Annotated in this window: 56 protein-coding genes and 1 other RNA gene; 27 read left to right on the forward strand and 30 right to left on the reverse strand. The window is 38.8% G+C overall.

Features of this window, described 5'->3' with window-relative positions; translation table 11 throughout:
* The first annotated feature begins 92 nt into the window (after positions 1-92).
* Complete coding sequence (locus A3Q33_RS02625; protein WP_081178582.1) at positions 93-1,754, forward strand: amidohydrolase; 1,662 nt, start codon at positions 93-95, stop codon at positions 1,752-1,754.
* Between the two features lie 2 nt (positions 1,755-1,756).
* Positions 1,757-2,125, forward strand: a complete 369-nt coding sequence (locus A3Q33_RS02630) for a VanZ family protein (RefSeq protein WP_081178584.1) — start codon at positions 1,757-1,759, stop codon at positions 2,123-2,125.
* A 129-nt stretch (positions 2,126-2,254) separates the two neighbouring features.
* Here A3Q33_RS02630 and A3Q33_RS02635 read toward each other — a convergent pair whose 3' ends face one another.
* Together A3Q33_RS02635 and A3Q33_RS02640 are read right to left on the reverse strand one after the other, a co-directional pair.
* Entirely contained in the window at positions 2,255-3,214 is a 960-nt protein-coding gene (locus A3Q33_RS02635) for a GGDEF domain-containing protein (protein ID WP_081178586.1), read from the reverse strand.
* Between the two features lie 2 nt (positions 3,215-3,216).
* Positions 3,217-4,332, reverse strand: a complete 1,116-nt coding sequence (locus A3Q33_RS02640; RefSeq protein WP_081178588.1) for a response regulator — start codon at positions 4,330-4,332, stop codon at positions 3,217-3,219.
* A 231-nt stretch (positions 4,333-4,563) separates the two neighbouring features.
* Between A3Q33_RS02640 and tpx the strand changes: the two genes are divergently transcribed.
* The 4 genes from tpx (at position 4,564) to A3Q33_RS02660 (ending at position 8,254) form a co-directional block, all read left to right on the forward strand.
* Entirely contained in the window at positions 4,564-5,208 is a 645-nt protein-coding gene (gene tpx, locus A3Q33_RS02645) for a thiol peroxidase (protein ID WP_081178590.1), read from the forward strand.
* A 353-nt stretch (positions 5,209-5,561) separates the two neighbouring features.
* Positions 5,562-6,029: an Hsp20 family protein gene (locus A3Q33_RS02650; RefSeq protein WP_081178592.1), complete on the forward strand. Its 468-nt coding sequence runs from the start codon at positions 5,562-5,564 to the stop codon at positions 6,027-6,029.
* 238 nt (positions 6,030-6,267) lie between these two features.
* Positions 6,268-7,044: a substrate-binding periplasmic protein gene (locus A3Q33_RS02655; protein WP_196798037.1), complete on the forward strand. Its 777-nt coding sequence runs from the start codon at positions 6,268-6,270 to the stop codon at positions 7,042-7,044.
* 433 nt (positions 7,045-7,477) lie between these two features.
* Entirely contained in the window at positions 7,478-8,254 is a 777-nt protein-coding gene (locus tag A3Q33_RS02660) for a substrate-binding periplasmic protein (RefSeq protein ID WP_196798038.1), read from the forward strand.
* 140 nt (positions 8,255-8,394) lie between these two features.
* Here A3Q33_RS02660 and A3Q33_RS02665 read toward each other — a convergent pair whose 3' ends face one another.
* Positions 8,395-9,732 (reverse strand): M20 metallopeptidase family protein, encoded by a 1,338-nt coding sequence (locus tag A3Q33_RS02665; protein ID WP_081178598.1) that lies wholly within the window; start codon positions 9,730-9,732, stop codon positions 8,395-8,397.
* Between the two features lie 543 nt (positions 9,733-10,275).
* Here A3Q33_RS02665 and A3Q33_RS02670 point away from each other — a divergent pair.
* The 9 genes from A3Q33_RS02670 (at position 10,276) to A3Q33_RS02710 (ending at position 19,539) form a co-directional block, all read left to right on the forward strand.
* Positions 10,276-11,064, forward strand: coding sequence for an SDR family oxidoreductase (locus A3Q33_RS02670; RefSeq protein ID WP_081178600.1), 789 nt, complete (start codon positions 10,276-10,278; stop codon positions 11,062-11,064).
* A gap of 10 nt (positions 11,065-11,074) precedes the next feature.
* Positions 11,075-12,517: an aldehyde dehydrogenase gene (locus A3Q33_RS02675; RefSeq protein ID WP_081178602.1), complete on the forward strand. Its 1,443-nt coding sequence runs from the start codon at positions 11,075-11,077 to the stop codon at positions 12,515-12,517.
* A 240-nt stretch (positions 12,518-12,757) separates the two neighbouring features.
* Positions 12,758-13,189 (forward strand): RidA family protein, encoded by a 432-nt coding sequence (locus A3Q33_RS02680; RefSeq protein WP_081178604.1) that lies wholly within the window; start codon positions 12,758-12,760, stop codon positions 13,187-13,189.
* A 12-nt stretch (positions 13,190-13,201) separates the two neighbouring features.
* Positions 13,202-13,795: a cupin domain-containing protein gene (locus A3Q33_RS02685; RefSeq protein WP_081178606.1), complete on the forward strand. Its 594-nt coding sequence runs from the start codon at positions 13,202-13,204 to the stop codon at positions 13,793-13,795.
* A 9-nt stretch (positions 13,796-13,804) separates the two neighbouring features.
* A complete protein-coding gene (locus A3Q33_RS02690) occupies positions 13,805-14,815 on the forward strand; it encodes an amidohydrolase family protein (RefSeq protein WP_081178608.1) in 1,011 nt (336 codons plus the stop codon).
* 61 nt (positions 14,816-14,876) lie between these two features.
* Positions 14,877-15,722, forward strand: coding sequence for a cyclase family protein (locus A3Q33_RS02695; RefSeq protein ID WP_081178610.1), 846 nt, complete (start codon positions 14,877-14,879; stop codon positions 15,720-15,722).
* Between the two features lie 130 nt (positions 15,723-15,852).
* Positions 15,853-17,169, forward strand: a complete 1,317-nt coding sequence (gene kynU, locus A3Q33_RS02700) for a kynureninase (RefSeq protein WP_081178612.1) — start codon at positions 15,853-15,855, stop codon at positions 17,167-17,169.
* Positions 17,169-18,575, forward strand: coding sequence for an FAD-dependent oxidoreductase (locus A3Q33_RS02705; protein WP_081178613.1), 1,407 nt, complete (start codon positions 17,169-17,171; stop codon positions 18,573-18,575). The genes kynU and A3Q33_RS02705 overlap by 1 nt, the downstream gene beginning before the upstream one ends.
* Positions 18,568-19,539 (forward strand): tryptophan 2,3-dioxygenase, encoded by a 972-nt coding sequence (locus A3Q33_RS02710; protein ID WP_081178614.1) that lies wholly within the window; start codon positions 18,568-18,570, stop codon positions 19,537-19,539. The genes A3Q33_RS02705 and A3Q33_RS02710 overlap by 8 nt, the downstream gene beginning before the upstream one ends.
* Positions 19,540-19,622: 83 nt before the next feature.
* On the opposite strand, the gene A3Q33_RS02715 is transcribed toward A3Q33_RS02710, so the two are convergent.
* From A3Q33_RS02715 to A3Q33_RS02725, 3 genes are all read right to left on the reverse strand, one after another.
* Positions 19,623-20,015 carry an MGMT family protein gene (locus A3Q33_RS02715; RefSeq protein ID WP_231295769.1) on the reverse strand — a complete coding sequence of 131 codons (393 nt, stop codon included), beginning with the start codon at positions 20,013-20,015 and terminating at the stop codon, positions 19,623-19,625.
* Positions 20,009-20,674 (reverse strand): SDR family oxidoreductase, encoded by a 666-nt coding sequence (locus A3Q33_RS02720; RefSeq protein WP_081178615.1) that lies wholly within the window; start codon positions 20,672-20,674, stop codon positions 20,009-20,011. The genes A3Q33_RS02715 and A3Q33_RS02720 overlap by 7 nt, the downstream gene beginning before the upstream one ends.
* Positions 20,675-20,794: 120 nt before the next feature.
* Entirely contained in the window at positions 20,795-21,214 is a 420-nt protein-coding gene (locus tag A3Q33_RS02725; RefSeq protein ID WP_081178616.1) for an HvfA family oxazolone/thioamide-modified RiPP metallophore, read from the reverse strand.
* 163 nt (positions 21,215-21,377) lie between these two features.
* Here A3Q33_RS02725 and A3Q33_RS02730 point away from each other — a divergent pair, with 163 nt between their 5' ends.
* The 4 genes from A3Q33_RS02730 (at position 21,378) to A3Q33_RS02745 (ending at position 24,080) form a co-directional block, all read left to right on the forward strand.
* Complete coding sequence (locus A3Q33_RS02730) at positions 21,378-22,331, forward strand: tRNA-dihydrouridine synthase (protein ID WP_081178617.1); 954 nt, start codon at positions 21,378-21,380, stop codon at positions 22,329-22,331.
* Between the two features lie 148 nt (positions 22,332-22,479).
* Entirely contained in the window at positions 22,480-23,457 is a 978-nt protein-coding gene (locus tag A3Q33_RS02735) for a methylenetetrahydrofolate reductase (protein ID WP_081178618.1), read from the forward strand.
* A 126-nt stretch (positions 23,458-23,583) separates the two neighbouring features.
* Positions 23,584-23,826 carry a hypothetical protein gene (locus tag A3Q33_RS02740; protein WP_081178619.1) on the forward strand — a complete coding sequence of 81 codons (243 nt, stop codon included), beginning with the start codon at positions 23,584-23,586 and terminating at the stop codon, positions 23,824-23,826.
* A 50-nt stretch (positions 23,827-23,876) separates the two neighbouring features.
* Positions 23,877-24,080, forward strand: a complete 204-nt coding sequence (locus A3Q33_RS02745; RefSeq protein WP_081178620.1) for a hypothetical protein — start codon at positions 23,877-23,879, stop codon at positions 24,078-24,080.
* A 182-nt stretch (positions 24,081-24,262) separates the two neighbouring features.
* Here the strand turns inward: A3Q33_RS02745 and A3Q33_RS02750 are convergent, their stop codons facing one another.
* From A3Q33_RS02750 to A3Q33_RS02825, 16 genes are all read right to left on the reverse strand, one after another.
* A complete protein-coding gene (locus A3Q33_RS02750; protein ID WP_081178621.1) occupies positions 24,263-24,652 on the reverse strand; it encodes an acyl-CoA thioesterase in 390 nt (129 codons plus the stop codon).
* 55 nt (positions 24,653-24,707) lie between these two features.
* Positions 24,708-25,778, reverse strand: coding sequence for a beta-ketoacyl-ACP synthase 3 (locus tag A3Q33_RS02755; protein WP_081178622.1), 1,071 nt, complete (start codon positions 25,776-25,778; stop codon positions 24,708-24,710).
* Positions 25,779-25,935: 157 nt separating this feature from the next.
* Positions 25,936-26,511, reverse strand: a complete 576-nt coding sequence (locus A3Q33_RS02760) for a DsbA family protein (RefSeq protein WP_081182226.1) — start codon at positions 26,509-26,511, stop codon at positions 25,936-25,938.
* Positions 26,512-26,833: 322 nt separating this feature from the next.
* Positions 26,834-27,163: a YbaB/EbfC family nucleoid-associated protein gene (locus A3Q33_RS02765; RefSeq protein WP_172820665.1), complete on the reverse strand. Its 330-nt coding sequence runs from the start codon at positions 27,161-27,163 to the stop codon at positions 26,834-26,836.
* Positions 27,164-27,227: 64 nt separating this feature from the next.
* A complete protein-coding gene (dnaX, locus tag A3Q33_RS02770) occupies positions 27,228-29,501 on the reverse strand; it encodes a DNA polymerase III subunit gamma/tau (protein WP_081178623.1) in 2,274 nt (757 codons plus the stop codon).
* A gap of 9 nt (positions 29,502-29,510) precedes the next feature.
* Positions 29,511-30,056 (reverse strand): adenine phosphoribosyltransferase, encoded by a 546-nt coding sequence (gene apt / locus A3Q33_RS02775; protein ID WP_081178624.1) that lies wholly within the window; start codon positions 30,054-30,056, stop codon positions 29,511-29,513.
* Between the two features lie 54 nt (positions 30,057-30,110).
* On the reverse strand, positions 30,111-30,494 hold the full coding sequence (locus A3Q33_RS02780) for a response regulator (protein WP_081178625.1): 384 nt from the start codon (positions 30,492-30,494) through the stop codon (positions 30,111-30,113).
* 20 nt (positions 30,495-30,514) lie between these two features.
* A complete protein-coding gene (locus A3Q33_RS20925; protein WP_286160897.1) occupies positions 30,515-30,637 on the reverse strand; it encodes a hypothetical protein in 123 nt (40 codons plus the stop codon).
* 866 nt (positions 30,638-31,503) lie between these two features.
* Entirely contained in the window at positions 31,504-32,520 is a 1,017-nt protein-coding gene (locus tag A3Q33_RS02790; protein ID WP_081178271.1) for an IS110 family RNA-guided transposase, read from the reverse strand.
* A gap of 553 nt (positions 32,521-33,073) precedes the next feature.
* Entirely contained in the window at positions 33,074-34,333 is a 1,260-nt protein-coding gene (locus A3Q33_RS02795; protein WP_081178626.1) for a tetratricopeptide repeat protein, read from the reverse strand.
* A gap of 2 nt (positions 34,334-34,335) precedes the next feature.
* Positions 34,336-34,953, reverse strand: a complete 618-nt coding sequence (locus tag A3Q33_RS02800) for an energy transducer TonB (protein ID WP_081178627.1) — start codon at positions 34,951-34,953, stop codon at positions 34,336-34,338.
* Positions 34,954-34,956: 3 nt separating this feature from the next.
* The gene (locus tag A3Q33_RS02805) at positions 34,957-35,358 is read right to left on the reverse strand and encodes an ExbD/TolR family protein (protein ID WP_081149207.1); all 402 of its coding nucleotides are present in this window, start codon (positions 35,356-35,358) and stop codon (positions 34,957-34,959) included.
* A 12-nt stretch (positions 35,359-35,370) separates the two neighbouring features.
* On the reverse strand, positions 35,371-35,895 hold the full coding sequence (locus A3Q33_RS02810) for a MotA/TolQ/ExbB proton channel family protein (protein ID WP_077285344.1): 525 nt from the start codon (positions 35,893-35,895) through the stop codon (positions 35,371-35,373).
* A complete protein-coding gene (locus A3Q33_RS02815) occupies positions 35,895-37,238 on the reverse strand; it encodes a MotA/TolQ/ExbB proton channel family protein (RefSeq protein ID WP_081178628.1) in 1,344 nt (447 codons plus the stop codon). Before A3Q33_RS02815 ends, A3Q33_RS02810 begins: the two co-directional genes overlap by 1 nt.
* Positions 37,238-38,017: a DUF3450 domain-containing protein gene (locus A3Q33_RS02820; RefSeq protein WP_081149204.1), complete on the reverse strand. Its 780-nt coding sequence runs from the start codon at positions 38,015-38,017 to the stop codon at positions 37,238-37,240. Before A3Q33_RS02820 ends, A3Q33_RS02815 begins: the two co-directional genes overlap by 1 nt.
* Positions 38,018-38,611: 594 nt before the next feature.
* A complete protein-coding gene (locus A3Q33_RS02825) occupies positions 38,612-39,886 on the reverse strand; it encodes a class I SAM-dependent methyltransferase (RefSeq protein ID WP_081178629.1) in 1,275 nt (424 codons plus the stop codon).
* Positions 39,887-40,306: 420 nt separating this feature from the next.
* Here A3Q33_RS02825 and A3Q33_RS02830 point away from each other — a divergent pair, with 420 nt between their 5' ends.
* On the forward strand, positions 40,307-40,579 hold the full coding sequence (locus tag A3Q33_RS02830) for a hypothetical protein (protein WP_081178630.1): 273 nt from the start codon (positions 40,307-40,309) through the stop codon (positions 40,577-40,579).
* 330 nt (positions 40,580-40,909) lie between these two features.
* On the opposite strand, the gene A3Q33_RS02840 is transcribed toward A3Q33_RS02830, so the two are convergent.
* Entirely contained in the window at positions 40,910-43,804 is a 2,895-nt protein-coding gene (locus tag A3Q33_RS02840) for a TonB-dependent receptor domain-containing protein (RefSeq protein WP_081178632.1), read from the reverse strand.
* A gap of 739 nt (positions 43,805-44,543) precedes the next feature.
* On the opposite strand from A3Q33_RS02840, the gene A3Q33_RS02845 reads away from it, so the two are divergent.
* The 7 genes from A3Q33_RS02845 to A3Q33_RS02875 all read left to right on the forward strand — a co-directional run bounded on the left by A3Q33_RS02845 (position 44,544) and on the right by A3Q33_RS02875 (position 52,048).
* Positions 44,544-45,326: a TSUP family transporter gene (locus A3Q33_RS02845; protein ID WP_081178633.1), complete on the forward strand. Its 783-nt coding sequence runs from the start codon at positions 44,544-44,546 to the stop codon at positions 45,324-45,326.
* 12 nt (positions 45,327-45,338) lie between these two features.
* Positions 45,339-45,941, forward strand: coding sequence for a primosomal replication protein PriC (gene priC, locus A3Q33_RS02850; RefSeq protein ID WP_081178634.1), 603 nt, complete (start codon positions 45,339-45,341; stop codon positions 45,939-45,941).
* 125 nt (positions 45,942-46,066) lie between these two features.
* Positions 46,067-46,327, forward strand: a complete 261-nt coding sequence (locus tag A3Q33_RS02855; RefSeq protein ID WP_081178635.1) for a late competence development ComFB family protein — start codon at positions 46,067-46,069, stop codon at positions 46,325-46,327.
* A 75-nt stretch (positions 46,328-46,402) separates the two neighbouring features.
* On the forward strand, positions 46,403-48,232 hold the full coding sequence (locus tag A3Q33_RS02860; RefSeq protein WP_081178636.1) for an SLC13 family permease: 1,830 nt from the start codon (positions 46,403-46,405) through the stop codon (positions 48,230-48,232).
* A gap of 323 nt (positions 48,233-48,555) precedes the next feature.
* Positions 48,556-49,059, forward strand: a complete 504-nt coding sequence (locus A3Q33_RS02865) for a (2Fe-2S)-binding protein (protein WP_081178637.1) — start codon at positions 48,556-48,558, stop codon at positions 49,057-49,059.
* A complete protein-coding gene (locus A3Q33_RS02870) occupies positions 49,056-51,359 on the forward strand; it encodes a xanthine dehydrogenase family protein molybdopterin-binding subunit (protein WP_196798039.1) in 2,304 nt (767 codons plus the stop codon). Before A3Q33_RS02865 ends, A3Q33_RS02870 begins: the two co-directional genes overlap by 4 nt.
* Positions 51,356-52,048: a hypothetical protein gene (locus A3Q33_RS02875; protein WP_081178638.1), complete on the forward strand. Its 693-nt coding sequence runs from the start codon at positions 51,356-51,358 to the stop codon at positions 52,046-52,048. The genes A3Q33_RS02870 and A3Q33_RS02875 overlap by 4 nt, the downstream gene beginning before the upstream one ends.
* A gap of 232 nt (positions 52,049-52,280) precedes the next feature.
* Here A3Q33_RS02875 and ffs read toward each other — a convergent pair.
* From ffs to phhA, 7 genes are all read right to left on the reverse strand, one after another.
* Positions 52,281-52,377, reverse strand: an RNA gene (gene ffs / locus A3Q33_RS02880) — signal recognition particle sRNA small type.
* 90 nt (positions 52,378-52,467) lie between these two features.
* Positions 52,468-53,061: a 1-acyl-sn-glycerol-3-phosphate acyltransferase gene (locus A3Q33_RS02885; RefSeq protein WP_231295770.1), complete on the reverse strand. Its 594-nt coding sequence runs from the start codon at positions 53,059-53,061 to the stop codon at positions 52,468-52,470.
* A gap of 17 nt (positions 53,062-53,078) precedes the next feature.
* Complete coding sequence (locus A3Q33_RS02890) at positions 53,079-53,939, reverse strand: DUF3014 domain-containing protein (RefSeq protein ID WP_081178640.1); 861 nt, start codon at positions 53,937-53,939, stop codon at positions 53,079-53,081.
* Positions 53,940-54,016: 77 nt separating this feature from the next.
* Positions 54,017-54,658, reverse strand: coding sequence for a maleylacetoacetate isomerase (maiA, locus tag A3Q33_RS02895; protein ID WP_081178641.1), 642 nt, complete (start codon positions 54,656-54,658; stop codon positions 54,017-54,019).
* Between the two features lie 66 nt (positions 54,659-54,724).
* On the reverse strand, positions 54,725-56,275 hold the full coding sequence (tyrR, locus tag A3Q33_RS02900) for a transcriptional regulator TyrR (RefSeq protein WP_081178642.1): 1,551 nt from the start codon (positions 56,273-56,275) through the stop codon (positions 54,725-54,727).
* Between the two features lie 111 nt (positions 56,276-56,386).
* Complete coding sequence (locus A3Q33_RS02905; protein WP_081149180.1) at positions 56,387-56,725, reverse strand: 4a-hydroxytetrahydrobiopterin dehydratase; 339 nt, start codon at positions 56,723-56,725, stop codon at positions 56,387-56,389.
* A 9-nt stretch (positions 56,726-56,734) separates the two neighbouring features.
* Positions 56,735-57,535, reverse strand: a complete 801-nt coding sequence (gene phhA / locus A3Q33_RS02910) for a phenylalanine 4-monooxygenase (RefSeq protein WP_081178643.1) — start codon at positions 57,533-57,535, stop codon at positions 56,735-56,737.
* Positions 57,536-57,671 lie beyond the last annotated feature (136 nt).

A 57,671-nucleotide genomic window follows, 5' to 3' on the forward strand; every position in this document is an offset into this window, starting at 1 on the left:
GCACTGAATATTTCGATTATTAAATAAGGTAAATTTTTCATTATTTTCATGCTAGTATTTAGCGATAAAAAAAAGCAAATCAAGGAAGTTTAATGAACAGTCTATCAAATACAGTCAAAACAGCTTTATTCATAGCAACAATGAGCCCTACGCTAGTTTTTGCAAAAACGACATTAATTACCAATATTAAAGGCTATACCATAACGGACAATAGTCTTGAGAGTTTCACCGCTATTGCATTTACCGATGACAAAATTGATAAAATTTATTCTGCTACAGACAAACTGCCAACAGCAAAAAATTTAACGGTTATTGATGGCAAAGGAAAAACCTTGATCCCGGGTTTAATTGACTCTCATGGACATATTTTAAACTACGGATTAAGCCTTCTACGTGCAGACTTAGTTAATAGTACTTCAGAGCAAGATGCCATTAATAAAACAGTGGCGTATGCTAAAAGCAACACTGAATTGACTTGGATACAAGGTCGCGGTTGGAATCAAACGCAATGGCCAAGTAATGCCTTCCCTAGTGCAAAAAGTTTAGATAAACAATTTCTAGACCAACCCGTCTGGCTTAAACGTATTGATGGCCACGCGGGCTGGGCAAATTCAAAAGCGATGGCAATGGCAGGGATCACCAAAGACACCGTTTCGCCTGAAGGCGGGGAGATAATTAAAGATAAAAACGGTATGCCTACCGGGGTTTTTATTGATAATGCCATGGCATTAATTGATAACGGTATTGCGCCTTTAACTATCAAACAACAAAAACAAGTGTTAGTCAAAGCTATGGACTCGCTTGCCAGTTATGGCCTGACTAGTGTGCATGACGCCGGCATTGATACTGATAACTTAACTGCTTTTAAAGAATTAAGCCAAGAACATGCCATGAGTATTCGCGTCAATGCTATGTTGTATTTACCGTCGGCTAAATGGCAACAAACTTTAGCAGGCGGCAAGTATCGCAGTAAAGATGATATGTTCACTTTTAATAGTGTAAAAATTCAAGCTGATGGCGCTTTAGGTAGTCGCGGGGCGGCATTAATTGAAGATTATTCTGACCATTCAGGTCACAAAGGATTATTGCTCAATACGCCAAAAGAGTTCGAAGAATTAGTCAATACGTCGATGCGCCAAGGCTTTCAAGTTAATAGCCATGCGATTGGTGATAATGCGAATAAACTTGTCTTAGATACTTACGAAAAATATATCAAAGCGACTAAAAGCAAAGATTTACGCCACCGTGTAGAGCATGCTCAAGTATTACGCATTGCAGACATTCCAAGATTTGCAGAGCTAGATATTATTGCTGCCATGCAAGCAACCCATGCGACAAGTGATAAAAATATGGCACAAGACAGACTTGGGCCAACGAGAATATTAGGCGCATATGCTTGGAGAAAGCTACTAGATGCTAATGCAATCATAGCTGCTGGCTCAGATTTCCCAGTAGAATCGCCAAATCCTTTCTTTGGTCTTCATGCTTCAATTACTCGCCAAGATCATAAAAACAGCCCACAAGGTGGTTGGTTTGCTGATCAGAAAATGACACCTTTAGAAGCGTTTAGAAGCTTTACTTTAGATGCTGCTTACTCTGGCCACCAAGAAAATATTATTGGTAGCTTAGCCAAAGGTAAAAAAGCTGATTTTGTACTACTCGACAATAATTTATTCACCATGCCTGAGCAAAATATTTGGCAAATAGGCGTTGAAAAAACGTGGGTTAATGGCAAGTTGGTGTATAAAAAATAATTATGGTTAGCGTAATAACGAGCTTCATTAAGCAGTTTTGGCAAGGTATTACCTTAGTAATATTAGCACTGATAACACTTGGGTCATTGTTTCCTGTAGAACATTTGCCAGCAGCACCTGGTAGCGACAAAACGCACCATTTTATTGCCTATTGTGCGTTAATGTTACCGGCGGCATTACGAAGACCGAAATATTGGCTAGGCTATGCTTTATTATTCATTGCATGGAGTGGCTTAATTGAACTGATTCAGCCATATGTTAATCGCTATGGTGAATGGTTAGATATGGCGGCTAATGCTGGTGGTGTGCTAATAGCGATAATGATTAGCCAAGGATTACGGTGGTTAATATCATCACGTAACAGTCATTAATCAGTCAATTTTAAGCAGCATTTTAGCGCTATAGCATAATGTTAGTTAATTGCTTTAGTCGCTAGAATGCTATTTTTATTGCTATAAAAAGTAATGAAATAAGTTAAATGCTTCTAGCTTGAAGCTACATCACGCTTTATAAACGCTGACTCTGTTTCGGCCATTGTTTTTCGATTCATATAATGTATTGTCTACATTTTCAAGCCACTGTGTTACTGACTTATAAGTTGGGAGAACTTCTGCAATCCCGATGCTAATCGTGTATTTAATTTCAATGTCGTTATAAATAAACACTGACTCCTCAACGGTTTTGCGCAAACGCTCAGTAAATATTAGCGCGTCATTGGTATGGGTATCTGCTAATAAAATTACAAACTCTTCGCCACCATAGCGTCCCGTAATATCCGTTTCTCGTACTTGTTCACGAATAACTTTCGCTAAATGCTTAATCACATCATCGCCAACTTTATGGCCATAATTATCATTTACCACCTTGAATTTATCAATATCTAACATGACTAAGGTACTTGTATGATGATTTCGAATATAACGTTTAAATTCTTTTTCTAAGCACTTTTGCCAATGATTACGATTAAATAATTGCGTTAAGCCATCAGTTTGACTCAACACAGCTAGGTCGGTATTGGCTTTTTCCAGCTCCTTTTTATGGGTAGCATTATCAGTGACATCGTAAACTAACAAACATAAATGAGAAACATCCCCCGTTGTCGACACCAAAGGAATAAAGGTAGTGTTTTGATACATAAAATCAGCGGTGCCGGTAATGGGGCGATAATTGTTAAATTTGAATACATAAGGTCGCTGCTCCCATATGGTAAACGCTTTATTTTTCAATAAAAATACCGAGTCTGCTTTGCGACGAAACCAGTCTTCGGGTATTTCATCAAAAAGATTAAATAGTGACTTACCTTTAACATCTCGTGGTAGCAGACCACTATGGTTTTCCATGAAACCATTCCAAATTTGAATAGTATAATTACGGTCAAGAACTACCAGCCCGACATCGATGGTATGGAGCATCTCCATCATCCAGTGTAATTCATTTAACTGTTGTGCTTCTAATGACATGATTAATCCAATAAGTAAGCAATTTTGTTATTCAGGGTAGCTACTGACGCTTCTGTAAAGAGCAAAAGTAAGTCGCATTTAATGGCGTAATTTTCAATACTGTAACTTATCTCAACAGCGAGCGTTTTCTTCCATTTTTTGGCATTGGTTGCGATTAATTCTGAAATTTTTCTATGCTGACCTAAGACTACCGGATGACCTTGACTAAATGACATATCAAGCTGCGACGAAATACCATTTAAACAAGCCCCAATCAGTATATTAGCCATGTCCATTAATAACTCTAATTCGATGTTATCATCAAAAGTATGTTCATATTTCATTAGTGAGGCGATGTCTTTAAAGCTAGAGTCATTGAGAATTAATAGCGCTTCGCCTGAAATACCAGCACCGATAAAGCCCTGACAAATACCCGAGGTAGTATCTTTACTTTCAACGTCAGTAAGTGCCATGGTGAGTTCGCTTACTTCAATAAAGTTAACATTGGGAATAGGCAGCACAACAAAAACATCTAACAAACGGGCTAATAAATCCCCCGCTTGCCCCATTGCCACGTTAGCAATCTCCTGATAACAATCAAGCATCTCACTATTTACTTTGAGATCTTTTTGTTCAGTCTTCTCTACTTGCTGTGATGATTTCACTGCTGAGTTTTGAGTGTCAGTAGCCTCAAGGTCCGTTATCGAAGGTACCGCTTGCTTTACCCCTTGTGAGGTTAATATCTCAGTTTCATTAACCTTACTCCCATCTTGACTAAAAACACCGTAAGCATGTAACACCTCGCTAAGTTTGTTTTTATCTATGGGCTTTTTAATAAAGTCTAATGCTCCTAAGGCCCTTACTCTTTGCAGTGCTTCAGGTTGAATATCGCCAGAAATAACTATAGCTAATGTCGGTAAGTCTTGTTTAACAATAGTTTCAAGCACTTGATAGCCATCCATTTCTGGCATATTTAAATCAAGTAATAATATATCTCCTTTGCCCGATTTAATGGCTGCTATCGCTTCCATACCATTGCTCGCAAAGGTTATATCGACATTCCAACCACTTGGCAGGGACTGTACGACTTGTTTTTTCGCCATAGTAGAGTCGTCGCATATAAGTAAAGCAGTTGGCATAACGGGAAAAGTCCTATGTTGCTAGAGCAGAGGTAGCTTAATAAAAATCCTCGTAAGGTATACTCAGTTATAAAGTTCACGAGACTATTCGCACGACTAAACACTCAATATAAACTCACGCCACTTTAATAAATCATAGTTTGATTTTAAAAATAAAACACGATTAATTCGCATTTATTCCTCCACAAAGGTAAGCTTAAAAGCTATTTAATTCTTAGTAATATCCAAATTATGAATATTTTAAAATTACCGGCAGTTGTACTTCTTAGCTCAGTATTTGTGTTTTCATCTTCCGCTGATATTTCTGTACCTGAACTAACAGAAACCACCAATTTAGTTATGGCGGGTAATAAATACGTCACCTTACTTGGCAATCAAGTAAACTTGGGTGATGAAGCACCTGACTTTAAAGTAGTCACTGAGTCATTTTCACCTGTTACATTATCTGAATTTAAACATAAGTCGGTATTAATTTCAGTGGTACCAAGTTTAGATACGGGTGTTTGTTCAATTCAAACTAAGCGCTTTAATGACGAGGTCGCAAACTTACCCGAAGACGTTGTAATGTTAACAATAAGCAATGATTTACCTTTTGCTCAAAAACGCTTTTGTAAAACAGAAAAAGTAGACAATATCAGAGTTTTATCTGACGCTGTTTGGCGCGATTTCGGCCATAATTACGGTTTACTTATTAAAGATATGGGCTTGTTAACACGCGCTATCATTATCATCGATGCTGACGGAAAAATAGCTTATAAAGAATTAGTGGCTAATATTTCTCAACACCCAGATTATGAAACAGCGTTAACAAAATTAAAATCAATGAGTCAAACAGTTAAACCCGCTGAATCGACAACAAACGAGCAATCAGAATAACCGTTACAGAAACTATTAAGTGGTAAGAGTAAATTGAAACCAACTAGCTCTTGCCATTTACCTGTGATAACACCTCATAAATAAAACCTTTAATATCAATAAAATAACATAAAACTCTACAATTTATTTAAAATAAACCAACATTCCTCTTGAAATTAAATTCATTAATCCCATCTTTAATAGTGTAGTCGCCGATAGGGTCTACATAAACCGCCTGTTCAATATTGAAAGGCACAATTAAACTCTGAAAAGATTAAATTTCAGATGTAATAATTCGCAGCATTAGCTGGTTTTAGCATCAGAAAGATATTTCCAGAGACAACATATTGCTAAACTTAGATAGGATATGAATTATGCGTACAACTACAGATTTCAGCCCACTTTACCGCTCATTTATCGGATTCGACCACTTAGCCGGATTAATCGATAAAGCATCAAGAGCAGATAAACAATCATCTTACCCTCCGTATAACGTAGAGTTAATTGGGGAAGATCAATATCGTATTACCATGGCTATTGCCGGGTTTGCAGAACAAGAGTTAGACATTGAATCAAAGCAAGACACGCTAATTGTTACAGGAACAAAAACCAGTAACGATAGTAATAAAGAACGTAGATTTTTGCACCAAGGTATCGCAGATCGCAACTTTGAACGTAAATTTCAATTAGGTGAACATGTTAAAGTCATCGGCGCGTTTATAGAGCATGGTTTACTGTCCATAGATTTAGAGCGAGAAATACCGGAAGCATTAAAGCCAAGAAAAATTGCTATTAATGGTAAAAGTTTATTACAACAACGTGATGTTATAGAGAAAAGTTAACGCTCTACATTGATTACTCTCCCCCCTTTTGTTTTGCCCAGTCTATGACTGGGCTTTTTTATGAGTAAATTAATATTGATAAAATAGCTAGCCACTCACCATTTGCGTTTTTTAAGTAAATTTAAAGCTTTCAAAAACAAACTAATACCTTCAAATCAAACTATTTTCTAAGAGATAATCCATAATAATCTAATTTGGTATACAATTATTAAAAGCGATAATACAAAAGGATTTGTTCTTGGGCATCACAGTTAAAAATAAACGAAAACTAGGACTGCTGTTATTTGTAGTTTTATTTTCTCGCAGCGCTATTTCGGCCAGTATCAATATTGTTACTGAACATCTGGCACCATTCCAAATTGTTAAAGATAATGCAATCAGTGGGCTTTCAACTCAAATTATCGAGGCAACATTAAAGGAAGCAAACATTGCTTATCAAATAGATGCTCTCCCTTGGTCGCTATCTTATAATCTTGCGTTAAAAGAAGAAAACACCTGTATATACTCAATAGTGCGAATTCCACAACGAGATGCGCTTTTTCAATGGGTAGGACACATCGCAACCAGCTCAACTTCATTCTACTCTTTAAGAAATAATCCTATCAAACTCAGTTCTTTAGAACAGGCAAAAGATTATAAAGTTGCGGTTATAAAGGATGATATTGCGCACCATTATCTGCTATCGAAAGGCTTTATTGAAAACAAAAACATCTATGTTATGGATAATAATGAAGCGTTACTCAAGTTACTTGAAGTCCCTAGTCGTCAAATTGATTTAATCGTAATTAATGACGATTTACTCACTAACAGAGTAAATAATGCTATTGAATCATCTAAATATAAAAATGTGCATACCTTTGATAATTTCAAATTTGAGTTTTATTTTGCCTGCAGTTTGAAAACAGATAAATCAATTATTCAATCGCTTAGCAAAGCCATGGATAAATTAGAAAAAGAGGGTGTTTTTGCTAGCATAAAAAGAAAGTGGCAACACAGGATGGGTAATATAATCTAAGTAATACCAAATGTAATAAGTTATTGACCAATTTTAAGCGAGGATAAATTGTTCAAGAATACATGTTTATTGTTCCAGACTAAACATAAGTACCTGCATCCCCGCAGGCAAGGCGTTTGATTGATTAGGGCATGGATGCCCGTAAGTAGAACAATGCAGGAGCAATTGTCGAGTAATAGCGGGCGTGTGTGATTGAAAAAAACGCAGTTATTGACGATTTAAACCGCCTTAAAATGATCGATTATTTATTTCAATTGGTATAAATTAATATTGATAAAATAGCTAGCCACTCACCATTTGTGTTTTTTAAGTAAATTTAAAGCTTTCAAAAACAAACTAATACCTTCAAATCAAACTATTTTCTAAGAGATAATCCATAATAATCTAATTTGGTATACAATTATTAAAAGCGATAATACAAAAGGATTTGTTCTTGGGCATCACAGTTAAAAATAAGCTAAAGTTAGGACTGCTGTTATTTGTAGTTTTATTTTCTCGCAGCGCTATTTCCGCGAGTATCAATATTGTTACTGAACATCTGGCACCATTCCAAATTGTTAAAGATAATGCAATCAGTGGGCTTTCAACTCAAATTATCGAGGCAACATTAAAGGAAGCAAACATTGCTTATCAAATAGATGCTCTCCCTTGGTCGCTATCTTATAATCTTGCGTTAAAAGAAGAAAACACCTGTATATACTCAATAGTGCGAATTCCACAACGAGATGCGCTTTTTCAATGGGTAGGACACATCGCAACCAGTTCAACTTCATTCTACTCTTTAAGAAATAATCCTATCAAACTCAGTTCTTTAGAACAGGCAAAAGATTATAAAGTTGCGGTTATAAAAGATGATATTGCGCACCATTATCTGCTATCGAAAGGCTTTATTGAAAACAAAAACATCTATGTTATGGATAATAATGAAGCGTTACTCAAGTTACTTGAAGTCCCTAGTCGTCAAATTGATTTAATCGTAATTAATGACGATTTACTCACTAACAGAGTAAATAATGCTATTGAATCATCTAAATATAAAAATGTGCATACCTTTGATAATTTCAAATTTGAGTTTTATTTTGCCTGCAGTTTGAAAACAGATAAATCAATTATTCAATCGCTTAGCAAAGCCATGGATAAATTAGAAAAAGAGGGTGTTTTTGCTAGCATAAAAAGAAAGTGGCAACACAGGATGGGTAATATAATCTAAGTAATATGCTGAATAATGGCCTGCTGCAACCATTCATCAGCAGAAATGTTAATCAAACTAGCCTATTAAAAAATCAGAACAAGCAGAGCGCTTCTAAGCAATGCTTGTTCAATATTCTTTGCTAATATTCTTTGCTAATATTACTTCGCCATTATATCAAGCAGTGCATGCACAGTCGCTTCAACACCTGATTTAACCGCTGCATCGGGCTCTATTTTAAATTGTGGACTGTGATGACTCCCCACTTGTGGACCACCGGCAGCTGCGCGTTCAATATCAGCTTTTGCGGTGCCACCCACTTTAAAGTAAACACTAGGAATATAAGGCTTAGTTGTAAAGAAACCAAAATCTTCTGCCCCCATCCCCTCTTCCGTAGGCGATATTAGTGCATCAGCGCCCATCTTTTCACTCAGTACACCTTTCAAGTGTTTAGCAAGTTTTTGATCGTTAAAAGTCGGTGGAAATGAAAAATCATTAACAACTACTTCAGGTAATTTATCTTCAGGCACACCGGCTGTACGTGCAGTTCCAATGGCAATGCGCTTAATTGCTGATAACAATTGTTCACGTACTTCTGGTGTTAAACTGCGAACCGTTAACTGTAGTTTGGCTTCATCCGAAATAATATTATGCTTAGTGCCGGCATGAAATGCCCCCACCGTGATAACACCTGCATGCCTAGGGGCTAATTCACGACTAATAATAGTTTGCAGGTTATTAATAATTTGGGCGCCAATGACAATCGGGTCTTTACCTTGATGCGGATAGGCACCATGCGCGCCAATACCATGTACTGTTATATCAACGGTATCTGCTCCTGCATAAGGAGAGCCTTCATCAATAATGACTTTACCCGCCTCGGTATTGGCAATAACATGAAAGGCTAAAGCATAATCCGGTTGACCAAAACGCTGCCATAAATTATCTGCCATCATTGCTGAGGCACCAGGGCCTTTTTCTTCTGCTGGTTGGCCTATCAACATTAAAGTTCCAGACCATTGATTTTTATGCTCTGCCATATAGCGGGCAGTCCCTACTAAACCGGTTATATGAACATCGTGACCACAAGCGTGCATAACGCCAACTAATTCACCGTTCCAATCTTTCATTTTTACCGTTGATGCGTTAGCTAAACCTGATTCTTCAACGACTGGCAATCCGTCCATGTCAGCTCGAACCATAACCATTGGACCTTCGCCATTTTTCATCATAGCGACAATACCCGTTCCGCCGACACCTTGCGTAACTTCATAGCCAACTGAACTCAACTCTTGAGCTAAACGTTTAGCTGTTTTAGTTTCCATTAATGACAATTCAGGATTACGGTGAAAATGATCCCATAGCGGAGCTAAGTGCTGTTTATAATCTTTAGCAATATAGTCTGCAGTATTCTGCTCAAATGCTAAAACATTACTCGCAGTAAAAGACGAGGCGGTCAGTGCTGATGCAATTAAGATAGATAGTACTTTACGGTTCATTTTGGCTCCCTGTGTGATTCAATTAACGTTCGGTTTTTATAACAACTAGCTTTGAAGTTCATCATTACAGCTAACGGTTAGTCTAGTGATTAACTTTACCTAGGCTGATTAGTAAAGTCTTGTTGTTTTCGTTAATCTGCAGACATTCAGCGACCGGCACCTTAATTTAGTTCAAATACTGACCGTATAGTTGCTTGTAATTAAAGCTATTGTTAACCGCACAAAGCTCAGCCATATCGTTTATTCAACGCACATTTCGATTAATGAACATACTAATTAGTAACTCATTTGCTTACTTCTTGATTTATGAATCTCGGGGATAAGATTTTTTTAACAACAAATAGCGCTTATTTAAGCTGCGGAAATTTAACCTGACACAAGCGACAATAGTTTGCACAATTATTGTCGAGGTTTTACTGACATTAAATATTTTATTGTGCTAAAAAAGTGCTTATAAAAGAATGGTTGTTGAAATTTACACGTTATACTTTTAACGTTTTCTCGATACATTCGATAATAAAAAATACAACATTAAGGTCAAAAATGGATATTAACTTAGCATCAAAAAAAGCGTTAGTGTGTGGTAGTAGCCAAGGTATTGGGCGAGCTTGCGCAATAGAACTTGCTAACTTAGGCGCCAGCGTCACCCTATTTTCACGTAATCCTGAAAGGCTTGAAGCGGTTAAAAATGAGCTTAATTGTTCACAAGGGCAAAAGCATCAGGTGCTTATTGCCGACTTTTCCCAGCCGGAACAAGTTAATAAAGTTATTCTCGCTGATGTGGCTGCCAATGGCGGTTTTGATATTCTGATTAATAATACCGGTGGCCCAGCCCCCGGACCGGCAAGTACCACTGATGCTAGTGCCTTTATTGACGCTTTTAATTTGCATCTCGTGACCAATCATCACTTAGTACAAGCGCTTATACCTGCCATGAAAGAAAAACAATATGGCCGTATCATCAATGTTATTTCTACCTCAGTAAAACAACCTATTCCTGGCTTGGGTGTTTCAAACACTATTCGAGGCGCAGTTGCTAGTTGGTCTAAAACATTGGCCAATGAACTCGGTCCTTTCGGTATAACCGTGAACAATGTTTTACCCGGTGCTACTGCAACAGCGCGCTTAGACGCAATTATTGCCGGTAAGGCGCAAAAACAGAATATCTCTATTGAACAGGCCACTACCAACGAAAAAGCACAAATACCTATGCGTCGTTTCGCAGCACCGGAAGAGTTTGCTGCTGCCGCCGCATTTTTAGCTTCGCCGGCTGCAGGCTATATTACTGGCATTAACTTACCTGTTGATGGCGGTCGAACTAGCTGTCTTTAGGGAGTAATTAATGGATATTATTGCAAACTTTATTGACGGCCAATACCAAGCGCCATGCCAACAGCAATATCTAGATAATATTGAGCCTGCAACCGGTAAGGTTTATGGTCAAATTCCTGATAGTGGCGATGAAGATGTTGAATTAGCTGTCGCCGCCGCGAAAAAAGCCTTACCTGCTTGGCGTGCCTTACCACTGGAAGAACGTGCAGACTATTTAACTGCCATTGCACAGGAAATTGAGCAACGTATAGAAGAGCTTGCTCTGGCTGAAGCAATTGACAACGGTAAACCGGTTAGCCTTGCGCGTAGCGTTGATATACCTCGCGCCGCAAGTAATTTTAAATTTTTTGCTCATGCTTGTTCACAGTTTGCAAGCGAGTCTCACGCTATGGCAGGCAATGCCATTAACTATACGTTGCGACAACCGGTTGGCGTGGTTGGCTGTATTTCACCGTGGAATTTACCGCTTTATTTATTTACTTGGAAAATAGCGCCTGCGTTAGCGGCGGGTAATTGCGTTATTGCTAAACCTTCAGAAATAACCCCAAAAACCGCTGCTATGCTCGGCGAAATATGCCAAAAAGTTGGTTTACCTCGCGGCGTATTAAATATTTTGCATGGTACTGGCGCAACTGTCGGGCAGGCTATTTGCGAGCACGACGACGTAAAAGCGATTTCATTTACTGGCGGCACCGCCACTGGCGCTGCTATAGCACAACTTTTAGCGCCAAAATTTAAAAAATTGTCGCTCGAACTCGGCGGTAAAAACCCAGCATTAATTTTTGCTGACTGTGATTTTGATACTACTGTCGAACAAGTCTTTCGCGCCAGCTTTGCCAATCAAGGGCAAATTTGTTTATGCGCATCACGGCTCTATATCGAACGCCCTATTTATGAAAAATTTGAACAGGCCTTAGTTGCTAAAGCGCAAGCGTTACAACCTATTGATCCACTACTAGATACCAGTGAAATGGGCGCTATTGTTTCTAGTTCACATTTACAAAAAATACTGAGCTATATTGAAGATGCTAAAGCTCAAGGCGGTAAAATTTTAATCGGTGGTGAGCAAGTTAAGCTTAGCGGACGTTGCCAAGAAGGATACTTCTTACAAGCAACGATTATTGAAGGTTTAGCAAATGATGCTCGTTGTAATCAAGAAGAGATTTTTGGCCCAGTGATCACCATTCAACCTTTTGACACTGACCATGAAGCCTTAGCACTAGCAAATGACAGTAATTACGGATTAGCCGCGACTGTTTGGACGAATCATTTAGGCCGAGCGCATTTCCTAGCCGAAAATATAAATACCGGAATTGTTTGGATAAACTGTTGGCTACTAAGAGATTTACGCACACCCTTTGGCGGCATGAATCATTCTGGCCTCGGCCGAGAAGGTGGCGATGAAGCCATGCGCTTCTTTACCGAAAGCAAAAATGTCTGCGTGAAGTATTAATATGAGCCAAACATGTTGTAAATTTAAATCATCAGGAGCGATATTTGCTAGTGTGTTAGGCTGCAAATGGACCTTGATCTGATTTGATCCAACCCTGCCCTATTTTTAAACTCGGCTACCATTATAAGAGTCGGGTAAATATCAGTAATAATTCTTCTGTTGGTAATTTTCCGATATTGCGCGGAAAAAATTGCCTAAACAGTTAAAAGTAATACTAAAAATCAGTAAATGGACAAAACAATGTCAACAATATTTAATTCTGCACAAGCACCAAAACCCGTAGGTTTATATCCACATGCACGCCAAGTAGGTAATTTATTATTTTTATCTGGTGTTGGGCCTCGCCAAGCTGGCAGCTCAGATATCCCCGGAGTCGTACTCGACGAACATGGTGAAATCATCAGTTACGATATTGAAGCCCAATGCCATAGTGTTTTTCAAAATGTTAGTACAATATTAGCCTCAGCAGGTGCTGATTGGATGGACTTAGTGGATGTTACCGTTTTTCTGACCAATATGAAGGATGATTTTGCTATCTACAATCGTATTTACGCCGAGTATTTTTCAGAAAACCTACCTTGTCGTACCACAGTCGAAATTAATAAATTACCCACGCCGATTGCCATCGAATTAAAGTGCATTGCGGCACTCCCCGTTACTTCGCATAAGTAAGGAGTATAAATTATGGCTAAATTTTCTTTGCCTTTTAACCTGCAACAATGGATTGATGATCATCGAGAGCAGCTCAAGCCGCCAGTATGTAACAAGCAAATATTTGAGCAAGACGATTATATTGTCATGGTGGTTGGCGGGCCGAATAATCGCAGCGATTTTCATTATAACGAAACTCCCGAGCTTTTTTACCAACTTGAAGGCGAAATGGTACTGCGTGTTGTTAATGAAGATGCTGATGATACTCATAGTACTCAAAAGAGCTATACACAGCTAAATGAAGAAATTGAACAGTCGCCAAATAAAGCCTTTGAAATTACTGATATTTCAATTAAAGCTGGGGAAATATTTTTGCTGCCGCCTAAGGTATTACATTCACCGCAACGTTTTGAACACAGCGTTGGCCTAGTGGTTGAGCAAAAAAGAGCACAAGGCCAGCAAGATGCGCTTTTTTGGTTTTGCGAAGGTTGTAAAGCCCCTTTATACAATGAACAGTTTACCTTAGACAATATAGAAACCGATTTACCCAAAGTGTTCAGTAACTTTTATGATAATAGCCAAAACTGCCAATGTAAAAAGTGCGGTCACAGCGCCAAAAAGTCATAAGGAGGCAAGATGTTAAAAATAGATATTCATACCCATATTCTTCCAAAAACCTGGCCTAACTTACGCGAAAAGTATGGTTATGGCGGTTTTGTTAGCTTAGATCATCATAAATGTGGTTGTGCTCGCATGATGGTGGACGAGAAGTTTTTCCGCGAAATAGATCATAACTGCTGGGATCCAAAAGTTCGCTTAAAAGACTGCGAACAGCACAAAGTTGATGTACAAGTGCTCTCTACAGTCCCGGTAATGTTTAATTACTGGGCAAAACCTCGCGACACTTTAGATTTATCTAAATATTTAAATGATCATATTGCGGGTATTGTGAACGATCATCCGAAACGTTTTATTGGCCTTGGCACTTTACCAATGCAAGCCCCTGACTTAGCGATAAAAGAGTTAGAACGTTGTGTAAACGACATCGGCTTAGCGGGCGTTCAAATAGGCTCGCATATTAATGATTGGAACTTAGATCATGAACAGCTCTTTCCTATATTCGAAGCCGCACAAGATTTAGGGGCGGCGGTATTTGTTCATCCTTGGGACATGATGGCGAAAGAAAAAATGCCAAAATACTGGTTACCTTGGTTAGTGGGAATGCCAGCAGAGTCTAGCTTAGCTATTTGTTCGATGATTTTTGGTGGTGTACTGCAACGTTTACCGAAACTTAAAATTGCCTTTGCTCATGGTGGTGGTTCATTTCCCGCCACTATTGGCCGTATTGAGCACGGTTTTAATGTTCGTCCTGATCTTTGTGCGGTTGATTGCCCGGTAAATCCGCGTGATTTTCTTAAACAAATTTATTTAGATTCATTAGTGCATGACCCATTAGCTTTAAAATATTTGGTTGATTTGATGGGCCCAGACAATATTGCCCTAGGCACAGATTACCCCTTTCCTTTAGGTGAACTTAGCCCTGGTAAGTTGATTGAGGAAAGCCACTTTAGCGATGACATTAAAGCTAAGTTATTACATGGCAGTGCGCTCAATTGGCTAGGTTTAACTAAGGAGCAGTTTTTATGATGATCCTTACTGCACCAACCTTAAATAAGCCAAGTATTTTAAACATTGTTAGGAGTGAGCAATGAAAGTAGCCATAACGCTGGGAGACAAACACTATAACGTTAATACCGATTTTGGCCATTCTTTAGCTATCGCTTTAGACTTTCAACAAAGTGACAATCAACCCAATCACTTTGGTGCAACGCCCGCCATGGCAAAGCCGATGCAAGTTAGTGGCTTTATGGGGGATACAGAACAAGGTGGCAGCTGCAATGTTAACGAATTAAGCTTTAATCCCCATTGTAACGGCACCCATACCGAAACTATTCGTCATATATGCGATGCCGATAACACCTTAGCACTTAGTATTTCAGCGCTTGAATTACCGCCCTTAATACCATGCCCATTGATTTCAATTACCCCGATAAACGCTAGCGATACGAACGACGATTATACGCCTAGTTTTGAAGTAAATGATCGGGTGATTACGCGCGCGCAACTCGAACAGCTACTCACGCCTTATCATGATCAACAATTACAGAGTTTAGCGGTTAGAACACTGCCCAATACCGCTGATAAATGTCAGGCCAACTATAATGAAACTAACCAACCAGCCTTTTTCAGCCGAGATGCAGTGCTTTATCTCAAAGAGCGTGGTGTTGAACACCTTATTCTAGATCTGCCATCACTTGACCGACTCAACGATGATGGACTGCTGACTTGTCATCATTTATTTTGGCAAGTTATGGAGGGAGCGCATCAGCCGAGTCCAAATAGTTTAATCAATAAAACCATTACTGAAATGGCTTATATCGACAACACAATAACCGATGGTTTCTATTTTCTGAATTTACAAACGCCAGCTTTTATTAACGATGCGGCGCCAAGTCGCCCGATGTTATATCAAGCAGAGCTTTTAGATTGCTAAACAGCACTGACATCACTGAAATAGCGAATCAAATAAGCACAACTGAGCTTATAAATAGCACTTATTAACAGTGTTTATAAAAATTACTTATAAATAAAGCGATTCAATAATAATTAAAAACGAGTACATCATGAGCAACAAAAGCAATGAGAGTAATAACGAATCAACGACTGAAGCGAATATAAATTCTTTAGCTTACGCACAAAACTTAGATCGTAACGATCCCCTCAAAGCAATGCGTGAGCAATTCTCCATTCCTAAGCAGTCAGATGGTTCTGACGAATATTACTTCACCGGAAATTCACTAGGACTTCAACCTAAATTAGCTCGCGCCGCTGTAATAGAGTTACTTGATTCGTGGCAAGCACGGGGCGTTAAAGGCCATTTCGAAGGGGATTTCCCTTGGCTGCCTTATCATGAATTCTTAACTGAACAAGCCGCAGAAATTGTCGGTGCATTGCCAAAAGAAGTGGTGATGATGAACTCACTTACCGCTAATTTACATTTTATGATGGCGAGCTTTTATCAACCTACTCAGCAGCGTTCAAAGATCTTAATCGAAGATCATGCCTTTCCATCTGATCATTATGCGGTTGAGTCACAGCTCAAACATCACAGTAAAAATGTCGATGACAACTTACTACTATGGACACCAAGAGATGGTGAAGAGTTATTAAATTATCAAGATCTTTGGCAGTTAATCGAACAACATGGCGATGAAATAGCGCTAATTTTACTCCCTGGCGTGCAATATTACACCGGCCAAGTATTAGATATGCAGCGCATTACCGAAGTCGCCCATGCCAGAGGTATTAAAGTCGGTTTCGACCTTGCACATGCTGCGGGTAACATTGAATTATCTTTACATAAGTGGCAAGTCGACTTTGCTTGTTGGTGTAGTTATAAATATCTTAACAGCGGTGCTGGTTCAGTAGCAGGTTGTTTTGTCCATCAAAGACACGTAGAAAATACCGAACTTAACCGTCTTGCCGGTTGGTGGGGGCATGACAAGTCTAGTCGCTTTAAAATGGAAAATACTTTTAAACCGATCCCAACTGCCGAGGGCTGGCAATTATCGAACCCACCCGTACTGTCGCTTGCTGCTGTTCGTGGCTCTTTCGATACCATTGAGCTTGCCGGTGGTATGCCTGCCCTGCGCAAGAAATCGTTGTTATTAACTCACTATATGATGACATTAATAAGCGCTGAGCTAGGCGAAAAAATTCGTATTATCACGCCACAAAACCCGACAGAGCGCGGCTGTCAATTGTCGCTCATGATTAATGTGCCGGGTCTTGATGGCAAAGCTATGTTTACTGCGTTAGAAAATAATGGTGTTACTACCGATTGGCGTGAGCCTAATGTTATTCGTGTAGCGCCAGTGCCTTTATACAATAGTTTTCAAGATGTTTATCATTTTGTCAGAATATTAAAGGAGTGTATTTAATGTCAGCAAGCGAAAAAATAACTATTGCCGGTGCTGGTCCCGTTGGTACCTTACTTGCGGTGATATTAGCTCGCCAAGGCCATCCCGTTAAACTGTTTGAGTCGCGACCTGACTCACGCAGCCATAATATTTATCAAGGAAAGTCGATCAACATTGCCCTTTCAGATAGGGGTTGGCTAGCGTTAAAGTCGGTTGGAATTGAAGCAGAGGTCAAACAGCATGCCATAGCGATGAAAAAGCGTGTAATGCATGCTATTGACGGTACGATAACCGAGCAAGCTTATGGCCAAGAAGGACAAGCTATTTGGTCAGTTTCGCGCTCAGGTATTAATGAACAACTACTTGAATTGGCGGAACAAGAATCCTTAATCGATATTAAGTTTGAACAACGCCTAATTGACGTAGATTTTAGCAATGCCAGCGCCAGTTTTAGCCATGAACATAAGATTAAAAAAGTATCAGCAGATATTTTATTTGGCGCAGATGGCGCGTATTCCAAGGTGCGACGATTAGCACAAGAAACGCCACGTTTTAGTTATAGCCAGTCATATATGCCGCAAAGTTATATTGAATTGCACATTCCAGCTAACAAAGATGGCTCATTTAAAATGGCCAAAGATGCCTTACATATTTGGCCACGTAAAACATTTATGCTCATTGCTTTACCGAACCCCGACGGTTCGTTCACTTGCACTTTATTTTTAGACTATCAAGGTGAGATTTCATTTTTGTCATTAACTAAACGTGCTGACGTAACTCAATTTTTTGAAGAAAACTTTGCCGATGCCATGCCTTTACTGGACAACCCAATAGATGAGTTTCTGGATAAAACTGCCAACCCGTTATTTTTGCTTAAAGTTGACCCTTGGGTGATTAACGAAAAAGTCGCCTTAATTGGTGATGCGGCGCATGCTATGGTGCCGTTTTATGGTCAAGGCATGAACTGCGGCTTTGAAGATTGTCGTGTTTTAGATGAATTAATTACAGAACATCAACAAGACTGGTCAAAAATATTTCCGGCCTATCAAACAGCGAGAAAGATCAATGCCGATGCCATTACTGAATTAGCCCAACGTAATTTTGTCGAAATGAGTGAACTCGCTGGACAGGCAAGTTTTTTATTACAAAAGAAAATTGAAGCAGAGTTTCATCAGCGCCATCCAACACTTTGGACACCACTCTATTCTATGGTGACTTTTTCACCTTTACTGCCTTATGCTCAAGCCCTAGCTATTGGCGATATTCAACAAGAGATTATGCAGAAGATCATGCAAATCCCTGATATTGAAAACTGCTGGCAAGCCGACTTTGTTTATGAAAAATTACAGCAATTAGCGCAAGCGGCGTTTGGCTCTAATAAAAACTTAACAACTGAGACAAACTCGGGAGAGCAAGGTAATGACTAAAGCTAACTCAAACTCAAACTCAAATACAAATACAAACACGGCTAACTCAAAGCACACTGAAACAAAAAATAAAGCCAACCGCGAGAGCAAGGCGACGGGTTGCCCTTTTCATCAGCAAGCTAGCGAGGTTGATGATAATTCTCGTCCGCTAGAAGACGGTATTCATCAAGGCCTTGATAATGAAATGTCATACGGTGATTACTTACAACTAGAAAGCGTGCTGTCGGCGCAAAAACCGTTAAGCGGTGAACACGACGAAATGCTTTTTATCATTATTCATCAAACCAGTGAATTATGGTTAAAGCTTGCGGGTCATGAACTGCAAAGTGCCATTGATTATATAAAAGCTGAAAACTTTGGCCCCGCTTTTAAAGTTATTGCGCGAGTAAAGCAGATATTTATGCAACTGACGCAGTCTTGGAATATTTTATCGACCTTAACGCCAAGCGATTATTTAAAGTTTCGTGATGACTTAGGTCGCTCATCAGGCATTCAATCTTGTGGATATCGTAAATTAGAATTTTTACTGGGCAATAAAAACGCCGATATGCTGAAAATTCATCAAACAGGCAGCACGGCATATCAAGAGCTAGATAAACTGTTAAACAAAAATAGCCTCTACGATGAAGTGATTATAGCGTTAGAAAAAGCTGGATTTGATATTGATAAAACCATCAGTCAACGCGATATTACTTTGCCCTATCAACGTAACGACAGCGTATTAGCGGCATGGCTTAATGTCTATCAACAGCCCGAAACCTATTTTGAACTTTATGAATTAGCAGAAAAATTGGTTGATATTGAAGATGCCTTTCAACAGTGGCGTTTCAAGCATATGTATACTGTGCAGCGAATTATTGGTTATAAAAAAGGCACAGGCGGATCATCAGGCGTTGGATTCTTGAAAAAGGCACTCGATGTAAGCTTTTTCCCTGAGTTGTTTGAAGTCAGAACGCATTTATAAAAATATCAAACGAGCGCCGAACGGCCACTTGGCTTAGTTTGGCGCATTTGACGCATTTGACGCATTTGGCGAGAATAAAAACATTAACCTTCCAAAACAAATAACAATTCAGCTAAGTCAGGTTGCCATTGAAAGGTTGTTAATTTTATACGTGCACCAATAACCACAACTTGTTCATCTTGCAGTAAGTCTCGTTGTTGATCAAAATGCTCGCTGCCCGGTGCAAATGAAATTTTTCCTTGTGAGTTAACCACCCGATACCAGGGCACCTTTTTCCCACGCCAACCATTTTTAGGCACCGCACCTAACGCTTTCCCTACTAGCCGAGCACGCCCAGGCAAGCCAGCTAAATCAGCAATTTGACCATAGCAGGCGACTTTACCCAAAGGGATCGCCTGAACAGCTTGCCATATTTTTATATGTTTACTATTAATTGGCTTGGTGTATTCAGATGCTATATTGGTTTTATTTACCAAGGAAGCACACTACCATTGGAATGTTTAAACACCCCACTTTCAGCCATGGTGAGTTGGTTAATTAATCCCACCAATTTTTTAGCTGAGTCACTGGCGCTGATATCGCCACCATAATTCACCATTTCGGTTTGCACATAGCCAGGATGATATATACCAACAGCAACATGGTTACTAGCAAGATCATGACTCAACGACATGGCTGCTGCATTTAATGCTGCCTTCGACATTCTGTAACCATAACGCCCGCCTGAACCATTATCGCTAATAGAGCCCATTCTGGACGTGATAAGCGCTATTTTTGCACCTTGGTTCAGTTGTTTTTGCAGGCTAGCAACTACTCTTAGCGGTGCTAGCGCATTAACTTCAAACTGTTCGCGCATGGTATCTAAGTTAAGTTGAACTAGGCTTTCATCACGTAAAATACCGGCATTACACACCAGTACATCAATATCGACAGACCCTAATGCTGACACCATATTAGCGATACCAAGATCACTTGCTACATCGATATCTTCAATAATATTAACCGCAAGGCTTTCTAGCTCAGTAGACGATTTTCGACACAGCGCATAAACATTATCTCCTTGCGCTTTAAAATGCTTGCACATAGCTAACCCTATGCCACGATTGGCGCCGGTAATAACAATATTGTTGCTCATTTATCTTTCCTTAATTTTTAGAGTGTAAATAATTATTCAGCATTAAAACTAAAAAACCACTTCAAGTGAAGTGGTTTTTATATGCTATCAAACGATAAGCTTAACTACTAAGCGTTAGACTTATTCGCCACACTTGCCTTCTTTAGCTTTTGCGGCTTTACCTTCACCACATTTGCCTTCGCCACATTTACCTTTGGCTTTATCTTTCATTTTACCTTCGCCACATTTACCTTTGGCTTCGTGCTTCATTTTACCTTCACCACATTTGCCTTCGCCGCATTTACCTTTGGCTTTGTCTTTCATTTTTCCTTCGCCGCACTTGCCTTCACCGCATTTGCCTTTGGCTTTGTCTTTCATTTTTCCTTCACCACATTTGCCTTCGCCACACTTGCCTTTTTCGTGATCGTCAGCAGACACTATGGTCATTACATCTTGGACAGCAAATGGGTTAGTTTCTGCTTTTACTGGCATTGTTGCCGCCACCGTTAATGCAAACAAGCCTAATAAGGCCGCAATTGAAGATTTTTTGATTAATTTCATACTGTTTTCCTTTTGTTTTATCAATTAGACACTACATCTATACGTATAGCTACTTACAAAGACCACACACAATGAAAATAAATTTCAAGCGCTGTAAATTTTTTTCAATTAATTTTAATAACTGTTCTGTTTTTACAACACAATTGAGCCTAGCTTTATCTCCATGAAACCACAAGCAAAAAAAATAATCTTAGCCCCTATGGAAGGTGTGGCTGATGAACTAATGAGGCATTTATTAACATCGTTAAACAATTATGACTTTTGTGTAACGGAATTTGTTCGCGTTGTTGATGCTTTATTTCCAAAGCATGTATTTAGAAAAATTTGTCCAGAATTAGACCATGGTTGTAGGACTCAAAGCGGCACCCCTTTAAGAATGCAGTTACTGGGCCAAGAACCTGATTGGATGGCTGAAAATGCAGTCAGAGCACTCGCTATGGGCTCACATGGTATTGACGTTAATTTTGGCTGCCCTGCTAAGGCGGTGAACGAAAGCAAAGGCGGCGCTGTATTACTAAATGAGCCTGAAAAAATACATCAAATAATGGCTAAAATGAGGAATGCTATTGGTACAGACGCAATCTTGTCTGCAAAAATAAGACTTGGATTTACTGATGCCTCAAAATTAGATGAAATTGTTAGTGCGGTGCAATCTGCCAATGTTAATCAATTAACTATTCATGCCAGAACAAAACAAGATGGCTATCGCCCTCCTGCTTATTGGCACTTTATTGCCGAAGTTAGAAAGAAATATGATATTGAGATTTTTGCTAACGGTGAAATTTGGAATAAAAATGACGCCGAAAACTGTATAAGTCAAAGCCAAACGCCTAATTTAATGCTTGGCCGTGGTGCACTAGCTTTGCCAAATTTAGCAAATGTGATTAAGTTTGATGAAGCCCCCATGCCTTGGTCTGAACTTAGCAACATATTAATACGCTACAGTGAATTAGAGTTACAAGGTGATAAAAGTTTTTATTTTTCAAGTCGTTTAAAACAATGGCTGCGCTATTTGAAACTACAATATCCGCAAGCAGAAAATTTATTTAATGCGATAAAACTGTTAAAAAATAAAGATGAAATTCTTCATCAAATAGATCTTGCGGCATCGACATAACGATATAAACCGCGCCTGATATCCTTATTAACATTCTGTCCAATTTTGAGAAAATAATTATTAGACTAACGCTGATTTTTACCAGGCAACAAGGTAAGATAATTGTTATTAAAGACAATTAATTTACCTTAAATAAGAAGTAACGATAGTGAAGAATGGTTCAGAGCTAAAAGCACGATATAATGACGTCAATCGTGGCGTATACTTTATCGGCACAACACCGCCTAAAAGTGATACCCCTACCGAGCAAGTATCAACAATTGCAGACAAGTTACTTGAGCGAGTTAGCGATATCGACTTTGACGGTCTAATTGTTTATGACATTCAAAATGAAGATTCTCGTACTTCAAAGCCGCGCCCTTTTCCATTTAAGTCGACGCATGATCCTCGACTTTATTCCTCACTTTTACAGCAGAAGTCAAACCGGCCCGTGATCACTTACAAGAGTGTCGTGCAATCAAATGGTGATGATTTTAATCAATGGGCTAACGAAGCTTGGCATGACTATGGTATTCGCGACATTGTACTGGTAGGCAGTCCTTCACAGCAAAATAATATTAGCTTGCCTCTGGGCGAGGCCTATAAAACGTTAGTGAGCAACGAAAACAATTTTTTTATTGGTGGTATTACTATCGCTGAGCGCCATGCGAATAAAGGTAATGAGCATGCGAAATTAATTGAAAAACATCAACAAGGCTGTAACTTTTTTATCTCGCAAGCTATTTATAACGCTCAGGCAACCATTGATATGTTGACCCGTTATGCTATTGAGTGTCAGCAACAAGGTCTTAAGCCACAGCGAATCATTTTAACCTTCTCGCCTTGTGGTAGTAAGAAAACCTTAGAGTTTATTGAATGGCTTGGTGTTAGTGTTCCTGAAGCAACGAGTTTACGCATTTTAAATGCTGAAAAGCCATTATACGAATCAATTCGAATTTGCAGCAATACCTTAGTACAAATACTCGATGCTGTATTACCCTACAAATTACCTTTAGGGCTTAATATTGAGAGTTTAACTAACCGTAAAGAAGAAATTGACGGTTCAATACTGCTCTACAAACTGTTACGTTCAACAATGGATAATTATTTAGCTAAGCAAGAGCTCAGCGGACTTTTTACTAAATAGTGCACAGTTTTTATCTTATTTAGGCGGAAAGTTTAAAGCATGTAATTAAGCAATTTTAGGTGTTTTTTATATAGATAAGCTATGCTTAATTTGATTGTTTTTATCAGATATAAAGGAGGTCTAGGTATGTCGGGTACAGCGATGGTTGTGGCAATTGTGTTTATCTCTGTTGGTTTTGGTGTGTTATTTGACATGTACAAAAAGCATTTAGAATTTAAAGAAAAAACCTTAAACCACAATAGCCAACATAATGAACAAGCGATAGCGATGATAAAACAAGTTCAAGCACTTGAAGAGCGCATGCAAGTGTTAGAAAAAATTGTTACTGATGAAGGTTATGACGTCCAAAAAGAAATTAACAAACTTTAGCTGATCGCTATTAATCGCATGAAATTGCTAATAACACTTAAAGTGTAAATATGAAATTAATCATGAGAACTGAATTTGACAATTTACGAAAAAATCCACTTAATGGTTACCAAAGTGATGTAAATGGTGAAAAGCAAGTTGTTAAAATATATCGAAATGAGCAGCTTATTGCGAAAAGAATTACACTAAAAAAGTCTATTCGCTACTTTGCTGTCAGCGGCTATCAACAATTTTTAACCGAGGAAGTACAATAAAGTCATATCTTAGCTCACCAGAATAACAATGTACTTCCTAAGTTAATTACAGCACTCAAGTCCTTTGGAGCAAACTAGGGTAATTCGTATTGCCTATGGCTCCCTTTCAACTGACATTAAAATGTAGAAATTAAGCACTAACTAAACATTATGATTTAATGTCATTAGCTAATTCAGGCCAATTAATCTTCAAAAGGGTCAGTCAAAGAAGCTAACGTTTTACCGTGTGGGATCGGGAGTTTAGTTTCAGGATCCACTTGAACAAAAACAATATCATCAGCTAAACATATAGTTTTTTTAGTAATTTTGTTACGCATCATACAAGTAATGGTAATCGACGTTTTACCAACCGACTTAGTTGATAACCCAAACTCTACGACATCACCTTGTTGAGCAGGCGATTCAAAATTAATCGCACCGATGTGCTTAGTGACCAAACAGTTTGTTTCAAGTTGACATATTGCATAGATGGCAGCTTCTTCGTCAATCCAAGCTAGTGCTCTGCCACCAAATAATGAATTGGCATAATTTAAATCATTCGGCAAAATTAGCCGACGAGAGAGAAAGCGCATGGGTATCCTTACTTATAGCGAGAAGCCAACACAACTGTGTGTTGGCTGATAAATTTTAAACAGATTTGGCAGCAATAATATCTTGAACTAGTGCTAAACCAGATTGTTTACATTCGGGTAAATCAACATCTGTTGTTGATAAAGCATGGGTTCTATCGCCCCATTTTACGACATGGGCGCTCCAGGTTAAACCACCACCAAAGGCAGGAAGCAACACATAAGACTGCTTAGCAATAAAACCTTCTTCTATCGCTTCTACAAATGCCACTAAGGTTGTTGCCGCCGACATATTGCCATATTTATGAATATTGATAAATACTTTATCTTTGTCTACTTTTAAACGTTTTACTAAGGTATCAATGATGCGTAAATTAGCTTGGTGAGGAACAACACTTGATATTTGGTCGGCACTCAATTGCGCTTGCGTTAATGCTTTATCACACGCTTGAGCCATGCCAGCAACTGCTTTTTTGAAAATTTCTTGCCCTAAAAACGCCCAATTGCTTTGACCGAGCAAACGGCCTTTGTTGGCATATTTCATGCCCCAGCCTTGAACGGAAAGAATATCTCTAGATTCACCATAGCAGCCTAAAGCTTGTGTTATAACACCCGTTTCTTCAGCACTTTCTTCTAAATAAAGTGCTGCAGCGCCATCACCAAATAATACAGCGACATCTCGATTACTCCAGTCCATAATAGGTGAAATAGTTTCAGCACCTATTATCAATGCAGATTTAACCACACCACTTTTGATCATAGATGTTGCAACACTTAAGCTATACATACCACCGGTACATGCCGTACTTACATCGATACAAGCGGCATTTTCAGCCCCCAGTAAACGTTGAACATTTGAGGCTGCATTAGGACAAATTTCATCAAATGTCGTGCTACCAAACACAATTAACTCAACATCTTTAGCTGTTTTTCCCGCAGCAGCCAATGCTCGTGCACAGGCAACATGCGCTAATTCACTCACGGTAACATGAGAAATTCTTCGCTCTTTCATGCCGGTTCTAGAAGTGATCCATTCATCATCTGTTTCTAGAAACGTCGCTAAGTCATCATTGGTAAGGATAGCGGGCGGTAAGCACTTGCCCCAACCGGTAATTGCTGCGTATGTCATAGTAAGCCTTTTTTGCTGTTTTTTACTTTAAGAAGCTTTTACTTTAAGAAGCAAATAAAAATCTATTTTTTATAATATTATGATACTACAAAATATCAGTTTTTTGACGATTTTTTACGGTATTTATCGTCTATATTTAACATAAACGTCGCTTAAACTAAATTTTGGATAATATTAACTCATAGCTTTTACGCCAATCTTTATAATCGATGGGGATTGTATTAGTAGCATGATTTTGAACTAACACTAAAGAGGGAAAGCCGTTGAACGACAAATTTCTCATTGTTGTCATTTCTTTTTTGAAAATATGATCAACTTGAGCGCTATTCATTTGTGTTAAAAAGTCACTACTGTCTAAACCAATTTCAACGGCCAATGCATGTAATGTATCTAAATCTGATGGATTTTTTGCATGCAAATAATAAGCGTGCTGAATAGCCGTTAACATGGCCTGCTCTTTGTCACTGCCTCTTGCAACTATTGTCGCTCGACAAGCTGGATAAGTAGATCGCCTTGGTAGACATTGTTGCCAAAAATCATAATTGAATTCCGTACCTAACTGTTGAGAGATATTGCGCCAAGTTTGCTGTAAGAAGGTTTGCATTTCTTCGGGCATGATTTCATCACTGTCTTTTGCCAATCCACCAAGACCATAAATAATATCAACATGAGGCGCGAGCTCTTTTTTCAGTCGTTGCCATGTAGGAGCATACCCCCAACACCAACTGCACATGGGATCGTAAATATAATAAAGTTGCGGTTTCAAATTTTTATCTCCTAAAACATTGGTTTTAATAAATTCATGGCTACTACCACCAAAATATTATGCCAAATTGATTAATTAAGTGATCTATTTTTTCATGCGGAAAATGAGCAGTTAATTAATTAACTTGGTATTAATCAACTTAGTATTACTCAACATTGTGTATACCAAGGTTATAGCGAGTTGAATAATTACCTGAACTAGTCGACGCTAGATAACAAAAAGCCCAGCATGGCTGGGCTTTAATTCAATAAGCTTAACGAAAAGGTTATTACAGTTTTATAAAACAGGATTAAAACGGCATTTTCATCCCTGGAGGCATTTGCATTCCACCAGTTAGTGCACCCATCTTATCTTTATTTTGCTCTTCTACACGACGCACAGCATCATTCATTGCTGCTGCGACTAGATCTTCAAGCATATCTTTGTCATCGGCCATTAAGCTATCGTCGATAACTACGCGACGAACGTTATGGTTACCTGTCATAGTCACTTTAACCATGCCGGCACCAGACTCGCCCGTTACTTCCATATTGGCTAGCTCTTCTTGTGCTTTTGCCATTTTAGCTTGCATTTGTTGGGCTTGCTTCATTAAGTTGCCCATGCCACCTTTCATCATAATTTTTCACTCCAAATGTAATATGCCGCCAAAGATAGTAGTTAACGGCTAAAAATTCAAGTAGCGATTATCGCGCTACGATAGTTTCTTGATCAAGCTCAGCTTGAAATTGTTGTTGCAAGGCAATTACTATTTCATCATCAGCTAACACTTGCTTTGCGTATTCATAACGTTTCGCATTAATATCTGATTGAATTTGATAGGGATCAGCCACTGTTTTTTCAACAATATTTAATTCAACGGTAACCTGTCGCTGTAAATATTCAGATATTCTTGCTTCTAATTGCTTATGTGCTGCATCACTATTTAAGTGCTTTATCGATTGATCTAATTGTAATATCAACACATCGTCTGTCGAGGCTTCATCAACCGTCGCATGAATGGCTAACTGCCTTAAACGAGCGATTAAGGACATGCTGTCAATCATGTGTGCCCATTTATCGACCTGGTTTGCTAACTTTATGGTTGCGGGATTAATAACATCTTCGCTATAAGGTTGCTCAGGTAATGTGGCTAAATCAGGTACATTGGGCTGTTCTACAACATTATTTGTAACCGCTTCCACACTCGTATCGTCACTTGTCTCTGATATGGGACGCACTTTAGCCCCATTAGGCTTTTTTCCGCCCTCCTCCATCGACTTTTTCCTGCTTCTCAACATATTACGAGTAGCGATTGCAGCAGCCACTGGCGATGAAAATGACTTTTTATCGTTATTACCTTGTGGTAAATCAGCAATTTCGTTAGTTGTAGAAACAACCGATCTGTCATCTTCTATAGCGGCAGTGTTTTGATGAGAAATACTTTCATCGGTAATATTCTGCTGAGGTTGTAATATTTGCGACTCAGGTATTTGCTCAGTAAGCGAACCGGCTTGCTGCTCAATTGCTAACATCTCTGCTGCTAATGCGTCATTGGTCTTAGATTCATGCTCTGACAACATGCTAGTATCTTCACTCGCCGTATTTTCTACTTGAAGAGCACTAGCATGTGGTTGTGCTGCATTACTATCCATCGGTGCTGTATCCGTAAAATCTGAATTAAACGGGTCGTTTCCTAATAATACGTCTTCTTGCGTTGAATGCGACAGCTCTGGCTCAGAGATAGTTATACTATTTGTAGTCTGAAGGTTGTTAGCTGCTAAATCATCAGCTATGACTATTGATGCTGACTCACCAAGTGTCAGTTGATCAAGTTCTTTATTTATCAGTTCATTAGATTCTTCAATCACTGCAACCGGTAAATCTTGATTATTGACAACGGGTTTGAACGCTAACAACCTTAATAGCATCATGTCAAATGCAGCCTGTTCATCATCTGCATAAGGTAAATCTTTTCTAGCTGTTAAAACTATCTGATAATAAAGCTGAACATCTTCAGGCGACATTAATTGGCAAAATCGGGTTAACAGTTGTTGATGCTCTGTCGGTAAACTAAAGTTAGCTTCAACGACTTGTGTCATTGCTATTTGGTGTAACAATTGGATCAGCTCTGCGGATAATCGGCTGTAACTTGGTGCATATGAAGCAATTGACAGGGAAAGCTGCATTAAAGCTGTGGCGTCTTGTTTTAATAAAGCGACGAGAATTTTAAATACCCAGTCTCTGTCAACTCCGCCTAACATTTGCTGCACGTCAACTCGGGTAATATTGCCATTACCTTGCGCAATGCATTGGTCTGTTAAACTTAAGCAGTCACGCATACTACCGCGTGCAGCTTTAGCTAAAAGTGCTATAGCTTCGTCATCAAATGATACCGATTCTTGATGTAGAATCTCTATCACTTTATCGCTAATTTGATTAATTGTTAGCGCTTTTAAGTGAAATTGTAAACAGCGAGAAAGCACTGTGACTGGTAGCTTTTGGGGATCAGTCGTGGCAAGAATAAACTTAACATGCTCTGGCGGCTCTTCCAGTGTCTTTAATAAGGCATTGAAACTGCTTTTTGACAGCATATGCACTTCATCAATTAAGTAGACCTTATATCGGCCTCTTGTTGGCGCATATTGTACGTTGTCTAATATTTCACGTGTATCGTCAACTTTTGTGCGAGAAGCTGCATCAATTTCAAGTAAATCAACAAATTTACCTTGGTCAATATCAACACAAGCGTCACAAACTCCACAAGGTGTTGCTGTGATACCTGTTTCGCAATTTAGGCTTTTAGCAAAAATTCTCGCAATGGTCGTTTTACCAACACCTCGCGTTCCAGTGAATAAATAGGCGTGATGTAAACGCTTTTGGGTGAGTGCATTAACCAAAACAGTAACGACATGCTCTTGGCCCATTAGCTCACTAAAGGATTTGGGTCGCCATTTTCTTGCTAAAACCTGATAGCTCATTCTTCAGCCTTAATCGCCAGCATATTGCAATAATGAAAATACAGATAAATTCATATCTTCGAGTTTTTTTTCACCGCCTAAGTCCGGTAAAGATATAACAAATGCAGCATCAGTTACTTTTGCACCTAAGCGTCTTATCAACTTGGTTGTAGCTTCTATAGTGCCACCAGTCGCCAGTAAGTCATCGACAATCAAAACATTATCGTGCTCTGTTAGCGCATCTTGATGGATTTCTAAAGTGTCGTGCCCATACTCTAGCTGATAATCTTGCATATAAGTAGCTCTTGGCAACTTACCTGGCTTACGTACAGGAACAAATCCTAAGCCCATTGCTAGTGCTAATGGCGCACCAAAAAGAAACCCTCGCGCTTCAGTACCAACAATTTTGGTATAGCCACCATCTTTAAATTTATCAGCTAAAATATCTATGGTGAGTTTGAATGCGTCTGCATCATCCAATATCCCGGTTACGTCTCTAAACATAATACCGATTTTAGGATAATCAGGAATGGTGTGAATTGCGGATTTGAGTGTGTTAATTTCTGTTTCAGTCATGTTCTAAAAGTCAAAAGATATTTTAGTTACAGAATAAAGCAATTCACTGAAAATTTATAGTAACTGAAGGCGAGAATTTGGCGATAGTAAGTCATTTATCAATTTAAGCAGGTTTTGCTCATCTATTGGCTTATCAATGATTGCCGAAAACAAACTGATATCGCAAATATGCTTAACCGTTTTACGCCCTTGTGTGGTCATAAATATCACTGGCGTGTCTGCATACACTTCATGCTGACGAATATGTTTAGTTAATTGAATACCATTCATAATCGGCATTAAGTGATCGATTATAACTAAATCATAGCAACTACTTTGCAGTTTTTCAGATGCCGCAAGGCCATGACTTGCAGTATTTATAAAGTAACCTTGAGCAGATAATAATGCACTAAGGCTGTCGAGTATTGCCGGGTTATCGTCTACAACGAGTATTTTCATGCTACTACAAGGGTCTTTGATTAATTTGATAACAATGTAAACCAACCGGCTAACATTGGTAATAACGGCGCGGCAAACATTACTAAGACTGCTAAAAGTATATGAACGAGTGATGTGTTATCTTTAAAGTTTTCTTCTGACATGAGCATTCCTTTCGATTGATTAATCGGCGCGGATTGTAGACTAAAAGTGCTTTAAAAGGTAGTGTTATTTGATTTCGTAAAGTGAAATACTTAAACCTTTGATACTTTAATTATCAGCAATCTATGGTACTGAGGTGATAGATCATATTGCATTGTTAATGGCTAGTATATTAGTCGTTAGTCTTAGGCATCATAAGCACCCAATATCTGCGATACCGAACGGTTGTTCGTACTTACACCAAGTTGATTCATTCGCGGCTCATTTTTAATGATTAAAATGAATAACTACGGCGTTATATAATTTATAAGTAGCATAACTACTGACTAAATTATATGCCTTGTCATTATCCATTTTTCCACATAAAAAAGTAGATCACTTAATTAATCAAATTGATATCACCCCTTAATGTGATTAATGCTCAGCGCTATCTTATACGTAGTAAAACGACTAAATATTAGCGTTTATTTAAATAATACCAAATGTAATAAGTTATTGACCAATTTTAAGCGAGGATAAATTGTTCAAGAATACATGTTTATTGTTCCAGACTAAACATAAGTACCTGCATATATGGACCCACTCCGTTTGCAAGACATTTAATCGTTATGTAAGAGAAAATCATTGCTCTCATATATCCGGCCTGTTTATGAAGGATTTTTACCTTCTGGCCCCGATGGTTGTTTGCGCTCACACTCCTCATCATCCCTCCGGCTTTTTTATTAGCCAATGCAGGTACCAGGTTTTGTGCAAGCCAGTCTGACTATCTTACCATCCGATTAATTTATCTTTTGCAACTGAAGTAAAAGGGTTTTACTGTTATCTCATCACTGAAACCAATCTAACTTGCTTCAGTTTTGAGCTTTATTTATATAGCCGGGCGATAACTTTCCCCCTTCGCCATTATTACCCAAGCCATTCTTGCTATTTTATTCGCCACAGCAACGCATGCTTTGTTGTGTCCTCGTCGGGATTTTAACGCTTGTGCCCACAAACTAAATCGGTCAGTTTTGTTTTCACTGTGCCTTAATACTGCCCGGGCCCCGTGGATGTATAGTGTTCTTAAATAACTATTACCGCGTTTACTTATACCGAGTAAGGTGGCCTTTCCACCCGTTGAATGCTGCCCAGGAACAAGCCCAAGCCATGCCGAAAAATGTCGACCATTTACAAAGTCTTTTCCATCTCCTGCAGCTGCATAAGTAGCGCTAGCTGTGATTGCTCCAATACCTAATATTTCATCTAAGCGAACACATATTTCATTTTCTTTATTCATCGTGTTTAAGCGAACTTCACACGCTTTAAACTTCACTTCTGTGACTTGAAATTCAAGCCATAACTCATTAAATATCTCCCGACTTAAATACGTTAACTCATTTGTCGCATCCTCTAAAATATCCGGCAGTTCATTGCGAATTGCAGAAATACCTTTATTGATGACAATGCCATATTCTCCTAACAAGCCTCGTACCTGACTTGCTAATGCTTTACGTTCTTTCTTTATGCGTTCACGTTGTCGATGGAAGTTTTGAATATCTTGTTGTTCTATCGATTTAATTGGCACAAACCTCATGGTCGGGCGTTGCGCTGCCTCTGCAATACCTTCGGCATCGTTATAATCATTTTTATTGCCTTTAACGAAGGGTTTTACATATTGAGGCGCAATAAGTTTTACTTGGTGCCCCAATTCAATAAATTTTCTAGCCCAGTAGTTCGCACTGCCACAAGCTTCCATTACAATTAGGCAAGGCTCTAATGTTGCCATGAAACTCAACACTTGTTTTCTTCTTAATTGTTTCTTTTTTACAAATCGCCCATTTTTATTCACAGCGAACATGTGAAAAATTGATTTTGCAATGTCTAAACCGATTGTAGTAATCTTCATGTTGATCCACTCCGCTTTTATAAATGATTGTTATCACTTTCATTTTGGCCCTAAAGAGGCCGGAAATAAAGTTGGAGTGGGTCCATACCATTATCCCTGCAGGCAAGGCGTTTGATTGATTAGGGCATGGATGCCCGTAAGTAGAACAATGCAGGAGCAATTGTCGAGTAATAGAGGGCGTGTGTGATTGAAAACAAAGCAGTTATTGACGATTTAAACCGCCTTAAAATGATCGATTATTTATTTCAATTGGTATAACCAGTGGTTTCGAGAATATGCGCTTACATGGCCTGATAAGCAAAACCACGCAACGATAATTAATCCGATGGTTATAACCACCTAAAGCTAGTTGCAGCGTTCCCCGCAGTTATGAAGACTTTACTATGTTAACACTTCCTTAATGTCATGCAGACTTCACTAAAGTTAAAGTTAAAGTTAACGTTAACAAGTACACCAGTTCTTCAAACATAAAAAAACCAGCCTAGTTGGCTGGTTTTTAGTGTCATGCTATCTAATTTTAAATTTTTAGTTCTAAATTTTTAGTTCTAAATTTTTAGATAGAGACTTTTTTACGTTGTGCTGTGTCTTTAATAAAGCTTTCCCAACCCTTCGCCGACTTGCGGGTCTTAGGGTCTTTCATGGCTAAACTAATGGCTTTATAAGCTTGTTTATATTGCTCTAAATAAAAATGAGACTCTGCGATACTCATTTGCAGTCTACCTTCATTCTTATCACCAAGCTCAATCGCTTTATTCAAAGCAACAATCGCTGATTTAAACTGCTCATCTTGCTTTAATAACATACCTTGCTTGCTGTAATGCTTGGCAAGATTAGTCATTTTAGCCAATTCACCGTAGTACTTAGCCGCTTTATCGATATGTTGAGCTGCATGCCAAGCGTTAGCTAGTGAAGATAAATTCTTATCATCACGAGCGACTAAACCAGAGTCAATATGCTTTTCTAGCAATAAAGCCGCTTTGTAAGGCACTGCATTTTGCGAGTATAGACTAGCGAGTGTTTTAATTTCAGATTCTTTAACAAGGAAACCTTGTTTATAAGCTAGGTCAAGTGTTTCTAGACCTTTCTGATAATCTTCAACTAGCAAGTAAAACATGCCAAGTTGAGTCCACCACGTTTTGTCTTCTGGAAATATTTGGATTACAGTTTCAAGCGTTTTAACAGCATCTTTATATTTTTTACTTTCATAAAATGAAGTAACTTTCAAAATATAAGGATTTTTGTTTTGCTTGTCACCGTAAGCTGCAATCGCATTATCTGCTGGCACAATCATTTTATCTAATTGTTTCAACGCATAATGTGCATTAGCTATTTTAGTCCAAGTATCACCGTCTGATTTACCCGTAAAATCCATCCAAGCTTTATAATTAACTAGGGCTTCTTCATACGCTTTGGTTTGCATCTGTAAATCAGCTAGCAACTTAATCGCGTCACCATGATCACCCTCATTGAGAATGTCAGGTTCAACAGCAATTTTTAGGTATTTGATAGCGTTAGCTTCTTCATCACCCTTAGTTGCATACATAACCGCTATAAAACGAGCAACATAAGCTTTGTCGTAATCTTTCTTAGCATCAATGTCTAAAAGAATAGCTAAAGCGCCTGGAATATCTTCCTCTGAATAAGATTCAAAGGCTTTACCTACTTTTTTACCAACACTAGGTCCAACAAGCTGAGTTTTACGTTTTGGCTTTTCTGAATCTTCAGCGCCGGCTGCAGACACTGCTGCAACCATTGGCAATTGAATTAGAACAACTGAAATAATTAACAGTAAAGATGAAAAAATCTTATTCATTACTAATTCCCTCCGTCCATTTTAAAGTCAAGTCGAACAGTCAAACCTGGTTGTCTCATAGCTTTACCATCAACAACTTTCGGTTTGTACTTCCATTTTCGCAAAGCTCTTTTAGCTTCTTTGTCGAAAACGCGCTTTGGCTCAGCTTCAATAACATCAACGTCTTCTACACCACCAATCTCATTGATAGTAAATGAAAGCGTAACCCAACCTTCTTTACCATCACGAGCAGCTTGTATTGGGTATTTAGGCTCAATACGAACTATCGGTGTTGCATCTCCGTCACGACCAAATCCAGCACCAGGTGCAGAAATACCCGCATTTGCTCCGGCTAACTGTACACCAGGCATATTAAACGTTAATCCACCTGAGTCGTTATTAGTCTCAGGCTCTGGAGCTTGAGGCTTAGGTGGCGTTTTAGGCGGCGGCGGCGGCGGCGGCGGAACACGTTGACGGCGTTCTGCAGCTGACTTAGGTGGCGTCGTATTAACTTCTACTATGATGTTTTCTAAGGCTTCTTCCTTGGTTCTATCACCGCTAGAAACAAGGAACGCCATAAAAGCAAACAAAGCAAATGTTACTGCCGCGCCTAGTAGTATAGATACTAAAAAGCGAACCATAAACTACCCCTTAGCTGCAGCGATAGAAATTCTGTCTATGCCCGCTTCTTTAATTGCATCCATTACTTTAACAACTACGCCATGTTTTGCGTCTTTGTCAGCTTGAATGATTACAACGTCAGTTGGTTGCTCAGCCAATAATTTTTCAATATTGGCCGCTACGCGTTCAACATCTACACGACGCTTGTCTAACCAAATTTCGCCATTATCTTTTATTGCAACAAAGATATTAGCTGACTTTTGTTTAGATTGATTTGCCGCTTTAGGTTTATTAACTTCAATACCAGCTTCTTTAACAAAAGAAGTAGTTACGATAAAGAAAATCAGCATAATGAATACGATGTCAAGCATCGGTGTCATATCTATAACTGCTTCTTCGTCCTCACGAATACGTTTACGTGCCATTCGAATATCTCTCTAGTGATGAGGTAAACTGTCAACCAGTTTAGCCTTTGCTAGTTTAACTTTAGCGTCTAACCTTGAACTGAAAAACACTCCTGATAATGCTGCAACCATGCCCGCCATAGTGGGAATTGTTGCCATTGATATACCAGACGCCATCAGACGCGGATTACCAGTACCTTGTTGTGCCATTACTTCAAACACACCGATCATGCCGGTTACGGTACCAAGTAAACCAATTAGTGGACACATTGCCACCAAGGTTCTAATTGTGAGCATACGTTGCTCTAGTAGTTCTGTCGCTTCGGAGATCCAAGTATCTCTAATTCGATGTGCATACCAAGAAGTAGTATCTTCTCTCGCATCCCAACGTCCGACGATATCGTCTTTCATTTTTGGATAAACTTTTGATAAGAACCAATAACGTTCTATCATCATTATCCACATCAATAAGAGTGCGAAGGCAACAACGTACAGCACGTTACCGCCAGTCGCAATAAAACTCCTGACAGATTCCCAAAGCTCTATCAGGAATAACATTATTTAGACTCCTTCTCGGCAATAGCAGCGATTAAGCCAGCGCTTTGCTCGTCTAATTTTTGTAGTACAGATTTACTTCTACCAGCTACGATGCTGTGGATTAAGATTAGTGGTAATGCACAAATCAGACCTAGAGCAGTTGTTACAAGTGCTAGTGAGATGTTACCCGCCATAATTTTCGGGTCACCTGTACCAAACAATGTAATCGTTTGGAACGTCATAATCATACCGATTACTGTACCTAATAGACCCATTAGTGGTGCAATTGCAGCGAACATTTTGATTAAGTTAATACCACGGTCAACTTTCGGTGTTTCACGTAAGATAGCTTCATCAAGTTTAAGTTCAAGTGTTTCTGCATCAACCGATTTGTTGTCAAAGTAAACTTTTAACAAACGGCCAAGTGGATTGTTGTCATTCGGTTGATCAAGGTTCTTCTCTTGAGTGCGAATTTTAGAACTCATGTTACCAAGAACAATCATACGCTCTAAAGCAATAAGTAGACCAATAACTAACAATACAGTGATAGCATAACCAACTTCTTTACCTTCATGGTAGAATTCCATTAGTGTTTTCTTACGCGTTTCAAGCGTTAAGATAGCACCACGAGATGGATCCACATATACAGGAGCGTAACCTGAAGTTACACCGAAGAAAGAAGAAGCTGCACCAGCAATATAACCAGCAGGTTGCTTAGCTAAAGGCTGTACTTGACCCACTTCATCGTTGTAGTTTAGGTAACCGTTTTCAGATACTAAGTTGAAAGTACCGATACGTGTTACTGATTCAGTTGACTTTGAACCATCTAAGTTAGTTACTTCTGTAGTAAACTTAGAAACTTCACCTGATTGAGTCATTTCAGTTTGCAAAGCAAACCATAACTCTTCAAGTTGCTCAAGTTCAGGAATGGCTTTTGAGTTAGCAATCTTGTCTAACGTTTCACCACGACCTGGATATTCAGCTGAAACAATTGATGTAACAATTGAACCGTAAGCATTAGCTGCAGCTGCACGACTTACACCGAACATTTCACCTAAAGTACCTTGGGCATTGTCTAACTCTACAGCTTTTTGCGCTAATGTAATTTCGTTAGCGGCATACTCTTTCGTTAAACGTTTGTTTCTTGCTTGTTGATTTGCTAGTTCTGTTTTAGCTGTATTTAATAATGCTTGCTTGTCAGAACGTGCAGAAGTAAATTCCGCTTCGCGTTTTTTATCAATTTTAGCTTCAGAAATACGATCATTTTTGACTTGTTTTAATAAGTCATCTAACTGATTCGCCGAAGCTGAAGCTGCTACTGTCATTGAAGCAGCAAATAATACGAAATTAATAACTTTTTTCATTATTTTGCTCCTGCTGCAAATACGGGTAGTTTAGCTAGATCAAGTGGTAATTGCTTACGAGCCATACGAACGGCATCCGTCACAGGTTTCAAGTATTCGTCACCTAAAGCTTCCCATGCACGTTTCTCATTGTTCCAAACCCAAGAGTTTTTCATGTCAAGTGATTGAGCAACAAATGAAATACGACCCATGTGAACGAAGTCTGCAGTAATCATACGATCACCTAAGTCAAGCTCACCTTGATACACACCGAATATAGTGCCGTAACTGGCTTCAATCTCGTAAGCTTCAAGTACTAAACGAAATTGTTCAGATACTGAAACGTCTGAGTCACCCATTACATCACGTAAACCAGCAATACGCTCTTTACGTGCATCAATGTTCATAGGAACATCAAGGTCAACAAACTTCTCTAACGTGTCAATCATTTTGTACATTAAAGGTACTACGCCTTGCTTGGTTTTATCTATACCAGCAATTTGCTTTTGTAATGATTGGATATTAGCTTTTTGATCGTCAACCATAAGTTGAACGTGATCGTTATAGCCACTTAACACGTCAGCTTCATCTACAGTATTACGGTACTCAGCTAACAACTCTTGAGTTTGTCCGTAAATATTGTCTATTTTGCTTTGTGATTTACTTGAAGCTTTAAAAATTTGAGCTTCGGCTTTTTGTAGTTCTGTTAATGCGTCTGCAGCAGCGAAGTTGCTTGCTGAAAATGCTAGTGCGCCAATAATCGTCGATGCGATAAGGCTTTTCTTGCTTAATTTGGACATAGTTCCCAACCAATTGCTATTGAATTTTGATAACAAGCTTATTGTTAACGCAAATTTAATAATCTGCCATTTTAAGTTTTAATTTCTTAGAATAAAACCATGCAATATTCCCAGACGACAGCCTAACTGTCAACTAAGTACATTAAAAAGAATGTTTATTTTGCTCTTAAAGAGCGCTGTAAACTTTTTGTAACCTGACGTTAAACATTAGATTCAATAAGTAAAGAACATGAATGTTTTAATCAATGTTACAGAAGTCCTTTTAATTGTAAAAATATGTGCTCCCTATGTTTTACTAACTCTTTCGTAGTAAGTCAAATATTATTATTGAATTGCTGCGTAAATTCGCTAATTAGCTTTTTAATTGAACAATTAGAAATCATTAAGCACTTTCGGTGTTCGCAAAGTCTAGTGTTTAAAAGCCAGTATTACGATGCAATTAGACGTTCAACGCGGCTAAATACTCGCTCAATATAATCGTAATATAACCTCGAAAATAACGAGTTAATGAAAAAGCGTTGAACTTGCCGTTATTTTAGTGTTTATGCTCCATAACGTGATTAGCTATTTATTTAAAATACCTGTTTTCTTCAGTTAACTCGCTCTCAATAATATCCAATCTAGTTGTATAAACGGCTTGAAACACTGGCTTATATAAGTCACTAATTGCTCATTATTTAAGGCTTCACTTTTTAGCTCTTTTCTAACCTCTTCAAAAATAATTTGTAAGGTGTTTTTACCATCAATATTTTTAAATATTGCATAATTCAACTGAGAAGCACTCAGATCGAATTCAAAACCACTGCTGTGTTTCATAGAGATAACTTTATTTGGACTGGCTAAAATAGCATTCGCTAACTGATTACCTAAATTTTTATAATGCTCAGCTGGAAAGAAAAATGGGATATTTGATAATTCTGTAAAACTTGCCTTCGTATCTGTACTAACCGCGGCATAAAACTCATGTTTTTTAAACGCGCCTACTAATAATTCAGCAATGCCATGCTGCTCGATAATAGGTCGCTGTTTTATAACCTTAAGTAAACTACTATCCTTGATATATTGTTCAGGACGATATGACATCCTCATTTTAACATCACTAAACTCAACAAATTTTAACGCAGACTGCTCTAGTAATTGATAAACATCTACAATACTGTATGCCCGATCTTGTTCGTGTAACAAGAGGTCAACTAAGCCGTTGTCTTCGCCATTAATATGATCAACTAAAAATTTTTCATTATGAGTAAACCAATTGGTTTCTGGCAAGTTAGCTAATATTTTTTTAGTGTTTATGACCTTATTTGCTAAGTGGTTTTCGTTCACATTGATCATTTTCATCAATTGCTGCATTTGATAAACGCCTGTACGTCCATACTCACCGTATAGCATCAGACCCATGGCACCATTATCATTTAATAAATTTTTAAGTGTTTGTAGCCCTAACAAAGGGTCATCTAAATGATGTAATACCCCAGTGCAGCTTATATAGTCAAATTTACCAATATTTGCATCAAGTGATAGTAGTGAGGTGTGCAGCCAATTTATATTGCTCAAATTCCTTTGTTTAGCCCGCTGTTTAGCTATAGCCATAGAAGCTTGGCTAATATCTACATACCATACTTCTGCCGTTGTATGCTTTAACTGCTCAGCTAAAAAAATGACAGAATCTCCCGTTCCTCCACCCGCCACCAACACTCTAAATTGATTAAAGTCACAAGCGCCTTTAAAGCAATAAAAGTTGATCAAATCTAGGCGTTCAATACCTATTTCAACTAATCTATGGCTCTCCTGGGACGGATCTCTAAAAGGATATGGATAACTTTCATATTGATCTCTTACTTTTTTTAAATACGGCTTATTATCCATAACTATCTGCTCACATTATTATTTTCAGTTCAGAATAAGCTTTGTTATTTGACCTGTATAGAATATTTAATATTATTTTATATTTTTGTCCTTTGTTACAAATTTATTATTTACAGACTCGTAACAAATAATAGTCTAGACTTTATTAACCGCTATTTATAAAGAAATATAATAAAAGCCTTGTTAATGATGCTAACTTTCAATATCGATTACGGCACAGTTGTAAGTTAGTGTGGATTTACTACAATTCAACTGTATTGACCTCACAGGATGGTCTTTGCCGTTAAGAAAGTAATAATTAAAACAGTATTAAAACAGTAATTAAAACAGTAATAAGGCAGGTTAACGCCCTGTAGAAACTTATTAAACTTAGTAAATATACAACTATACAATAACTATAAAATAACTATGGAGCTCAATATGTTTAAACAAATATCACTGATTAGCCTTGCAGTATTATTAGTCGCTTGTAGTGCGACTGACCCAAGTAAATCTAAAGCAAAAGATGCAATGTATGACAAAATGGCAAAAGATAAAGATATGGTTTGTGAATATAGACCAACGACAGGTAGCCATAGAAAAAAACGTACTTGTATGAAGAAAGAACTCGCTGACGAGGTAAGAAGAAGAAACCAAGAAGCGCTTAGATCTCAAGAATACAAAAGTCAAACTAGTGCAGGGTCAACAATTTAGCGCGAACATAAAGTGCTAAAGTTAATTATTAGTATCCAGAACAACCTCCCCCATATATTAAAAATCCTTACTCGTTAGCTTAGTAAGGATTTTTATTTTTCATTATAAATAGGTACTCCTGTTGTCCCTATTTACTCATTATTATTTTATTTATAAGTGCTATAACGCCATATATATAAGTGCTATTACGCCATATTTATACCAATTTCATCAATTAGAAGATCAGATAATAAATGAGATTGGTATTATACCTTTTATAAATGCTGAACAAAAAAAACCATTGAGTAAATCTCAATGGTTTTTATATGGTTTACTTAATTTAAAACTATCTTAGAAAGACAATCCTAAAGTTACGTAAACGTGGCGACCTGAAGTATTATAAGTACGCGGGTCTGTATTATCATTGAAGCCAGTATCTGCATACGGTGGATCTTCATCAAATACGTTATTAAGACCGATAGTTGCTGTCATGTTGTCCATGAAGTAACTAAAACGTGCGTCATTAATAATTTGCTCATCAATGGTACGTGAAGAATCACCAAACGGCTCATCTACTTGACCGATGTAACGAACTGACCAAGCTGCAGACCAATTATCGCTTGTATAGCGAACGTCAGCATTAGTTTTCCATTCAGGGAAGTTACCATCACCGCTATTACGTAGGAACTGACCCGCATTTTCAATTACATCGCCATTGGCTTGTGTAATATCATATGTATCGTAATAAGTTGTGTCTACATTGAAAGTTATTGTGCCACCTTCAAGGTCTGTAGAGTAACGAATGTTAAAGTCGTAACCTGATGATTCTACACCACCAACGTTAGTTGTACGGTCGTCAATATCTATTGAGTTACCGTAAAGTGGGCTAGTTGAACCAAAACGTGTGATCTTCTCACAATGTTCGCCAGTAGCAGCACAGGTGTCTAAGATTAGCTGTTCACCTAAAGTACTAATTGCACTAGTAATTTCAATATCCCAGTAATCTAACGTTAATGATAAACCTTCCATGAAGTCAGGGCTATATACGATACCAGCGGTAAAGATATCAGCTTCTTCAGGTTGAAGTTCTGAATTACCACCACGAGTTGAAGACAATTGGTCACCAATTGGTTCAAAACCTGCAGCAGGAACACCATCAGCGATACAGAATGCTGTTGGGTTAGTATTACATGGATCTATAACTTCAGGACTGTTATCTGAAGAACCAGCAAACAAGTCAGATGTAGATGGAGCACGGAATGCTGTTGAAGACGTACCACGAACCATTAGGCCGTCAAATGGAACCCAACGAACACCAATTTTGTGGTTAGTTGTATCACCAAAAGTATTGTAATCAGAGAAACGAACCGCTAAATCAACTTCTAATACTTCAGCGCCAGCAACACCACTTAATAATGGAACATTCGTTTCAAGGAATATTTCATCTACTTCGTAGCTACCTACCGTTGATGTACGTGATGAACCAGATGTAATACCTAGTGCAATAAGTGCGTCAGGATAATCAGCACCTTTTTCTTCACGATGTTCAATACCCGCTGCGAAACCAACAGTACCAGCTGGTAATTCAAATGCATCACCAAAAATACTTGCTGACATGATTTGTTGTTCGTTAGAACCCACATCATGAGCTTCAAATAAGATGTAATCCATCATTTCTTGACTGATTTCACCGTCAGTACCTGGCGTACCAAAAGTATTTAATGATACACAACCTGCGATTGGTGCAGCTTCAGTACCACAAACCACATTGCCTAGATCATCCATAAAAGATGGTCCAACTGCTGCGCTAACTTTTTCAAAGTTTACACCACCAGCACCTTGAGTGGCTGAATCGTTACGACCAAAGATGTAGCTAGCTTCCCAGCCCCAACCATTGTCAAATTCACCATCGATACCAAACATGGCGCGAACAGTTTCAATACGGAATTGAGAATCACGACCACCCGTTTCAACCATACGACGACGCCAATCAGCAATTTCTACTGTATCGCCATTCAGGTCTTTAGGGCCAAATTGTTGGTTATAGTAGTTATCTGCAGAATATGATGCATCGCTCCAACCAAAGAATGCTAAAGGCGCTAATGGTAAAGGCGCTAATTTAGTTTTTGATGTACGACGGTTAAAGCTTAGTTCAGTAAATACACGTGTAGTGTCAGTGATTTCATAAGAACCTGAAGCAAATATGCCGTAACGCTCTTGTGGCGTTAAGTGATAGTTAGCAGGCGCAAAGTTATAGGTGTCTTTATCCCAATCCCAACAATCGTAACCCGTCGCGTTTGCAGGGTTAGTTGGATCTGATTGACCCGGACCATTTGCTGCACCATGAGTAAATGAGTTACAAGTACCTGTAGGTAAATCAAATTGTTGGTTGCCATCTGTATCTAGATCAGGATTACCATCTTTATCTAAACGAAGTTGTGTAAAGTTAGCAGGGTTAACAGAGTTCAAGCCATTATAACGTCCCCATGGTGGAGCCGAAGAGCCACCTGGAATAAGTTCACCGTCACCATTCAGGCCGTAATCGAATTTAGACCAATCACGATCTCCAGACCATTGTGCGCCCTGCTGAACATAGTATGCGTTTACAACTGCATTACCTTTGTCACCAGAAAAACCAATGGTTAAGTCCATATTTTTAGTTTCGCCATCCCACTCTTCAGTGCCGATGTCATAACCAGCATTGAATTCGAAACCTTCAAAGTCATCACGAGTGATAATGTTAACAACACCACCAATTGCATCTGACCCATAAATAGCTGACGCGCCATCTTTTAAAACTTCAACACGTTTTACTATTGCAGTTGGGATAGTACTTAAATCAACCGAACTGTCTGCACCAGTACCCGAGGCAACCATACGGCGACCATTTAAAAGTACTAATGTACGAGGAGAACCTAAACCACGCAATGAAACACGAATTGCACCTGAACCACCGTTGTTGATCGCGGTATTAGTTGCGGCACCAGCTACAGATGGTATTTCTTGTAAAATATCACCCATATTAGAGATACCTGATGCAACAAGGTCTTGACGAGTGATAACTTGGACAGGGTTTGCACCTTCCATATCAGCACGTTTGATACGTGAACCTGTTACTTCGATACGTTCTACGCTTTCAGCGCCTTCTTCAGCTGAAAATGCAGGTGCTGAAATTGCTGCAGCTGCGCCGGCACCAAACATCATGGCAACGCGCACTGCTTTAGCTATTTTGCTATTACTATACATAATATACTCCCTGGACCACTTTCGTGATACTAGTGTTTAAATTCAAGACTATGTTGCCTTGTTGTTGATTAATTTTGCTCTTAGAGCCAATCTTTCACTTAAGATAATAAACTTAATAATGTTAACGGGCAACACAAACAGTTACAACTCGATTACACTCGACGTTAGCATCGCAGATAAATCATATAAAAAATGTACAATATTTTCTAAAAACAATAAGATAATAAAAATGTATGTATAAGTAAAAACTTACACAACAATCTCATTGACATTAATCGCCATCTACACAAAAAAAACCATTAAGTCTGTTAAAGCAATAAGTTACACTTCAATTGTTATTGTAGTTTGAAAGGTGATTTTAAAAAAACATAATAATGGTAAAATATATTCCAAAAATAACAAAAAAAAATAAACTAATATTTACAGTAACTTAATCAACAGCCCAAAAATGTAAACAAAATGGAACAGTTGCTCCATATTCATATAAATTATTTTTCACTTAGCTTATAATTTGATGACAATTCACTGCGCTAGCAGGCTCTGTTTATGACTTACGGTTAGCACAACCGCTTAATTTAATCGCCAACAACTACTTTTACAGAGTAAATGTGTAAGTTATGTTTAATTAATACACAATAACGACAAACTGACTATTTATTAGAAATTTGAAGAAATATGGCCATCGAATCGAGCGTTCTCTGTGTTATAGTTGCAGCAAATTTACTGTGCAAAAGTTTCTATGGTTATTGATCCCGTCCTAGACATGAGTTTATGGATAACTTTATGTAGTGTCGGCTTCGTCGCGGGGCTTATTGATGCCATCGCTGGTGGTGGTGGGATGCTAACAGTTCCAACATTATTAACTTCGGGTTTACCGCCTCATGTTGCCTTGGGTACAAATAAACTCGCCGCCTCTTTTGGTTCATTCACGGCATCATTTACCTTCTATCGAAAAAATCTTTTCAATCCTAAATATTGGCGATTAGCTTTAATTACTACTGCAATAGGTGCCATTTTAGGTACCATCATTGTCAACTTCTTATCTGTAGAATTTTTAGATAAATATATACCTGTGCTGATAGTGATGACCGCTATATATACCTTACTTTCAAAGTCAGTCACTAACGAAATACAGGGACTACCTATACAGTCAATACAGATTAAAGTTAAACAGGTAGTGCAAGGATTAATTCTAGGTTTTTATGATGGTGTTGCTGGCCCTGGTACCGGTGCATTTTGGGTTAGCTCGTCTAATGCTATCTATAGAATAAACATTCTTTTAAGCTCTGGTTTAGCTCGTTCAACCAACTTTGTCAGCAATTTTTTTAGCTTATTAACTTTTATCTATCTTGGCCATGTAAATTTTGTATTAGGTATTTCTATGGGAATATTTATTATGCTGGGTGCATGGGTCGGCGCACATTGGGCGATTAAATTTGGTAGTAAGTTTATTCGCCCCGTTTTTATCACCGTTGTCATTCTAATGTCTGTTAACTTGGCTTATCAAGCTTGGCTAAAATAGGAAATATTATTTATGCAAAGTGCAATTAATAAAATTCATGCCATTCTTGATCAGCTTGATGAGCAAGCCAAGCAAGTGGATCAACAAAATAAACATTCAAAATCACATAAAATAATTCAAGAAAATGATATTTTCTCTGAAAAACTATTTAACACTCACAGCGACCTTTTCCACCCATACATTGCTGAAGTAAAAAGTAAAACAAATGAACTTTCTCGCTTATTAATCGCGAACAAAAACGCATTGGCTCACAGCCGTTTGCTAATAATAGAGCAGCAAATATCAGCATTGCGTAATGCGTTGAACGCAAATGGCGCATTACATAAAGAGCCCGAGCAAAGACTTGTTGCAATGAAAGCTAGGCGCTATAAAAAAGCAGCCCAAGCGGTAATGCAATCGAGCCACAACTTACACAAACAACTGAATGAAACATTTGAATTTGAACGACGGTTATTGGAAATGATCCAAATACGTGAACGACAAAGTCATAATATTAGTGCGAAACAAACAAAACAATTTACTGAAGAAATTCTCGCGCTGCATCAACGCCTTGGCCGATGTCGTCAAGCCATTTCCAAATTAGAGCGTGAAATAGCACAATCTGAGAAATTTTAGTCTACCTGCCCCCTGCACTTCATTATTTTGTTAAATAATTTGCCTATACGCATAAAAAAGGTTGGTGTTTTCATTGCACTAGCATTAGTCTTGAAAATATACTTTTTAAAATAAGCATCGCAGACATGAGAATTTCTGATGATATTCATAACTACTACGAAAAATTAGTTGCTCAACACTTTACAGATTTAAACCTAGAAGATAACTACAGTGCTGACTTTATAGACGATTTAGTTTGCGTGGTGTTAAACCAATTACCTACTCGCTACATTCGCCATGAAGTAGATATGGCTTTTTATTTATCGGCATCTGAGCGTTTTGAAATGGTAAACAGCGTGCAAATTACGGTGTCTAAATCTTTAGAATTTATGAAAGAGCATGATTAATACTTTATACATATCGCTGCCGCTTTCTATCGGTTCGTTTCACAAATAAATAACTTAATATACTTGGTGTAGCCTTTGAATATTCCAGATATCCCTAACAATCATGCATTAGCTGTTTTGCTAATTACTGTACTGGCATTGTATTTATTTCGTCGAGAAGATGTCCCCTTAGAAACGTCCTCACTTGCTGTTATTGCGATATTAAGTGTAATGTTTGCTGTATTTCCATTTTATGTCGATGATGTTCACTTCGAACCCAGTTCTTTATTCTTTGGTTTTGGCCATGAAGCCCTAGTTACTGTTTGCTCATTGATGATTATCGGCCACGGAATCGTGCGTACCGGCGCCCTTGAGCCTATAGGCAGATACTTAGCCAAACTATGGAAAATAAGCCCCGCATTATCTTTATTGATAACGCTTGTACTTGCTGGTGGCTTAAGTGCGTTTATAAACAACACACCTGTTGTCGTATTATTACTGCCCATTTTGATCAGTGTGTCATTACGCACTAAAACAGACTCATCACCCATGTTGCTCCCTATGGGGCTTGCAACACTCGTTGGTGGTATGGCAACCACTATTGGTACCTCAACAAACTTACTTGTGGTCAGTATTGCAAAGAATATGGGCGCTGCTGAATTTGGCCTATTTGACTTTGCTCAGCCAGCACTAATTGCTTCGGTAGTGGCGATAATTTACTTATGGCTGATTGCACCAAAGCTTTTACCGAGTAGATCACCTTCAATGCCTGATACTTCGCCGCGTATCTTTAGTGCTTACCTCAATATTAACGAAGAAAGTGCCGTTAACGAAAAAACGATTACCGAAATAATTGCCTTAACGGATGGCCAACTCAAAATTGAGAGTATTCAACGAGGTCCCGACAACCGAAATATTGTCCCCCTCCCTGACACTGTGCTTATTGTGGGTGATAGGTTGAAAGTACATGACTACCCTGATCGCCTTAAAGAATATGAGACGGTATTAGGCGCAACCTTATTTTCTGGACAGTATAAAGTTGATGATGAACATCCCTTAAATGCCGAAAAACAAACATTGGCTGAGATAGTTATCATCGCTGGTTCAGGTATAGAAGGGCGAACCTTACAACAAGCAAATTTCATTAATAAACACGCTTTAACCGTTGTGGCATTACATAGAGCAGGTAAAGCAATGGAAATAGGCCGGAATGGCATAGGTAACACCCGTATGCAAATCGGAGATGTTTTACTCGTGCAAGGTGAAGTTGAGCAAATCAGTTTGCTAAAAAACAAGCCTGGCCTGTTAATCATTGATGGTGCTGAATCACTGCCTCAAACCAGTAAAGCGCCTATAGCTTTATTAACATTACTAGGTGTTGTTGTTTCCTCAGCACTGGGTATTTTACCTATTGAGATTAGTTCTGTATGTGGCGTGCTAATATTACTAATGACTAAATGCTTAGATTGGCAAGAAGCTGCATCAGCGCTTAGTACTCAGGTTATTTTAATTGTTGCTGCTTCCTTAGCGTTAGGCTCTGCAATGATGATGACGGGAGGTGCTGAGTATATTGCCCAAGTGTTTGTCGCATTATCAAGTGGATTGCCTCCAGGCGGTATTTTAGCGGCTTTGATGTTGTTATTAGCCATATTAACCAATATTGTTTCTAACAATGCAGCAGCCGTTATTGGTACTCCTATCGCCATTTCTGTTGCTAGCCAATTAAACCTTTCACCTGAGCCGTTTATTCTAGCAGTGTTATTTGGTGCTAACTTAAGCTACGCCACACCAATGGCTTATAAAACTAACTTATTAGTAATGAACGCAGGCGGTTATAAATTCTCTGACTTTATGCGCGTAGGTATTCCGTTAATCATATTAATGTGGATAACACTTTCGTTACTGCTAAATTGGATGTACCTATAATCTAGTCGTAAAATAAATATATACGTTAAGGCAAAGTATCGAACTTACTGATACTTTGCCACATAACTTAAAACAACTTATTGTATTCAAATAAAAATATACACATTCTAAATACCTAATATCAATCCATTATCGAAAGCGCCTAGTTGTGCTTGCATATGATATTTAATGATAACAACTGCAATATCTCCCAAGACTATTTTCTAGATGATGAGAATCTCCTAATATACAGTGATGACTTAGTGTTAACTTAAATTAAAATGCAATATCCAAAGGATGTGTACTAATATTGAGGGTATAAATTAATAAGCAAAGGACAGGCTATGGTGACGTTTACGTTAAATGGCAAAAATGTTGAATCTAATTCCCCACAAGATACACCACTACTTTGGGTTATACGGGATGAATTAGGCTTCAAAGGCACCAAATTTGGCTGTGGCATAGCGATGTGTGGCGCATGCACAATTCATATCGACGAACAAGCTGTGCGCTCTTGCAACTTCCCCCTTAAACAAGCGCAAGGTAAAATTATTACCACCATTGAAGGACTTAACGATTCCCATCCATTACAAAAAGCCTGGGTAGAAGAACAAGTACCACAATGTGGCTATTGTCAGTCTGGACAAATTATGCAAGCGGCTACCCTGCTAAAATACTATCCTTCGCCAACAGATGAGCAAATTGTCACTCATATGAATGGCAATTTATGTCGTTGTATGGCTTATGTTCGGATTAAAAAAGCGATTAAGCGCGCCGCAAAAGTAACAGAAACCGATATCAGTGGTGTTAATATTTTTCATCCGGATGAACAGGAGGTTCAATCATGAGCATCTCAGATAACGGCAAAGACAACATCGACCTTTCTCGACGCAACTTAATGATAGGGTCAGTAGGTGCTGCTTTTGTAGTGGCTTTTGCACCCGCGCTATTTGCTCAGCAATCTTCGGTTAAAAAAATGATAGCGGAGAAAAATTTTTCTCCAACAGTTTGGTATGAAATAGATCAAAACGGCGTAATCAAAGTTAATATCGCGCGCGCTGAAATGGGTCAGCATGTAGGAACCGCTTTGGCTAAAATTGTCGCTGAGGAACTAGGTGCAGATTGGAATAACGTTATTATTGAGCATGTGAACACTAATCCTAAGTGGGGATATATGGTCACAGGTGGCTCTTGGTCAGTATTTCAAAGTTATGAGCCATTGTCACGCGCGGGTGCTGCTGGCAGAGCTATTCTCATTGAAGCAGGCGCAAAAGCGTTAAATAAATCAATAGCAGATTGTCAGGCAGAAAATGGCTTTGTCGTTTGTGGTCAGCAGCGCATCAGCTTCGCTGAGTTGATTAAAACACAACAATTTAATAAAACAGTTTCCGCTGACGAGCTTAAAAACTATGCTATCAAGTCTCGCAAGCATCACACTATTATAGGTAAACAAAGCCACGCCTTAGATATACCGCCTAAAGTTAATGGTACTGCGGTCTACGGTATTGATGTTGAAGTGCCTGGAATGCTTTACGCACGGCCTGTAGTGCCGCCATCGCGCTACGGAAATAAAGTTGAATATGTTGACGACAGTAACGCTAAAAAAATTACGGGTTATCAAGGCTACAAGGAATTATCAGACCCAAGTGGTTGGCTTGAGGGTTGGGTTGTGGTTTTTGCTGATAATTACCCCGCGGCCATACAAGCCGCTGATAAAATAAAGGTCAACTATCTGCACAACGATGCGTTAAGTATTTCAGAAGAGGATATACAAAAACGCGGAAAAGATTTAATTACAGATAGGGAAGCAGGCGCGTTACTCGTTGATGTCGGCGATACCGCTGCTGCACAAGAAAGTGCAGCGAGTCAAATGAACTCTACTTACACAACATCTAGCGCAATGCATTTTCATCTTGAGCCAGTCAACGCCGTTGTTGAATTTAAAGACGATACATGGCACATACATAGTGGTAATCAATGGCAATCACTCACGCTGCCAGCAGTCGCTAAAGCTCTTGGAGTAGAAGACTCACAAGTTATTATCCACCAATATTACTTAGGCGGTGGATTTGGTAGACGATTATTTGGCGACTATATGATCCCAGCGGCACTGGCGGCAAAAGCGATAGGTAAACCGGTAAAAATGGTGTTTACCCGTGAAGATGACTCTCATTTCGATCAACCCCGCTCGCCCAGTGTCAGTCATTTAAATGCCACACTCAATGACGACAATCAGGTTATTGGCATTGAGCACAGATTTACTTCAGGCTGGCCTACTAAAGCGATGGCGCCAGGATTTTTAGCGCCCAGCAAAGATGGTAAGAAAAAAATTGACATGTTTTCAGCAAGTGGTTCAGATCACTGGTACTCATTACCCAACCACAAAGTGTTAGTTTATAACAATGACCTAGCGCAAAAAACATTTGTTCCGGGTTGGTTAAGATCAGTAGGACCAGGTTGGATACAATGGAGCGTTGAATCATTTATGGATGAACTCGCTCATAAAAGTGGACAGGATCCAGCAAAATTTAGACTGGCTTTACTTGATGCGCAAGGACGACAATCTGGCAGTGCACCTCATTCAGTAGGTGGTGCTAACCGTTTAAAAAATGTTTTAAAAGAATTAACGAAAAAAGTAGATACCCAACAAACTCTGCCAAAAAACCAAGGTATAGGTATCGCATTAAGCTTTGGCCAAGAGCGTTCTATGCCCACTTGGGTAGCTTTAGCTGCACATATTGAAGTACACCCTGAATCAGGCAAAGTGACAGTGAAAAAACTGACCTGTGTTGTTGATTGTGGTGTTGTTGTGCATCCGGATGGTGCACTGGCGCAATTGGAAGGCTCTTTGCTATGGGGTGTCAGTCTAGCCCTGCATGAAGGCACCGAATTTAAAAACGGACAAGTAGCAAGTAGCAATTTACACAACTACTTTCCATTACGTATGAAAGACGTACCCGATATGGATATTTCGTTTGTGGAAAGTGATGAATTTCCGGTTGGACTTGGGGAGCCAGGCACCACCGTAGTTGCACCTGCAATTGGTAACGCTATTTTTAACGCTACAGGGGTCAGATTCAGATCATTGCCAATGACTCCAGCTATTGTAAAAGGCATGATGAAACAAAAACAAGGGGACACAGCATGAGTAGGTTAATTAAAGCCAGTGTTAGCGCCTTAATGGTAGGTATAGCTTTCATTTCAGTATCAGCCTCAGCAAATGACCCATATCAGGCATTTATAGACAAACCAGATGCTGCAACTGCTTTTAAATATATGCACCAAGTTGCCACACACCCACGCTGTAAAAATTGTCATGGTGTTGTCGATAACGACGGTAGCTTTTACCCAACGGTTGGTGACAATCGTCGTCCGCATCCAATGAACATTAGCGTCGCTAATAACGTGGTGTTGTATAAAGATGGCGAAATATTTAAACAAGTACCCGGCGTAGTATTAAGCTGCACCTCGTGCCATCAACAAAGTAATGGTGATAAAAAAGGCATGCCACCAGGTAACATATCTTCCGCAATGCCTGGTTTTGTTTGGCATATGCCACAACCCAACATGACTATTCCTGAAGGGATCACCGCTCATCAATTATGTAACAAGTGGCTTGACCCTGAACACAACAGTAGCCATTTAGCCCAACGCGGTGGTAAAGATGACCTTGTAACGTTCAAAAAAGAATTTCATGAACACCATGCAACACTTGATCCGCTTGTAGCATGGAGCTGGTCACCTGGTCCAGGAAGACAAAAAGCGCCAGGACAACATCAAGACTTCATACGAGCCGTAGGAGTGTGGATAGACGCTGGAGCGCCTTGCCCAACATAAGCGATTAAAACAAGGCTAACCGACTTTTCGCTAGTATATTCTTAACTTTAGGTTTACTAGCGAAGAGAATTTTTTGCCTGCTCTTCAAAATTCTAAACAGATTAATTCCAGAAGTCATAAATATCATTTCGACAATGAAGATAAGGAATTTTAGTCGCATACATGTAGCAACTTATGTAGCAAAACGCTAAAGCGATGTGTAAACAATTGATTTAAAAGGATTGGGTGGCAACCCTAATAGCCACACTCCGGCACATGAGTCGTCTGCTGCGGTTGCTTCCTTCCGGATCTGGCCGAGTTCACAGAGTATCATTGCGGAGGGACCAAAAGGGTCACCATAGAAGCGCTAAAAGAATCTCTTTAGCGCGGCGCGAATTATCGCTAAACAATGGCTTGGTTGCAAGTGCTAGTTACGAAAATTAGACTGCTTGCGGATTTTTTGCACAAACATCGGCAAATAATTGTTTAAATTCGACTAACTCTTGATTTATATCTCCCGTGATAAGAACTGCGGGGTGAAATCGTACTTCTTTTTTAATGAAATCAAAACTCACCGGTATTACGGGAACATTAGCTTGCTTGGCCATGTGCAAAAACCCAGTTCTCCACTCAATAGTTTTACTACGGGTTCCTTCTGGTGCTATGCCTAGAATAAATTGCTCATGAACATTAAATTCTTCGACCATTTGACCGACAACGCCATGGCTATGACTGCGATCAACACCAATACCACCGATGGCAGTCAATAACGATTTTACTGGCCAACGAAATATGCTGCCTTTAGCGAGAAAAGACACTTTCAGGTTTAATGAAAATACACTGGCGATGGCAACAAAAAAGTCCCAATTGGAGGTATGAGGGGCCACCGCAAGAATAAACTTTGGATGTTTTGGCAGCTCTCCCACAATCTTCCATCCAAAGCACACCATCATGTAACTTGCGCAACGCCTTAACATGCCATAATCACGAGTGGCGATACACGAATGTACCGTTGGCGTTTGCAAGCTATTCATTTATCGCTGACCAAAGCTCAACGTGCTCTGGCTAACTTTTCGTTAATTTCTAGCATCACTGACTTGATCACAAGTAAGTTTTCTTTACCTAATCTAAGCAATAACTTCTCTGCGTCATCCAAAGACTCTAAAGACTCATCTTTGTATTTATACATAACGCTAGGTCGCTCTAACTCAGGCTGAGTTTTTGGTATTTCCATATCTAAAACCTTAGTTATGGCGTTATGCAACACCTCGGTAAAGTCTTGTTCTGGATAACCTAGTTCTCCATATGCTTGATCAATTAACGGTTTCAATTCAACGTACCATTGCACAAGCATTTCACTGTCCATAGAACGTAATAGATCGACATAATTACTAAATCTGCGAGCACTACTCTCATCCCACTGAAATTTAACCCCATTGGTTGTTTGCTCTTCTACCGCAGTAAATTTCGCATTAGGGGTAATTAAAGGTGTGTGCTCATAGGCTAGGGTTCCTTGGCTAAAGTTATCAGTAAAGACCACAAAACGGCGGATCATATCTTCAGTAACCACCAGTTTCAGTAACTCTTTACGCCAAGTTAACGTTGGCAACTTAGTACTAAACCAAGTATCACTTTCATCTAAGGTAGGTAATACAATTTCAGGTTCAATATCAGTAATGTCTTCTTCAACTTGCTCTGTCGCAATATCCGACTCAATAATCTCAGGTGTAACCTCAATTTCAAGCACGGGCTCTTTAACGGGTGCAATGACAGTGGGAACAGCTGTATCAATAGCGTTATTGTCATCTGCAGCAAAGACGTAGTAATAGATAACAAAAGCGATAATAGCAGCAATAATTATGGCAATAACAGCCCAAGGTGTTTGTTTTTGTTCAGTGTTTTGAATTGACATAATAACCCTTGTTCTTTGTAATAAATGGAATGAAAAATGATAAAAATTTGTCCGTAAACTTTACACGTTATCTTATATTAATGCTGAGCATCAAGCTGGTTTTCAGGTAAAGATGCGATAAATGCCGGGTGTCTATTACAATTTTCGGCGACTCGGCAGATATTTGGGAACTTGCTCATATCAAGATTAAATCGATATGCATTATATACTTGAGGCACTAAGCAAATATCGGCCATCGTTATATTATCGCCAAAACAATATTCTCCAGAGTTTACTGTCAGCTGCTGTTCAATCGCGATAAATCCTAACGTCATCCAATGATGACTCCAGGTAAGCTTATCACTTTCTTGCAGTGAAAAATTATTAACTAGGTATTGTTGTACACGTAAATTATTAACCGGATGTATTTCACAGGCTACATCAAGTGCAAGCGCCTTTACTTTAGCTTTAGCAACTATATTTTTAGGGTAGATAGCAATCGAAGGATATTTATCATCTAAATACTCAATAATTGCAATCGATTGATGCAGAGTAACCTCTTCATCAACTAGGGTTGGTACCAAATGTGTTGAGTTTAATTCAGTGTAAGCATCTTTATGCTGTTCTCCACCGTCTTTAACTAAATGCACTGGGATTGATTCAAACGGCAACCCTTTTAGATGCATAGCAATTCGAACTCTATATGCGGCAGACGAACGCCAATAACCATATAATTTCATTTATAATACTCAAATAACGTTGGACATAAAACCAATATAGTATGCAACTACATTGGCATATTTACCTTAAATTTTAACGGTTTTTTTATTAATATCGTAATCTCGTAATTTATTTGCAATGGCGGTATGACTAAGCCCAAGTTTTTTCGCTAATTGTCGAGTACTTGGATAAGCAGGATAGAGCTTACGCAGTAAATCTGCTTCAAAATTTTTCACAGCCGCATCTAACGTGCCTTCAAAGTCTTGTTCAAGGTAGCCATGTTCACGTGTATATGCAGGTAACTGCAAGTGTGAGGTCATGATTATATTACCTTCAATTAATGATACCGCCCTTATCAGCACATTTTCAAGCTGCCTAACATTACCCGGCCAAGGGTAGTGTTCAATAAACTCAAGACACTCTGGATCAAAAGAAATATGTGACTTACCAATACGTTGACCAAACTTAGCAACAAATAGTTCCGCTAAAGGCACAATATCTGAACGTCGCTCACGTAACGATGGAATATTAAGCCCCAACACATTTAAGCGATAATATAAGTCTTCTCTAAACTCACCAAGAGAAACCATATTAAGTAAATCTCTGTTTGTTGAGCCTATGAACCGCACATTCACTTTGATTTCTTTTTCGTCATCAATACGCCTGAAAGTTCCGTCTTGAATAACTCGTAACACTTTAGTTTGTAACTTAGCCGACATCTCACCGACTTCATCGAAAAAGATGGTGCCGCCATCTGCCGATTCAAAAATACCACGTTTACTATTTGCTTGGCCTGCGGCGCCAGCGCCAAATAATTCAGTTTCTGCAGCATCGTCTGGTAATGCTGCACAGCTTAAAGTCATAAAAGGTTTTTCAGCGCGATCACTGGCAGCATGGCAAGCACGCGCCAATAACTCTTTGCCTGTCCCCGTCTCCCCAACAATTAACATAGAGGAGTCTAGCAAGGCCATACGCTTAGCTTCGCGTATCAGTTTACGCATTGAACTGCTGTTAGCCTGAATACCGGTAAAGTCATTTTCATTAGCTTTTTTAAAAACACTAATTTGCTGACCTAATCTTGCTTCTGATTTTAATATCAGTACAGCACCGGCGAGGACTTTCTTCTCTTCACCTTCAGCAATATGAATAGGAATAATATCAGCAACAAAATCGTCATCTTGAAATTTAACACGGCGGGTTTGCGCTAAGACCTCTTCACCGTCAAGCCAACGAGAAAAGTTAAAGCCTTTTAACCACTGCCCTACATGTTCGCCAATAATATGCTCTAGCGATTCACACATAATTTGCGCAGCAATGTTATTAACCACTCGAATTTGACCTTTATTATCAACCGAAATAAAAGGGTCAGGGAAGGTTTTTACTAAAGTTTCAAATTCATTTTTTTCACGTTCGGAAGGCATATAAGGTGTTGTTTTAACATCGACAACACCATCAATTAAACGTAATTGCGGCATAAAGCTTTGCAGCTCTGAAAACTCTAAATCAGGAATGTTAATAAAAATTTTTCCTGGCTGTTTTAATTCAATACCACGTAGGTCAATCCCACGCTCAACAAATATTGCCAGCACACTTTGCGCAATACCAACTCGGTCTTGGCAACCAATTTCTAAACGCATTTATTAACCTCAAGAAAACAACAAAAATCTAATACCTCTATTGTAAACTAATTTTTACAACAAAAAAAAGCCTCCTTTATCGGGAGGCTCTTCATTATTACTAAGAAAACATTACAGAAGCTGATCAGTTTTGGCTGCACAAATAAAGTCATTCTTATGCAGCCCTTTAATAGCATGGGTCCACCAAGTAACTTTGACTTTACCCCACTCTAATAAAATGGCCGGATGATGAAATTCTTTTTCTGCTAATTCAGAGACTTTATTTGCAAAAGCCCATGCTAGCTTGTAGTTTTTAAACTTATAAACCCGTTCTAGCATCATAATACCCTCGTTCACTTCAGGAACCCAATCAGGTATTTGTGCTAATAAACTTGCCAATTCGTCATCACTAACTTTTGGCGCATCGACTTGGCATGCTTCACATTGTTGATTTGATAATTCACCGCTCATAAAAATTCCTTAACTTGCTTTTAATTCAAATTTAGCTGGATGTAGACCTATTTTTTTCGCTTGTTCTACCAAGGCCATAATATCTTCTACTTCTAATTTTCGTATCTCATCGAGATCACTGACTTTAGTCAGCATAAAATAAACCGGTTGCAGAATATCAATTCGATATTGTGTCCGTAACACATCTAAAACATCGAGAGGTTTCCTTTCAACATTTTTATCATGTAATGCATATTCTGTTTCCGTTGGTGAAGACAAAATACCACCACCATATACCCGTAAACCTTTGGGCGTATCAAGCAAGCCAAACTCAACAGTAAACCAATAAAGTCGGGCTAAAAATACCCGGTCTTCTTTCGAAGCGTTTAAACCCATCATGCCATAAGCTTGCGTATAATTAGCAAAAGATTCGTTGGTAAGTAATGCACAGTGGCCGTATATTTCATGAAAGATATCGGGCTCTTGTAGATAGTCGAATTCTTCTTGCGAGCGGATAAAAGTCGCAACAGGAAATTTCTTTTCTGACAGTAATCTGAAAAACTCACCAAAACCGATAAGTGCTGGAACAGGTTCACAACTCCAACCGGTAGTCGCTCTTAATACCTGACTCACTTCCTCTAACTGTGGTATACGATCAATGGGTAGATTTAGCTTTTCTAAACCTTCATTGAACTCATCACAGGCAGTATCTTTTACGGTTGAAAGTTGCCGCGTTATCAAGGCTTGCCAAATTTGGTTTTCTTCTGCTGTCCATGCAATATTGCCATGTTCATCAGCAACCTTCGATACGTACTTAGTCGCCTTCGCCATTCGTGTAACCTTACTTTGTTAATATCAAATTATTATTAATTTTTATTTTGATATGTAAACTACTTTAGTTGTCACAATAGTAAGGCAACATGGATAGAAAAAGCACGACTTTGAAAGTGGCTATTTTTCAACCAGA

The organism is Colwellia sp. PAMC 21821 (genome assembly GCF_002077175.1).
In the GTDB taxonomy this organism is placed as follows: Bacteria; Pseudomonadota; Gammaproteobacteria; order Enterobacterales; family Alteromonadaceae; genus Cognaticolwellia.

Bases quoted from the DNA above. Each gene is read 5' to 3' on its own strand.
- A3Q33_RS02625 (WP_081178582.1), top strand. From the start codon at position 93: ATGAACAGTCTATCAAATACAGTCAAAACAGCTTTATTCATAGCAACA.
- A3Q33_RS02630 (WP_081178584.1), top strand. From the start codon at position 1,757: ATGGTTAGCGTAATAACGAGCTTCATTAAGCAGTTTTGGCAAGGTATT.
- A3Q33_RS02635 (WP_081178586.1), bottom strand. From the start codon at position 3,214: ATGTCATTAGAAGCACAACAGTTAAATGAATTACACTGGATGATGGAG.
- A3Q33_RS02640 (WP_081178588.1), bottom strand. From the start codon at position 4,332: ATGCCAACTGCTTTACTTATATGCGACGACTCTACTATGGCGAAAAAA.
- tpx (WP_081178590.1), top strand. From the start codon at position 4,564: ATGAATATTTTAAAATTACCGGCAGTTGTACTTCTTAGCTCAGTATTT.
- A3Q33_RS02650 (WP_081178592.1), top strand. From the start codon at position 5,562: ATGCGTACAACTACAGATTTCAGCCCACTTTACCGCTCATTTATCGGA.
- A3Q33_RS02665 (WP_081178598.1), bottom strand. From the start codon at position 9,732: ATGAACCGTAAAGTACTATCTATCTTAATTGCATCAGCACTGACCGCC.
- A3Q33_RS02670 (WP_081178600.1), top strand. From the start codon at position 10,276: ATGGATATTAACTTAGCATCAAAAAAAGCGTTAGTGTGTGGTAGTAGC.
- A3Q33_RS02675 (WP_081178602.1), top strand. From the start codon at position 11,075: ATGGATATTATTGCAAACTTTATTGACGGCCAATACCAAGCGCCATGC.
- A3Q33_RS02680 (WP_081178604.1), top strand. From the start codon at position 12,758: ATGTCAACAATATTTAATTCTGCACAAGCACCAAAACCCGTAGGTTTA.
- A3Q33_RS02685 (WP_081178606.1), top strand. From the start codon at position 13,202: ATGGCTAAATTTTCTTTGCCTTTTAACCTGCAACAATGGATTGATGAT.
- A3Q33_RS02690 (WP_081178608.1), top strand. From the start codon at position 13,805: ATGTTAAAAATAGATATTCATACCCATATTCTTCCAAAAACCTGGCCT.
- A3Q33_RS02695 (WP_081178610.1), top strand. From the start codon at position 14,877: ATGAAAGTAGCCATAACGCTGGGAGACAAACACTATAACGTTAATACC.
- kynU (WP_081178612.1), top strand. From the start codon at position 15,853: ATGAGCAACAAAAGCAATGAGAGTAATAACGAATCAACGACTGAAGCG.
- A3Q33_RS02705 (WP_081178613.1), top strand. From the start codon at position 17,169: ATGTCAGCAAGCGAAAAAATAACTATTGCCGGTGCTGGTCCCGTTGGT.
- A3Q33_RS02710 (WP_081178614.1), top strand. From the start codon at position 18,568: ATGACTAAAGCTAACTCAAACTCAAACTCAAATACAAATACAAACACG.
- A3Q33_RS02720 (WP_081178615.1), bottom strand. From the start codon at position 20,674: ATGAGCAACAATATTGTTATTACCGGCGCCAATCGTGGCATAGGGTTA.
- A3Q33_RS02725 (WP_081178616.1), bottom strand. From the start codon at position 21,214: ATGAAATTAATCAAAAAATCTTCAATTGCGGCCTTATTAGGCTTGTTT.
- A3Q33_RS02730 (WP_081178617.1), top strand. From the start codon at position 21,378: ATGAAACCACAAGCAAAAAAAATAATCTTAGCCCCTATGGAAGGTGTG.
- A3Q33_RS02740 (WP_081178619.1), top strand. From the start codon at position 23,584: ATGTCGGGTACAGCGATGGTTGTGGCAATTGTGTTTATCTCTGTTGGT.
- A3Q33_RS02745 (WP_081178620.1), top strand. From the start codon at position 23,877: ATGAAATTAATCATGAGAACTGAATTTGACAATTTACGAAAAAATCCA.
- A3Q33_RS02750 (WP_081178621.1), bottom strand. From the start codon at position 24,652: ATGCGCTTTCTCTCTCGTCGGCTAATTTTGCCGAATGATTTAAATTAT.
- A3Q33_RS02755 (WP_081178622.1), bottom strand. From the start codon at position 25,778: ATGACATACGCAGCAATTACCGGTTGGGGCAAGTGCTTACCGCCCGCT.
- A3Q33_RS02760 (WP_081182226.1), bottom strand. From the start codon at position 26,511: ATGTGCAGTTGGTGTTGGGGGTATGCTCCTACATGGCAACGACTGAAA.
- dnaX (WP_081178623.1), bottom strand. From the start codon at position 29,501: ATGAGCTATCAGGTTTTAGCAAGAAAATGGCGACCCAAATCCTTTAGT.
- apt (WP_081178624.1), bottom strand. From the start codon at position 30,056: ATGACTGAAACAGAAATTAACACACTCAAATCCGCAATTCACACCATT.
- A3Q33_RS02780 (WP_081178625.1), bottom strand. From the start codon at position 30,494: ATGAAAATACTCGTTGTAGACGATAACCCGGCAATACTCGACAGCCTT.
- A3Q33_RS20925 (WP_286160897.1), bottom strand. From the start codon at position 30,637: ATGTCAGAAGAAAACTTTAAAGATAACACATCACTCGTTCATATACTT.
- A3Q33_RS02790 (WP_081178271.1), bottom strand. From the start codon at position 32,520: ATGAAGATTACTACAATCGGTTTAGACATTGCAAAATCAATTTTTCAC.
- A3Q33_RS02795 (WP_081178626.1), bottom strand. From the start codon at position 34,333: ATGAATAAGATTTTTTCATCTTTACTGTTAATTATTTCAGTTGTTCTA.
- A3Q33_RS02800 (WP_081178627.1), bottom strand. From the start codon at position 34,953: ATGGTTCGCTTTTTAGTATCTATACTACTAGGCGCGGCAGTAACATTT.
- A3Q33_RS02805 (WP_081149207.1), bottom strand. From the start codon at position 35,358: ATGGCACGTAAACGTATTCGTGAGGACGAAGAAGCAGTTATAGATATG.
- A3Q33_RS02810 (WP_077285344.1), bottom strand. From the start codon at position 35,895: ATGTTATTCCTGATAGAGCTTTGGGAATCTGTCAGGAGTTTTATTGCG.
- A3Q33_RS02815 (WP_081178628.1), bottom strand. From the start codon at position 37,238: ATGAAAAAAGTTATTAATTTCGTATTATTTGCTGCTTCAATGACAGTA.
- A3Q33_RS02820 (WP_081149204.1), bottom strand. From the start codon at position 38,017: ATGTCCAAATTAAGCAAGAAAAGCCTTATCGCATCGACGATTATTGGC.
- A3Q33_RS02825 (WP_081178629.1), bottom strand. From the start codon at position 39,886: ATGGATAATAAGCCGTATTTAAAAAAAGTAAGAGATCAATATGAAAGT.
- A3Q33_RS02830 (WP_081178630.1), top strand. From the start codon at position 40,307: ATGTTTAAACAAATATCACTGATTAGCCTTGCAGTATTATTAGTCGCT.
- A3Q33_RS02840 (WP_081178632.1), bottom strand. From the start codon at position 43,804: ATGTATAGTAATAGCAAAATAGCTAAAGCAGTGCGCGTTGCCATGATG.
- A3Q33_RS02845 (WP_081178633.1), top strand. From the start codon at position 44,544: ATGGTTATTGATCCCGTCCTAGACATGAGTTTATGGATAACTTTATGT.
- priC (WP_081178634.1), top strand. From the start codon at position 45,339: ATGCAAAGTGCAATTAATAAAATTCATGCCATTCTTGATCAGCTTGAT.
- A3Q33_RS02855 (WP_081178635.1), top strand. From the start codon at position 46,067: ATGAGAATTTCTGATGATATTCATAACTACTACGAAAAATTAGTTGCT.
- A3Q33_RS02865 (WP_081178637.1), top strand. From the start codon at position 48,556: ATGGTGACGTTTACGTTAAATGGCAAAAATGTTGAATCTAATTCCCCA.
- A3Q33_RS02870 (WP_196798039.1), top strand. From the start codon at position 49,056: ATGAGCATCTCAGATAACGGCAAAGACAACATCGACCTTTCTCGACGC.
- A3Q33_RS02875 (WP_081178638.1), top strand. From the start codon at position 51,356: ATGAGTAGGTTAATTAAAGCCAGTGTTAGCGCCTTAATGGTAGGTATA.
- A3Q33_RS02885 (WP_231295770.1), bottom strand. From the start codon at position 53,061: ATGAATAGCTTGCAAACGCCAACGGTACATTCGTGTATCGCCACTCGT.
- A3Q33_RS02890 (WP_081178640.1), bottom strand. From the start codon at position 53,939: ATGTCAATTCAAAACACTGAACAAAAACAAACACCTTGGGCTGTTATT.
- maiA (WP_081178641.1), bottom strand. From the start codon at position 54,658: ATGAAATTATATGGTTATTGGCGTTCGTCTGCCGCATATAGAGTTCGA.
- tyrR (WP_081178642.1), bottom strand. From the start codon at position 56,275: ATGCGTTTAGAAATTGGTTGCCAAGACCGAGTTGGTATTGCGCAAAGT.
- A3Q33_RS02905 (WP_081149180.1), bottom strand. From the start codon at position 56,725: ATGAGCGGTGAATTATCAAATCAACAATGTGAAGCATGCCAAGTCGAT.
- phhA (WP_081178643.1), bottom strand. From the start codon at position 57,535: ATGGCGAAGGCGACTAAGTACGTATCGAAGGTTGCTGATGAACATGGC.